54 protein-coding genes are annotated in these 55,449 nt (G+C 61.8%); 19 read left to right on the top strand and 35 right to left on the bottom strand.

The features are described from left to right. The first annotated feature begins 39 nt into the window (after positions 1-39). Positions 40-1,164, top strand: a complete 1,125-nt coding sequence (locus tag PQQ52_RS23885) for a methyltransferase (protein WP_408216733.1) — start codon at positions 40-42, stop codon at positions 1,162-1,164. 59 nt (positions 1,165-1,223) lie between these two features. On the opposite strand, the gene PQQ52_RS23880 is transcribed toward PQQ52_RS23885, so the two are convergent. Further along, positions 1,224-2,498, bottom strand: coding sequence for a TIGR03862 family flavoprotein (locus tag PQQ52_RS23880; RefSeq protein WP_408216731.1), 1,275 nt, complete (start codon positions 2,496-2,498; stop codon positions 1,224-1,226). A gap of 373 nt (positions 2,499-2,871) precedes the next feature. On the opposite strand from PQQ52_RS23880, the gene PQQ52_RS23875 reads away from it, so the two are divergent. Then, positions 2,872-3,081 carry a DUF1059 domain-containing protein gene (locus PQQ52_RS23875; protein ID WP_408216728.1) on the top strand — a complete coding sequence of 70 codons (210 nt, stop codon included), beginning with the start codon at positions 2,872-2,874 and terminating at the stop codon, positions 3,079-3,081. 79 nt (positions 3,082-3,160) lie between these two features. On the opposite strand, the gene PQQ52_RS23870 is transcribed toward PQQ52_RS23875, so the two are convergent. Then, positions 3,161-3,481, bottom strand: a complete 321-nt coding sequence (locus PQQ52_RS23870; RefSeq protein WP_074282059.1) for a type II toxin-antitoxin system HicA family toxin — start codon at positions 3,479-3,481, stop codon at positions 3,161-3,163. 384 nt (positions 3,482-3,865) lie between these two features. On the opposite strand from PQQ52_RS23870, the gene PQQ52_RS23865 reads away from it, so the two are divergent. Then, entirely contained in the window at positions 3,866-4,708 is an 843-nt protein-coding gene (locus PQQ52_RS23865; RefSeq protein ID WP_408216725.1) for a class I SAM-dependent methyltransferase, read from the top strand. A 41-nt stretch (positions 4,709-4,749) separates the two neighbouring features. On the opposite strand, the gene PQQ52_RS23860 is transcribed toward PQQ52_RS23865, so the two are convergent. Further along, positions 4,750-5,304 (bottom strand): DUF1415 domain-containing protein, encoded by a 555-nt coding sequence (locus tag PQQ52_RS23860; RefSeq protein WP_408216722.1) that lies wholly within the window; start codon positions 5,302-5,304, stop codon positions 4,750-4,752. A gap of 85 nt (positions 5,305-5,389) precedes the next feature. Further along, positions 5,390-6,031: a TetR/AcrR family transcriptional regulator gene (locus tag PQQ52_RS23855; protein ID WP_408216720.1), complete on the bottom strand. Its 642-nt coding sequence runs from the start codon at positions 6,029-6,031 to the stop codon at positions 5,390-5,392. 153 nt (positions 6,032-6,184) lie between these two features. On the opposite strand from PQQ52_RS23855, the gene PQQ52_RS23850 reads away from it, so the two are divergent. Both PQQ52_RS23850 and PQQ52_RS23845 read left to right on the top strand, forming a co-directional pair. Then, positions 6,185-7,468 (top strand): MFS transporter, encoded by a 1,284-nt coding sequence (locus PQQ52_RS23850; protein ID WP_408216717.1) that lies wholly within the window; start codon positions 6,185-6,187, stop codon positions 7,466-7,468. Positions 7,469-7,663: 195 nt separating this feature from the next. After that, positions 7,664-8,257 (top strand): nitroreductase family protein, encoded by a 594-nt coding sequence (locus PQQ52_RS23845; protein ID WP_408216714.1) that lies wholly within the window; start codon positions 7,664-7,666, stop codon positions 8,255-8,257. A gap of 211 nt (positions 8,258-8,468) precedes the next feature. Here the strand turns inward: PQQ52_RS23845 and PQQ52_RS23840 are convergent, their stop codons facing one another. Further along, positions 8,469-9,944 carry an MFS transporter gene (locus PQQ52_RS23840; protein WP_408216711.1) on the bottom strand — a complete coding sequence of 492 codons (1,476 nt, stop codon included), beginning with the start codon at positions 9,942-9,944 and terminating at the stop codon, positions 8,469-8,471. A 190-nt stretch (positions 9,945-10,134) separates the two neighbouring features. Between PQQ52_RS23840 and PQQ52_RS23835 the strand changes: the two genes are divergently transcribed. After that, a complete protein-coding gene (locus PQQ52_RS23835) occupies positions 10,135-11,385 on the top strand; it encodes an Hsp70 family protein (RefSeq protein WP_408216708.1) in 1,251 nt (416 codons plus the stop codon). Between the two features lie 111 nt (positions 11,386-11,496). Here the strand turns inward: PQQ52_RS23835 and PQQ52_RS23830 are convergent, their stop codons facing one another. Next, on the bottom strand, positions 11,497-11,700 hold the full coding sequence (locus PQQ52_RS23830) for a cold-shock protein (protein WP_060858913.1): 204 nt from the start codon (positions 11,698-11,700) through the stop codon (positions 11,497-11,499). A gap of 482 nt (positions 11,701-12,182) precedes the next feature. Here PQQ52_RS23830 and PQQ52_RS23825 point away from each other — a divergent pair, with 482 nt between their 5' ends. Continuing rightward, entirely contained in the window at positions 12,183-13,778 is a 1,596-nt protein-coding gene (locus PQQ52_RS23825) for an APC family permease (protein ID WP_408216706.1), read from the top strand. A gap of 144 nt (positions 13,779-13,922) precedes the next feature. On the opposite strand, the gene PQQ52_RS23820 is transcribed toward PQQ52_RS23825, so the two are convergent. From PQQ52_RS23820 to PQQ52_RS23790, 7 genes are all read right to left on the bottom strand, one after another. Beyond that, positions 13,923-14,708, bottom strand: coding sequence for a DODA-type extradiol aromatic ring-opening family dioxygenase (locus PQQ52_RS23820; protein WP_408216703.1), 786 nt, complete (start codon positions 14,706-14,708; stop codon positions 13,923-13,925). Positions 14,709-14,844: 136 nt separating this feature from the next. After that, positions 14,845-15,444 (bottom strand): UbiX family flavin prenyltransferase, encoded by a 600-nt coding sequence (locus PQQ52_RS23815; protein WP_408216700.1) that lies wholly within the window; start codon positions 15,442-15,444, stop codon positions 14,845-14,847. A 50-nt stretch (positions 15,445-15,494) separates the two neighbouring features. After that, the gene (gene grxD / locus PQQ52_RS23810) at positions 15,495-15,806 is read right to left on the bottom strand and encodes a Grx4 family monothiol glutaredoxin (protein WP_408216697.1); all 312 of its coding nucleotides are present in this window, start codon (positions 15,804-15,806) and stop codon (positions 15,495-15,497) included. 106 nt (positions 15,807-15,912) lie between these two features. Then, positions 15,913-16,764: a peptide chain release factor N(5)-glutamine methyltransferase gene (prmC, locus tag PQQ52_RS23805; RefSeq protein ID WP_408216694.1), complete on the bottom strand. Its 852-nt coding sequence runs from the start codon at positions 16,762-16,764 to the stop codon at positions 15,913-15,915. 6 nt (positions 16,765-16,770) lie between these two features. Continuing rightward, on the bottom strand, positions 16,771-17,853 hold the full coding sequence (gene prfA, locus PQQ52_RS23800; protein WP_408216691.1) for a peptide chain release factor 1: 1,083 nt from the start codon (positions 17,851-17,853) through the stop codon (positions 16,771-16,773). 122 nt (positions 17,854-17,975) lie between these two features. Then, the gene (gene hemA, locus PQQ52_RS23795; protein WP_408216689.1) at positions 17,976-19,262 is read right to left on the bottom strand and encodes a glutamyl-tRNA reductase; all 1,287 of its coding nucleotides are present in this window, start codon (positions 19,260-19,262) and stop codon (positions 17,976-17,978) included. A gap of 62 nt (positions 19,263-19,324) precedes the next feature. Continuing rightward, positions 19,325-20,035 carry a response regulator transcription factor gene (locus PQQ52_RS23790; RefSeq protein WP_408216686.1) on the bottom strand — a complete coding sequence of 237 codons (711 nt, stop codon included), beginning with the start codon at positions 20,033-20,035 and terminating at the stop codon, positions 19,325-19,327. Positions 20,036-20,260: 225 nt separating this feature from the next. Here PQQ52_RS23790 and PQQ52_RS23785 point away from each other — a divergent pair, with 225 nt between their 5' ends. Genes PQQ52_RS23785 through PQQ52_RS23775 form a run of 3 tightly spaced genes read left to right on the top strand, consistent with a single transcriptional unit; the run spans position 20,261 to position 23,006 of the window. Beyond that, positions 20,261-20,515 (top strand): hypothetical protein, encoded by a 255-nt coding sequence (locus tag PQQ52_RS23785; RefSeq protein WP_408216684.1) that lies wholly within the window; start codon positions 20,261-20,263, stop codon positions 20,513-20,515. A gap of 19 nt (positions 20,516-20,534) precedes the next feature. Beyond that, a complete protein-coding gene (locus tag PQQ52_RS23780; protein ID WP_408216681.1) occupies positions 20,535-22,349 on the top strand; it encodes an aminopeptidase P family protein in 1,815 nt (604 codons plus the stop codon). Positions 22,350-22,382: 33 nt separating this feature from the next. Continuing rightward, on the top strand, positions 22,383-23,006 hold the full coding sequence (locus PQQ52_RS23775; protein WP_408216678.1) for an HAD family hydrolase: 624 nt from the start codon (positions 22,383-22,385) through the stop codon (positions 23,004-23,006). Between the two features lie 69 nt (positions 23,007-23,075). On the opposite strand, the gene PQQ52_RS23770 is transcribed toward PQQ52_RS23775, so the two are convergent. The 7 genes from PQQ52_RS23770 to ugpB all read right to left on the bottom strand — a co-directional run bounded on the left by PQQ52_RS23770 (position 23,076) and on the right by ugpB (position 31,092). Beyond that, a complete protein-coding gene (locus PQQ52_RS23770) occupies positions 23,076-24,197 on the bottom strand; it encodes a DUF748 domain-containing protein (protein WP_408216676.1) in 1,122 nt (373 codons plus the stop codon). Positions 24,198-24,534: 337 nt separating this feature from the next. Beyond that, on the bottom strand, positions 24,535-26,199 hold the full coding sequence (ettA, locus tag PQQ52_RS23765; RefSeq protein WP_074282079.1) for an energy-dependent translational throttle protein EttA: 1,665 nt from the start codon (positions 26,197-26,199) through the stop codon (positions 24,535-24,537). Positions 26,200-26,433: 234 nt separating this feature from the next. Then, entirely contained in the window at positions 26,434-26,733 is a 300-nt protein-coding gene (locus PQQ52_RS23760; protein WP_408216673.1) for a DUF3761 domain-containing protein, read from the bottom strand. A gap of 55 nt (positions 26,734-26,788) precedes the next feature. Continuing rightward, a complete protein-coding gene (locus PQQ52_RS23755) occupies positions 26,789-27,877 on the bottom strand; it encodes a sn-glycerol-3-phosphate import ATP-binding protein UgpC (RefSeq protein ID WP_408216671.1) in 1,089 nt (362 codons plus the stop codon). A 91-nt stretch (positions 27,878-27,968) separates the two neighbouring features. Continuing rightward, on the bottom strand, positions 27,969-28,814 hold the full coding sequence (gene ugpE / locus PQQ52_RS23750; RefSeq protein WP_408216668.1) for a sn-glycerol-3-phosphate ABC transporter permease UgpE: 846 nt from the start codon (positions 28,812-28,814) through the stop codon (positions 27,969-27,971). Next, positions 28,811-29,695 carry a sn-glycerol-3-phosphate ABC transporter permease UgpA gene (ugpA, locus tag PQQ52_RS23745; RefSeq protein ID WP_408216665.1) on the bottom strand — a complete coding sequence of 295 codons (885 nt, stop codon included), beginning with the start codon at positions 29,693-29,695 and terminating at the stop codon, positions 28,811-28,813. The genes ugpE and ugpA overlap by 4 nt, the downstream gene beginning before the upstream one ends. Positions 29,696-29,766: 71 nt before the next feature. Continuing rightward, entirely contained in the window at positions 29,767-31,092 is a 1,326-nt protein-coding gene (gene ugpB, locus PQQ52_RS23740; protein WP_408216662.1) for a sn-glycerol-3-phosphate ABC transporter substrate-binding protein UgpB, read from the bottom strand. 314 nt (positions 31,093-31,406) lie between these two features. Between ugpB and PQQ52_RS23735 the strand changes: the two genes are divergently transcribed. Next, complete coding sequence (locus PQQ52_RS23735; protein ID WP_408216659.1) at positions 31,407-32,381, top strand: glycerophosphodiester phosphodiesterase family protein; 975 nt, start codon at positions 31,407-31,409, stop codon at positions 32,379-32,381. Positions 32,382-32,489: 108 nt separating this feature from the next. Here PQQ52_RS23735 and ychF read toward each other — a convergent pair whose 3' ends face one another. After that, the gene (ychF, locus tag PQQ52_RS23730; RefSeq protein ID WP_408216656.1) at positions 32,490-33,584 is read right to left on the bottom strand and encodes a redox-regulated ATPase YchF; all 1,095 of its coding nucleotides are present in this window, start codon (positions 33,582-33,584) and stop codon (positions 32,490-32,492) included. A 294-nt stretch (positions 33,585-33,878) separates the two neighbouring features. Here ychF and PQQ52_RS23725 point away from each other — a divergent pair, with 294 nt between their 5' ends. The 5 genes from PQQ52_RS23725 to PQQ52_RS23705 all read left to right on the top strand — a co-directional run bounded on the left by PQQ52_RS23725 (position 33,879) and on the right by PQQ52_RS23705 (position 38,964). After that, positions 33,879-34,241 (top strand): hypothetical protein, encoded by a 363-nt coding sequence (locus tag PQQ52_RS23725; RefSeq protein WP_408216654.1) that lies wholly within the window; start codon positions 33,879-33,881, stop codon positions 34,239-34,241. Positions 34,242-34,306: 65 nt separating this feature from the next. Further along, entirely contained in the window at positions 34,307-35,479 is a 1,173-nt protein-coding gene (locus tag PQQ52_RS23720) for a UbiH/UbiF family hydroxylase (RefSeq protein ID WP_408216651.1), read from the top strand. Between the two features lie 123 nt (positions 35,480-35,602). Then, the gene (locus tag PQQ52_RS23715) at positions 35,603-36,328 is read left to right on the top strand and encodes a DsbC family protein (RefSeq protein WP_408216649.1); all 726 of its coding nucleotides are present in this window, start codon (positions 35,603-35,605) and stop codon (positions 36,326-36,328) included. A gap of 94 nt (positions 36,329-36,422) precedes the next feature. Further along, positions 36,423-38,213, top strand: a complete 1,791-nt coding sequence (locus PQQ52_RS23710) for a M61 family metallopeptidase (protein WP_408216646.1) — start codon at positions 36,423-36,425, stop codon at positions 38,211-38,213. Positions 38,214-38,367: 154 nt separating this feature from the next. Next, positions 38,368-38,964, top strand: coding sequence for an FMN-dependent NADH-azoreductase (locus tag PQQ52_RS23705; protein WP_325045505.1), 597 nt, complete (start codon positions 38,368-38,370; stop codon positions 38,962-38,964). Positions 38,965-39,158: 194 nt separating this feature from the next. Here PQQ52_RS23705 and PQQ52_RS23700 read toward each other — a convergent pair whose 3' ends face one another. The 8 genes from PQQ52_RS23700 to rpe form a co-directional block, all read right to left on the bottom strand. Further along, on the bottom strand, positions 39,159-39,998 hold the full coding sequence (locus PQQ52_RS23700) for a uracil-DNA glycosylase (RefSeq protein ID WP_408216643.1): 840 nt from the start codon (positions 39,996-39,998) through the stop codon (positions 39,159-39,161). A gap of 238 nt (positions 39,999-40,236) precedes the next feature. Then, positions 40,237-40,863, bottom strand: coding sequence for a CYTH domain-containing protein (locus tag PQQ52_RS23695; RefSeq protein WP_408216640.1), 627 nt, complete (start codon positions 40,861-40,863; stop codon positions 40,237-40,239). Between the two features lie 39 nt (positions 40,864-40,902). Further along, positions 40,903-41,688 carry an indole-3-glycerol phosphate synthase TrpC gene (gene trpC / locus PQQ52_RS23690; RefSeq protein WP_408216637.1) on the bottom strand — a complete coding sequence of 262 codons (786 nt, stop codon included), beginning with the start codon at positions 41,686-41,688 and terminating at the stop codon, positions 40,903-40,905. 18 nt (positions 41,689-41,706) lie between these two features. Then, the gene (gene trpD / locus PQQ52_RS23685) at positions 41,707-42,738 is read right to left on the bottom strand and encodes an anthranilate phosphoribosyltransferase (RefSeq protein ID WP_408216634.1); all 1,032 of its coding nucleotides are present in this window, start codon (positions 42,736-42,738) and stop codon (positions 41,707-41,709) included. 17 nt (positions 42,739-42,755) lie between these two features. Next, positions 42,756-43,343 (bottom strand): aminodeoxychorismate/anthranilate synthase component II, encoded by a 588-nt coding sequence (locus PQQ52_RS23680; RefSeq protein WP_408216631.1) that lies wholly within the window; start codon positions 43,341-43,343, stop codon positions 42,756-42,758. 13 nt (positions 43,344-43,356) lie between these two features. Beyond that, entirely contained in the window at positions 43,357-44,850 is a 1,494-nt protein-coding gene (trpE, locus tag PQQ52_RS23675) for an anthranilate synthase component I (protein ID WP_408216628.1), read from the bottom strand. 370 nt (positions 44,851-45,220) lie between these two features. Then, positions 45,221-45,937 carry a phosphoglycolate phosphatase gene (locus PQQ52_RS23670; protein ID WP_408216626.1) on the bottom strand — a complete coding sequence of 239 codons (717 nt, stop codon included), beginning with the start codon at positions 45,935-45,937 and terminating at the stop codon, positions 45,221-45,223. Positions 45,938-45,974: 37 nt separating this feature from the next. Continuing rightward, positions 45,975-46,658: a ribulose-phosphate 3-epimerase gene (gene rpe, locus PQQ52_RS23665; protein WP_408216623.1), complete on the bottom strand. Its 684-nt coding sequence runs from the start codon at positions 46,656-46,658 to the stop codon at positions 45,975-45,977. Between the two features lie 276 nt (positions 46,659-46,934). Here rpe and apaG point away from each other — a divergent pair, with 276 nt between their 5' ends. Further along, entirely contained in the window at positions 46,935-47,309 is a 375-nt protein-coding gene (gene apaG / locus PQQ52_RS23660; RefSeq protein ID WP_325043016.1) for a Co2+/Mg2+ efflux facilitator ApaG/CorD, read from the top strand. A 45-nt stretch (positions 47,310-47,354) separates the two neighbouring features. Here apaG and PQQ52_RS23655 read toward each other — a convergent pair whose 3' ends face one another. Further along, the gene (locus PQQ52_RS23655; RefSeq protein WP_181448382.1) at positions 47,355-47,516 is read right to left on the bottom strand and encodes a hypothetical protein; all 162 of its coding nucleotides are present in this window, start codon (positions 47,514-47,516) and stop codon (positions 47,355-47,357) included. A 28-nt stretch (positions 47,517-47,544) separates the two neighbouring features. On the opposite strand from PQQ52_RS23655, the gene mltA reads away from it, so the two are divergent. Further along, positions 47,545-48,669, top strand: coding sequence for a murein transglycosylase A (gene mltA / locus PQQ52_RS23650; protein WP_408216913.1), 1,125 nt, complete (start codon positions 47,545-47,547; stop codon positions 48,667-48,669). A 73-nt stretch (positions 48,670-48,742) separates the two neighbouring features. Here mltA and paaK read toward each other — a convergent pair whose 3' ends face one another. From paaK to paaN, 5 genes are all read right to left on the bottom strand, one after another. Beyond that, a complete protein-coding gene (gene paaK, locus PQQ52_RS23645; protein WP_408216620.1) occupies positions 48,743-50,047 on the bottom strand; it encodes a phenylacetate--CoA ligase PaaK in 1,305 nt (434 codons plus the stop codon). A 139-nt stretch (positions 50,048-50,186) separates the two neighbouring features. Continuing rightward, complete coding sequence (gene paaI / locus PQQ52_RS23640; RefSeq protein WP_408216617.1) at positions 50,187-50,648, bottom strand: hydroxyphenylacetyl-CoA thioesterase PaaI; 462 nt, start codon at positions 50,646-50,648, stop codon at positions 50,187-50,189. Between the two features lies 1 nt (position 50,649). After that, a complete protein-coding gene (gene paaG, locus PQQ52_RS23635) occupies positions 50,650-51,441 on the bottom strand; it encodes a 2-(1,2-epoxy-1,2-dihydrophenyl)acetyl-CoA isomerase PaaG (protein WP_408216615.1) in 792 nt (263 codons plus the stop codon). A gap of 58 nt (positions 51,442-51,499) precedes the next feature. After that, complete coding sequence (gene pcaF / locus PQQ52_RS23630) at positions 51,500-52,702, bottom strand: 3-oxoadipyl-CoA thiolase (RefSeq protein ID WP_408216612.1); 1,203 nt, start codon at positions 52,700-52,702, stop codon at positions 51,500-51,502. A gap of 126 nt (positions 52,703-52,828) precedes the next feature. After that, positions 52,829-54,529, bottom strand: coding sequence for a phenylacetic acid degradation protein PaaN (gene paaN, locus PQQ52_RS23625; RefSeq protein ID WP_408216609.1), 1,701 nt, complete (start codon positions 54,527-54,529; stop codon positions 52,829-52,831). Positions 54,530-54,661: 132 nt separating this feature from the next. On the opposite strand from paaN, the gene PQQ52_RS23620 reads away from it, so the two are divergent. Further along, on the top strand, positions 54,662-55,438 hold the full coding sequence (locus tag PQQ52_RS23620; protein WP_093643561.1) for an enoyl-CoA hydratase: 777 nt from the start codon (positions 54,662-54,664) through the stop codon (positions 55,436-55,438). The last annotated feature ends 11 nt before the right edge of the window (positions 55,439-55,449 follow it).

Raw genomic sequence — 55,449 nt, 5'->3', positions numbered from 1 at the left:
TCACCGCGTCACTCCCGCACAACACATCCCACCTTCACCATGACCACCCCCGCAACCATCACCTGGCCCGAAGCCGACGGCCCACGCACCGCGCGTTGGCGCTCCGAAGCTGCGGTGCCGCCGCCCAAACGCGTCGTTGTCGCGGATGACCGCACAACTGCCGACTCGGCCTACCGTCTCGCCTGCGAAGGTACGGCGCTGCTGTGGAACGGCGATTTCCAGAACGCTCGCCAACTGTTGCAGGCGGTCACGCGCCGCCTGGAACGCAAACCGCGCAAGCAGGGCGAAACACCGATCGACGCGTTCAACCTGCATCGTCAGGCACAGTCGCAACGTGCCCGCACGCTTGGCATGATCCTGATCCCGCTCGACGCCGCTTACGGTATCCCGCTGCGCCGCGCGCCCGAAGTGCAGCAGGCGTGCATCGAAACTTATGGGCCGTCTGCCGACGAAGCGTCTGTCGTATCGCTGCGCGAATTGCTCGGACTGATCGGTGCGCACGAGTGGCGCAAGAAGGGCGTGGAAATTCCTCTGCTGGGCGAGCGCATTCATCCGCACTACGGCGTGTTCTCGCCAGTGCGCGGCGAATATGTGGATCTGGTCGCGCGCACGCCGTTGCCGTCTCTGAACAAGGCGTTCGATATCGGCACCGGCACTGGTGTGCTGGCCGCGCTGCTTGCCAAACGCGGCGTGAAGAAAATCGTCGCGACCGACCAGGACCCGCGAGCGCTTGCCTGTGCGCGCGAGAACCTCACGCGTCTCGGCTACGATCAGCAGGTCGAGGTCGTGCAAGCCGATCTGTTTCCGGAAGGCCGTGCGCCGCTGGTGGTCTGCAATCCGCCGTGGGTGCCGGCGCGACCGGCATCGCCGATCGAATACGCGGTCTACGATGCGGAAAGCCGTATGCTGCTCGGTTTCCTGAACGGCCTCGCGGAGCATGTGTCGCCGGGTGGGGAAGGCTGGCTGATCATGTCGGATTTCGCCGAGCATCTCGGATTGCGCACACGCGAGTGGTTGCTTGCAGCCATTGAAAAGGCTGGGCTGACCGTGGTTGGTCGCGAGGACATTCGTCCGCGGCACCCGAAGTCGACCGATGAGACCGATGCGCTGCACGCGGCGCGCGTGGCTGAGATGACGTCGCTCTGGCGGTTGAAGGCGCGCTAAATGATGTCGCGCAAGGAAGCGCGATGACGTGCAATAAGGCGCCGCTGAAACGCGGCGCGTCAGACCGGCACGCCGCGCGCCCTGAGATACGCTAATGCGCCGCGGCCCGCTACTAGCCCGCTGGCGAAGCAGGCGGTGAGCAGATAACCGCCGGTCGGCGCTTCCCAGTCGAGCATTTCGCCCGCGCAGAACACGCCGGGTAGGCGCTCGATCATCAAATGTCGATCGAGTGCCTCGAAAGGAATTCCGCCGGCGGTGCTGATCGCTTCCGCGATAGGCCGGGCGCGCGTGAGCCGCACCGGCAGTGCCTTGATCGCGTGCGCAAGACCGTTCGCGTCGGCGAAGGCGTCCTTCGACAGGATCTCGTGCAGCAGGGCCAGTTTTACCCCACTAATCCCGATTCTGCCGTGCAGGTGAGTCGACATGGAGCGAGAACCGCGTGGTCGCGTGACCTCGGCCACGACACGCTCCAACGTCAAGCCTGGCGCCAGATCCAGCGCGATCATGACGTCACCGTCGGCCAGAATCCGCTCCCGGATGACTGCCGACAACGCATAAATCAGACTGCCTTCGAGGCCGGTTTCGGTCAGAAGTATTTCACCTTGTCGATTGTGGACTTTATTGTCTACATCGGTGAGCGCGATCGCTATCGATTTCACTGGCTCGCCGGCGAAACGCTCACGCAGATAGGGGCTCCAGTCCGCCTCGAAGCCGCAGTTCGCGGGCCGCAGCGTCGCAACCGGCACCTCGCGTGCGCTTAGCAGCGGCACCCAGGCAGCGTCGGATCCGAGCCGTGGCCAGCTCGCCCCGCCGAGTGCGAACACCACGGCATCGCAGGTCACGGTTTGCTCGCCTTGGGGTGTTTCGAAGCGCAGCATGTGCGCAGCGGCGGTGTCGCCGCCGTCGTTGTCCCAACCGGTCCATTTGTGTCGCATGTGAAAACGCACACCGGCTTCTCGCAACCGATGCAACCACGCACGCAACATCGGCGCCGCTTTCATGTCGGTCGGAAAAACGCGCCCCGAACTGCCGACGAACGTTTCGACACCCAGGCCATGTAACCATGCCCGCACGGCGTCAGGACCGAACGTGTCGAGCAACGGCGCGATCTGTTCGCGGCGCGCGCCGTAGCGGCCGAGAAACGGCTCAAGCGGTTCTGAATGCGTGATGTTCATGCCGCCTTTGCCCGCCATCAGGAATTTGCGGCCAACGGACGGCATCGCGTCGTAGACGTCGACCTGTAAGCCATGCTGGGCGAGCGCCTCGGCGGCCATCAAGCCGGCGGGGCCGCCGCCGATCACGGCGATGCGGGCGGAATCGAAGGAGGATGGCATGCGGTCCTGCGGATGAGCAGAGGGGCGGCGCGATGCCTGATCTGACGATCGGGCGGCGTGAAGGGCGCTATTTTCACACCGTGAGCAGCGCAGGGCAAACGGGCCGTCGTATGCCGGATCCGCTGGCTGAAAAACGCTGGGTTCGGGCGGTTTCGTATCCGCCCAGTTTGCGTCCGCTGCTTTGCAATCTCCACACGCGAACTATACTTTTCAAACACCTTCCATCGACCGCAATCCGCGTCTTCCTCGCGTCAAACTAACCGTCGTTTTCATTCCGCCCGACGTTGCCAATGCTGCCACGTCGCGGCTCGCGACGTGGTCTGCGGGCCTGCTGTTCGTTTGGATGTTTCGACGTTTGATCAAGGAGATTGTCATGGCTCGCAAATACATCGACTGTCGCGAGTTCCCGAGCGAAATCAATTGCACCGTTGCCCTGTCCGCCGACAGCGAGAACGAATTGCTCGACGCGGCCGTGCAGCATGCCGTTACGGTGCACAAACATACGGATTCGCCGGAACTGCGCTCGCAACTCAAGACGCTGTTTCATGAAGGCACGCCGCCGGTCGAGGCGCCGCGTGCGTGATTCGTCGTCCTTTTCCTTGAGGATTGGGTCGGCAGATCAGTTCGAGCGGCGGCGAGCCGCTCGTGCTGGTCGCGGACGCCTAGCCGGGGTAAGCCTCATCCACCTTCAGGCCGGCCAGCTTGAAGATGACCCGCAGCGTTTGCGGTTTGATGTCGCGGCGCGAAGCGAGCGTCGTCATCACGAAGTCGAGCACTTTCGCGTACTTAAGCATCGTCAGGCATGTTTCCATGTCGACGCTGCCATCGCGCATGACTTCAGCTAGTCGCAGCATTTCGGTGGAGATGTCGCGCGCCATTTCCAGTTCGAGCTGCTGCTTTTCCGACCACGCGGGCGCGGCGGTGAGCTTCGCGAGCATTTCCTGAAATTTCTGTTCGACGTTTCCGTTGGGTACCGTGTCCATTGCTGCCTCTTCTATTATCCAGGCGCACGTCCGTTTGAGATCGCGGCGCGCTGCTGGTTACGTAACGTTCGGTCCGTGTTCCGGGACCGTCCTCCCCACATGCTTTCGGTTCGCGCGATTGAAGCCACGGCCGGCAGCCTGTTGTTATGCGCGACGCGGCCTACGCCATCGTGTGAGCCGGCCCGCAAGATGCTTTCAAGCCACATCGAGAACGTCCCGCATACCGCCTTTTGAGCAGGAAGTGTTCCAGGTTTGTGGTGTTTCTCGCATGGTTAGCGCGGCTCCTTAGGTGAGCGGCCCGCGCTTTGGGTAAACTGGCAGCAACTTTTCCTTTTTTCCGTCATCTGTCGCACGTTCGCGCTGCAATCGATGGCGGTCCCCACGATGTCCAGCAAAACGCACGAAATCCGTCCGAACCAATCCGTCGAGTTGTTGAAGGAGCTTCATATCCTGACGCGCGACGGCAAGATGAACCAGGACAGCCGCCGCAAGCTGAAGCAGGTCTACCACCTGTTCCAGTTCATCGAGCCGCTGCTGAAAGACCTCAAGGAGCAGCAGGGCGCGGTGACGCTCGTCGACCACGGCGCGGGCAAGTCATACCTAGGTTTTATCCTGTATGACCTTTTCTTCAAGGAGTTTCAGGACGCCGCGGGTGGTGCTTCGCACATTTACGGCATCGAGACGCGTGAGGATCTCGTGACGAAATCCGAGGAACTGGCCGACCGGCTGGGCTTCAAGGGGATGTCGTTCCTGAATTTGTCGGTGGCGGAGTCGATTACTTCAGAGCGTTTGCCGGCACAGATCGATATCGTGACGGCGCTGCATGCGTGCAATACCGCCACTGACGACGCGCTCCGGTTTGCTCTGGAAAAGCATGCGAAGTACATCGTGGTCGTGCCGTGTTGCCAGGCTGAGGTGGCGGGGGTGTTACGGCAGAACAAAGGTAAATCGCTGGGAAATGCGTTGACCGAGATCTGGCGGCATCCGCTACATACCCGGGAATTTGGAAGCCAGATAACCAACGTGCTGCGCTGCCTGCAGCTGGAAGCACATGGCTATCAGGTGAGTGTGACCGAGCTGGTCGGCTGGGAACATTCCATGAAGAATGAACTGATTATTGCCCAGTTTAAAGATCTGCCAAGACGGCGGCCGACCGAAAGGCTTAATGAAGTGATGGAAACACTGGGAATCGAGGAACTGAAAGACAGGTTTTTTGTTTCTGCCTGATCTGTACTGCGGCGGTGGCTTTTTCGAAGCCACCACGCGAACTACATTTTCATCAATTCATTCCAGCCTTTGAGACCGATCCGCCGAAGGGTCTCCTGATTTCGCTCATAAATATCTTCCGCATCGGGAAAGGCCTGAACCGCCCGTTCAATACTATTCTCGCGAAGCAGATGAAAAATAGGATAGGGCGCACGATTCGTATAATTCTCGATATCGTCGGGTTCACTGCCTTCAAACTGATAATGAGGGTGAAAGCTGGCAATCTGAATAATGCCTTCCAGCCGAAGTTGCTTGATCATCCTTTCGGCAAAAAACAGGCCATCGTTATAATCGAGAAAATCGCCGAGCGCCTGCGGAAAAATCAGAAGCGTGGTATCCACCATTTCAGGATTTGCCGCGACCAGCGCCTGAATCTCGGTTTCGAGATCGGTTAAAACCGCTTCCCTATCCACAGCGTCGCTAACGGCATAGCGAATCTGCCCCTTCACATGCACGGCCTTGGCAAAAGGGCACAAATTGAGCCCAATCACCGCCTCTGTCAGCCAATGACGAGTGGCGGCGATAACAGCATCATGAGATTCGACGGGCGACGACATGGCAGGCAGCGAAAGGGGAAAGTTGTCATTCTAACGGCGCGGAACGGCACCGATCCGCGCCTAGCCGTAACAGGACGGCAAAACCTCAACGAGCCGGCGACCCGCCGCACGCCGCGGCAATCAACTGCGCCGCCATCTTCGGTGCGACAAGAATGGGCCCACAGCCCGGGCCGTAGGTCTGGCTGGCCGCGTACACGCCTTCGATCATCAAACCCAGCCCATTGGCCAGCGCCACCGGATCATCAGCCCCTGCCGCGGTCGTCAGCGCCAGAAGCCGCGCCATCAGCCGTTCCTTGTTGCGAAACACGAATTGCCGTGCTGGATGCGTCGCGTCGGGAAACTCCACCGATACATTCACGAAAGGACAGCCGCGGTAGTCGTCGATCGATGCACGCACCGCCAGGTCGTCGAAATATTGCTGAAGCTGCTTCGCGGGCTCGCCTGGATGCTTCGCGAAGCTCTTCTCCACGTAGCCGAAAAACTGCTCGTCCTTTTGTTCCAGATACGCCATCACCAATTCGTCCTTCGACGAGAACTGACGGTACAAACTCATCTTGTTCACGCCCGCGCGCTCCACGACCGCGTCGACGCCGACCGCCCGCACACCCTCGCGATAAAACAGTTCGTCCGCGGCGCGCAACAGATGCTGCTGCGCCTGCGGGCCGGCAGTCTGCGTGCCGCGTACTCGCCTTGTTCCGGTTGGCTTGAGGGTTTCACTGTCGGACATGGACTACCACCTGAATTGAATTGACGCCTTGACATGTTACCGAGCGGTCACTAATATCGCAACACTCATTGTGACAGATCTGTCACAAGTCCTTTACCGAAGTTGTAACGATACGAGCGGCGCGGCCTGCGGCAGGCGTCGATTGGAGAACCGATGAACTGGGCAGCGAGACTGATTGGCGGGCGTTTTCACTACGGCTGGTTGACGGTGGCGGTGGTGTTTCTGGTGTTGCTTGCGGCAGCCGGCACGCGCGCCACGCCGAGTGTGATGATGGTGCCGCTGGAGCATCAATTCGGCTGGAGCCGCGCGACGATTTCGCTCGCGATCTCCGTGAACATTGCGCTCTATGGCCTGATGGGGCCGTTCGCGGCCGCGGCGATGCAACGCTTTGGCGTGCGTCCCACTTTGCTGATCGCGCTCGGCACGATGGCGGCTGGTGTGGCGCTATCATCGCTGATGACGCATCCGTGGCAGATGATTCTGATCTGGGGCGTGATGGTCGGCGGCTCGACGGGTGTGGCGGCGCTGTCGTTGTCCGCGACGGTCGTGACGCGCTGGTTCACCACGCACCGTGGCCTCGTGATGGGGATTCTCACGGCCAGTTCGGCGACCGGCCAACTGGTGTTCCTGCCGATGCTCGCGGCCATCGCCGAGCACTACGGCTGGCGCCAGGTGGTGTGGGTCGTCGCGGGCGCGGCGGCGATTGTTTTGCCGCTGGTCGCGTTTCTGTTGCCGGAGCGGCCAGCGGATATGAAGCTGCGCCCGTTCGGCGAACCGGCCGACGCGCCGATCTCCGCGTCAGTGACGAAGCAGAACCCGCTGGCCATCGCCTTCGGCACACTTGCGATGGCGAGCAAGACGCGTGACTTCTGGCTGCTGTTCTTCAGCTTCTTTATCTGCGGGGCGAGTACTAACGGTTACGTCGGCACGCATTTGATCGCGATGTGCGGCGACTACGGCATGACCGAAGTGCAGGGCGCCTCCTTGCTTGCCGCAATGGGCATCTTCGATCTGTTCGGCACGACGCTGTCGGGCTGGCTGTCGGACCGCTTCAATAGCCGCGTGCTGCTGTTCTGGTACTACGGCCTGCGTGGTTTGTCGTTGATGTATTTGCCGCACGCGTTCGGCATCGATTTCTTCGGCTTGCCGTTGTTCGCGGTGTTCTATGGTCTCGACTGGATCGCCACCGTGCCGCCCACCGTGCGTCTCGCGACCGATGTCTACGGCAAGGAAGCGGCGCCGGTCGTATTCGGCTGGGTGGTTGCTGGCCACCAACTCGGAGCGGCCTTCGCGGCACTCGGCGCGGGCATGCTGCGCGCGAGCCTCGGTACGTACACGGTGGCGTCGATGATCTCCGGCGGGCTGTGCCTGGTTGCCGCCGTGATCGTGCTGCGGATCAACCGGCCGGCCAAGGTGCCGGAGCCGCAGGCCGTCTAAAACCGCGCCATTGGGCACGGCGCACAAGGCGAAGCAGCCGAACAGGCGTGAACGGCCTCATGCGGGGCCGTTTGCCATTGCAGCCGGCGTGAAAACTAACTGCGCACTTGTTGGAGCGCGAGTGGCTCAGCCCGGTTATGCTATGAGACCCCGGGCAGCCGCCCGTCGATCATGAATTTCGACCGAGAGAAGCGCATGACCAACAAACCCGCCCCTACCGCAGTTGCCATTCACGAGCTGATTGCAGGTCGCTGGAGCCCGCGCGCGTATTCGAGCGAGCCGGTGAGCCGCGAGAATCTGCATTCGGTGCTCGAAGCGGCACGCTGGGCGCCGTCTTCGTATAACGCGCAGCCTTGGCGTTTCCTCGTATTCGACCGCAGCGTCGATGAAGTCTCATTCAAGCAGGCTTTCGCCACGCTGGTGCCGTTCAACCAGGGCTGGAATGCGCCGGCGCCGGTGCTGATCGCGGTGACCACGCACACGCTCACCAACAAGGGCGAAGTGAACCGTTGTGCGCCGTACGACGCGGGTGCCGCGGCGATGGCGCTGGTGCTGCAGGCGCATGCACTGGGACTCGCTGCGCATCAGATGAGTGGCTTCGATCCGGCCGCGTTCCGCACGGCGTTCAAGCTGCCGAACGACGTTGACGTGATCGCCATGATCTCGATTGGCCATTACGGTGACGTCGATAAGCTCGATCCGGTGCTGCGTGAGCGCGAGAAGTCGGTGCGTCAACGTCTGCCGCTTGCCGACATCGCTTATGGCGGCGGCTGGAAGAAGGCGTTTTGAGTCGTTCTGAGCATCGGCAGCCTTGGTGGTGACAAAAACGCGCGGCGCTGACCGCGCGTTTTTTATTCCTCGTTGCCCGCGGCGCTATAAGGCGCGTGGTTTGGCTCCGCCGTCCACGTCGCTACAAGGCGCCTGATTCGTTCCCCGCCGTCCACGTCGCTCAAGGTGTGTGATTCGTTCCCCGCCGTCCAGGTCACTCGAAGCGCGCGGTTCATTCCACGTCGTCCGCGACGCTCGAAAGTGGCGCGGCGACATTCTCGAGCGACTTGCGCTCCGCGTCCACGCCCCATATCGCAGCGATCGCCGCAGCCGCAAGCATCAGCCCCGAGCCGACCAGATAGCCCGAAAACACTTCGCTGCGCTGATGCGTATCGATCAACCGGCCGAAGAATGCCGGGCCGATGATGCCCCCTAGCGCCGTACCGAATGCGTAGAACACCGCGATCGCTAGCGCGCGGATCTCCAGTGGAAACGATTCGCTGACCGTCAGATACGCCGAACTCGCAGCTGCCGAGGCGAAGAAGAAGACCACCATCCACGCGATCGTCTGCGTGACGACGGTGAGCATGTGCTGCTCGAACAGATAGCCGCTCAGCGTCAGCAGGATGCCGGACAGCGCGTAAGTCGTAGCGATCATTTTGCGTCGCCCGATGACGTCGAAGAGCCGGCCGAGCACCAGCGGTCCAAGAAAGTTGCCGAGCGCGAACGGCAACAGATACCAGCCAATGTGGTCACCCGGCACATGATAGAAATCGGTCAACACTAGCGCGTAGGTGAAAAAGATCGCGTTGTAGAAAAACGCCTGAGCGGTCATCAACGACAGGCCGACCAGCGCGCGCCGTCGGTGCACATTGAACAGCGTGTGAAACACCTCGCGCAGCGGCGTATGTCCGCGTGCGCGCAGTCTTAGCCGCGTGAGGTCGTCGTCGGAGAGTGCATGGCCTTCGTTGCGAAAGCGCGTTTCGATGCCTTCGACGATCGAACGCGCATCGGGTTCGTCACCGTGTGTGAGCAGCCAGCGAGGACTTTCGGGTACCCAGATGCGCATCGGCAGAATCGCCAGCGCCAGCACCGCGCCGATGAAGAAACAGGCGCGCCAGCCCCAGTCGCCCGGCAGCAAATTCGGATCGAGCAGGATCAGCGAGCCTGCGGCGCCGAGTCCCGCGCCGACCCAGAAAGTGCCGTTGATGCCGAGATCGGTCCAGCCGCGTACCCGTGCCGGCGTGAATTCCTGGATTGTCGAATTAATCGCCGTATATTCACCGCCGATGCCTGCGCCGGTCAGAAAGCGAAACAGCAGAAAACTGGCGAGATTCCACGACAGCGCGGTCGCCGCGGTGGCGGCCAGATACAGCGCGAGTGTGATGAAGAACAGCTTGCGACGGCCGAGCCGGTCGGTCAGCCAGCCGAAACCAAGCGCGCCAAGCACGGCGCCGCCAATGTAGGCGCTACCGGCAAGGCCCACGTCGGCGTTGGTAAAGTGCAACGCCTGGCTAGACTTCAACGCACTTGCCACAGCGCCCGCCAGCGTCACCTCCAGACCGTCCAGCAACCACGTTACGCCCAGCGCGACAACGATCAGCGAGTGAAAGCGCCCCCATGGCAAACGGTCGAGTCGCGAGGGCAAGTCGGTTTCAATGATGGCGGCGTTTTTCTCGTGGACAACGGCGGTAGGCGGCGCGCTCATTGCTGTAAGTCTCCTGATTATCGAAAATTGGCGGCGTATCCTGTCGAATTCAGCAATTTTTGTTCCGTCGAGCGGGTTTTGGACAGTGTTGCGGGCGTCCCGGAAAGCGTCAGTTGATGCTGATTGGGCTTTCGTGATACAAAGCCGCTCCCCTTTCTGTCCGCGCCAGCCGTGAGCGGCGATTCCTGCCATGAACTATTGCGCGATTGATTTCGGTACTTCCAATTCGGCTGTGGCCGTCCCTGACGGCGCTGCGCTTAGGCTTGCGCCAGTCGAGGGCGCCTATACGACGCTGCCGACCGCCGTCTTTTTCAACACCGACGAGAACACCCGTGAGTTCGGGCGCTCGGCGCTGGCGGCGTACATCGACGGTTTTGACGGCCGTTTGATGCGCTCGATGAAAAGTATTCTCGGCTCGCCGCTCGCCGAAAATTCGACCGATCTCGGCGACGGCTCGGCGATCAAGTACACGGACATCATCGCGATTTTCGTCGACCACCTGAAGCGCTCGGCCGAGAAGAGCGCCGGCGGACCGATCAGCCGCGCCGTGTTGGGCCGCCCGGTATTCTTCGTCGACGACGACCCGCGCGCGGACCAGATGGCACAGCAGCAACTCGAAGCCGCGGCGCGTTCAGCCGGTTTGCGGGAGATTCACTTTCAGTATGAGCCGATCGCGGCCGCGTTCGACTACGAATCGCATCTGACAGAAGAAGGACTCGTGCTGGTGGCCGATATCGGCGGCGGTACGTCAGACTTTTCGCTGGTGCGGGTGGGGCCGGAGCGGGTGACGCGCGTCGAGCGGAAAGACGACGTGCTGGCTCACCACGGTGTGCACGTTGCAGGCACCGATTTCGACCGCCGCGTTGAACTGGTGACGATCCTGCGCGAACTCGGCTACCAGACGCTCGACCCCGAAGGCCGCGAGATTCCGAGCCGTATCTATTTCGACCTGGCGACCTGGCACCTGATCAACACCGTCTACGCACCGAAGCGCGTCAGCGAACTCGCGCTCATGCGGCATCTGTTCATCCAGGCCAGACATCACGATCGCCTGATGCGCGTCGTGGAGCGCCGCTTGGGGCATGCGCTGGCGGCCCATGCGGAAGAGGCGAAGATCGGCGTGGCGGCGGGTGGTGAGACCGTGATCGACCTCGACGAGGTGGAAGACGACCTGCGGCTCGCTTTCGACGAAGCGCAACTCATCAAAGCGGGTCAGGACGAGACGCAGCGCATCGTGCAGGCGGCGCGCGATACGGTGCAGGCAGCCGGCGTTGTCCCGCGCGACGTCAACGCGATTTATTTCACGGGTGGCTCGACTGGATTGGCGTTTCTATCGAGTGCATTGGCGGCGGCATTTCCGGATGCCAAAGCAGTATTTGGCGACCGTCTTGCCAGTGTCGCGACAGGTCTCGGTATTCACGCGCGACGTCTGTTTGGATAACCCCGCTATCCAATCGCATACTGTGGAGATAATCGCCGTATGCAATGGCGATGGATATAAAAAACCCCGCCGAGGCGGGGTTTTTTTGCGTCCAGAAGGAAGCGTGCTTGCTTACGCCGGCTTGATGTTAGCAGCTTGCTTGCCCTTCGGGCCCGTCTTCACTTCAAACGTAACCTTTTGGTTTTCTTGCAGCGTCTTGAAGCCTTCCGTGCGGATTTCCGAGAAATGCGCGAACAGATCTTCGCCACCGCCGTCCGGCGTGATGAAGCCAAAGCCCTTTGCGTCATTGAACCACTTGACGGTACCGGTTTCCATATTACTTGTTCCTAAAGATGGTAAATAAGGCCGAAGCCCAATGGGTGCGCATGAAAATCAAGGAAGGGGGTAATGGGACCAACCGGAGTACCGTTGATGGGCGAACTACGAAAGACCAATTCACTCGCCGCTTGAAATCCTGCCCGAACGTTATACGGCCATTTTGGGCCAAGGTCAACACTCCGGGCCGAACTTTACGATTTTTTGATGGATTGGCGCAAAAGTTGCTTACAAAGCTTGCTATTCGCCCGAGAATTTTGCTAGGGAGAACCCTTGGTTTTGCTGCAACGTACGGGTGCAACCGTTAAACTACGCGCCGCGCGTCGGTTGCACCTGATCAGATTGAGCCGTCGCGTATGCATGCGCGTCACCCGTCTCCAGCGCCACAAGCGTTGTCGCGCGGTGCCGACATGGTCTGCTGCAACTCGCATGGGACCGGAGTAAGTGCCAAAGCACTCACTCCGGCCGACACAGGAGAAGATGTGAAAAGTTCTATACAACGGAACATCGGACCGGTCGCGTTACTGCTGACCGGCTTGGGTTCGATCATAGGATCGGGCTGGCTGTTCGGCGCGTGGAAAGCTGCAAAAATTGCCGGGCCGGCTGCCATTTGTGCATGGATCATTGGGGCGGTCGTGATTCTCGCGATTGCATTGACGTACGCAGAACTCGGCGCGATGTTCCCCGAGTCCGGCGGCATGGTGCGTTACGCGCGCTATTCGCACGGTGCACTGGTCGGTTTCATCAGTGCATGGGCCAACTGGATTGCCATTGTCTCGGTGATTCCAATCGAGGCTGAAGCATCCATTCAATATATGAGTACGTGGCCGTATCCATGGGCGCATGCGCTATTCGTGGACGGGTCATTAACGACCAACGGGCTATTGCTGTCCGCGGCGCTCGTGATCATTTACTTCCTGCTGAACTACTGGGGCGTGAAACTGTTCGCGCGCGCCAATTCGGCGATCACGATCTTCAAGTTCCTGATTCCGGGTGCGACGATCCTCGGCTTGATGCTGACGGGCTTCCACAAGGAAAACTTCGGTGAAGCGAGCACCTTTGCGCCGTACGGCTGGTCGGCTGTGCTGACGGCAGTGTCGACGAGCGGTATCGTGTTCGCCTTTAACGGTTTCCAGAGCCCGATCAACCTTGCGGGTGAAGCGCGCAATCCGGCCAAGAGCGTACCGTTCGCGGTGATCGGCTCGATCCTGCTGGCACTGGTGATCTACGTGCTGCTGCAGGTCGCGTATATCGGCGCGGTGAGCCCGGGCGACGTGATGAAGGGCTGGAGCCACTTCAACTTCGCTTCGCCGTTCGCGGAACTGGCGATTGCGCTGAACCTGAACTGGCTGGCTATCCTGTTGTACGTCGACGCGTTCGTCAGCCCGAGCGGCACCGGCACGACCTACATGGCCACCACCACCCGCATGATCTACGCCATGGAGCGCAACAACACGATGCCGAAGATGTTCGGCAACGTGCACCCGTTCTACGGCGTGCCGCGTCAGGCGATGTGGTTCAACCTGCTGGTGTCGTTCATTTTCCTGTTCTTCTTCCGCGGCTGGAGCTCGTTGGCGGCGGTGATCTCGGTCGCGACCGTGATCTCGTACCTGACCGGCCCGATCAGCCTGATGGCATTGCGCCGTGCGGCGACGGATCTGGAGCGCCCGTTGCACATTCCGGGCATGAAGATCATTGCACCGTTCGCGTTCGTGTGCGCGTCGCTGATCCTGTACTGGGCAAAGTGGCCGCTGACCGGCGAAATCATTCTGCTCATGGTCGTTGCGCTGCCGGTGTACTTCTACTTCCAGGCCAAGTCGGGTTTCGGCGGCTGGGGGCGTGATCTGAAGGCCGCATGGTGGCTCGTGGCCTACCTGCCGGTGATGGCGATCCTGTCGCTGATCGGCAGCAAGGAATTCGGCGGCCGTGGCGTCCTGCCGTATGGCTGGGACATGGTGGTCGTGATCGTGTTCTCGCTGGTGTTCTACTACTGGGGCGTGCATAGCGGCTATCGTTCGGAATACCTCGAAGAGCGTCAGACGCACGACGAAGTGCTCGAAGGCATGGGCGTACATTAAGTTGCTGCGTTGAGTCTTCCGCCGGATCATCCTGATCCGGCATGGTACGAAAAAAGCCCGCCTGGTTGCTCAGGCGGGCTTTTTTGTTTGCGACGGTGCTCAGATCCTGTTTCGGCGCGCCGATGGCGCTGGGTTAGCGTTGAATCAGGCCGTGCCGAACACGTAATTTGTCATGGCGAGCGAGCGCTGGTAGGTTCCGAGCGACTGGATCGCCAGCGAATAATCGTCGTCTGCCGCGCCCAGCGCCGCGAATACGGGCAGCAGGTGCTCGTCGGTCGGATGCATCAGCACGGCGTGCGGTGCCTGACGGCGGTAGTCGAGCAACGCGTCGATGTCGTGCGCGGCGAGCTTTGCTTCGAACCAGTCGGTGAATTCGGCCACGCGCGGGTCGGCGTCTTCCGGGCGCGCGGAAAAGTCGGCCGCGCGCAGGTTGTGCGTGATCTGGCCCGAGCCGATCACCATCACGCCGTCGTCTTTCAGTGAGCGCAGCGCACGACCCACACGGAAGTGATGAGCGGCATCCTGGTGCGGCTGGATCGACAACTGCGCGACCGGCACGTCGGCTGCCGGGAACATCAGCAGCATCGGTACCCACGCGCCGTGGTCGAGCCCATGCGGCTGGGCGTTGGCGCGGATGCCGTGTTCACCGAGCAGCACGGCGGCACGGCGCGCGACATCGGGCGCACCCGGAGCCGGGTATTGAATCTCATACAACTGGCGCGGGAAGCCGTAAAAATCGTGGATGGTTTCTGGCGCGGTGGAGGTGCTCACCTCAGGCTGGGCTGTGCCCCAGTGGGCCGACAGCATTAGCACGGCTTCAGGACGCGGCAATTGCGCCGACAATACGCCGAACTCGGCGGACGGCAGGGAAGGGTCGATTGGCAGCGTGGGTGCGCCGTGGGAAAGGAAAAGCGACGGTAAGCGATTCATGGCAGCAACGCCGCCGCAGGGATGCGGCGCGGAAGTGGGGTTGCTATTAATATAAGTCCGTACCGACGTTTGATAAACGGGTGAAAACGGAATTGATTGTGTCGCGGGTGTTATTAATCGAGATCCCGCGGGTGCGCTATTCCTGCGCGTCGCGCAATCCTTGCCACGCCGGCGACAAAGCCGGCCCAAGCGCGAAGAGATCCAGCACGCGCGCCACCGTGTGATCGACCATTTCGTCGATCGAGGCGGGGTGGTTGTAGAAGGCAGGCAAAGGCGGGAAGATCACACCGCCCATTTCGGTCACGGCCGTCATATTGCGCAGATGCGCGAGATTGAACGGCGTTTCGCGCACGAGGAGCACGAGTCGGCGGCGCTCTTTGAGCGTGACGTCGGCGGCGCGGGTGATCAGATTGTCGGAAAAGCCATGTGCGACGCTGGCGAGCGTCTTCATCGAGCAGGGTGCGATCACCATGCCATCGGTCGCAAAAGAGCCGGACGCAATGCTCGCGCCGACATCGCGCACCGAATGAACGACATCCGCGAGCGGATGGATGTCTTCTTTGCTCAACTGGAGTTCGTGCTGGATATTGAGCCAGCCTGCGCTCGAAATCAGCAGATGGCTCTCGACGCCGCCCAGTCTGCGCAACGTCTCGAGCAACCGGATGCCGTAAATGGCGCCGGTTGCGCCGGTGATCGCGACGATCAGCCGGCGTGGCGCCACAGCGCGTGTTTCCATGGCTCGCGGCGCCTTGTCAGAGGACGGCAAACGTTCGGACAACGGGCCGCTTAGGCCGCGGCGAACAGCTGCTGCAGTTCGCCGGATTCGTACATTTCCATCATGATGTCCGAGCCGCCGACGAATTCGCCCTTCACGTAGAGCTGCGGAATGGTCGGCCAGTTCGAGAACTGCTTGATGCCCTGGCGGACTTCGTCGTCTTCGAGCACGTTGACGGTTTTGATTTCGCTGACGCCGCACGCCTTCAGAATCTGGATGGCGCGGCCGGAAAAGCCGCACATCGGGAACTGAGCGGTACCCTTCATGAAGAGCACGACGTTGTTTTCGTCGACGATTTGCTTGATGCGTTGTTGCGTATCCATGACTGACCTTGCGGTTCCGTTATGTGTAGGGAATAGGCTGAAATGATAGCGGATTTCGGTACGACCGGCCGAGGGCCGCTTTGTCACCCTTGGCGATTGAGGCCATTCATCGAGGTCCACTGTGCAACAGGCCGCCGCTGATTCGCTCGATGCCGGCCAGATCCTGCTCCGAGCGGACTTGCTCAAAACCTTGCGCCGTCAGCAGGCCGCGTACGGCTTCCGCCTGATCGTACCCGTGTTCGATCCACAATACGCCGTTGGTCGCCAAACGGGCGGGCGCCCCAGCGATGATCGCGCGGATCGCGCTGAGTCCGTCGGCCTCGTCGGTGAGCGCGCCGCGTGGTTCGAAGCGCAGATCGCCTTCCGACAAGTGCGGATCGCCGCTCGCGATATACGGCGGATTGCTGACGATCACGTTGAAGCGCAATGCTGCGTCGAGCGAGCCGTACCAGTCGCTTTGCTGCAATGCCACTGCACCGCCGGGGCGTTTGCTATCCAGCAGACGTGTGGCGTTGCGTGTGGCTACCGCCAGCGCTTCGGCAGAACGGTCCAGTGCCCAGACCTGCGCGTCGGGCCGCGTCGACGCAATCGCCACGGCAATCGCGCCGGTGCCGGTGCCGAGATCGAGCACGGCCGGCCTTGCGATGTTTTCCATTGCCGCCAACGCCGTTTCGACCAGCAATTCGGTTTCTGGACGTGGAATCAGCACGTCCGGTGTCACTTCGAAATCAAGCCCAAAAAATTCGCGCGCGCCGACCAGTTGCGCCACCGGTTCACCGGCGACACGCCGCGCTTCCAGCAACCGGTATCGGTCAACTAGCGTGCCGTCGAGCGTTTCGTCGCTGCGTGTAATCAATTGCGTATGTCGCCAGCCGAGCACGTGCGTGAGCAGAATCCGCGCTTCGAGCGGCGGCAGTGGCGAGGCGCGTAACAGCGCAGAGGGCGTGACCGGATCCATCCGCGCTTAGTCCGCGTCGCCCAGCGATGCCAGCAACTCGGCCTGATGCTCGCTGACGAGAGCCGCAATCAGTTCGTCGAGATCGCCGTCCATGATTGCGTCGAGGCGATACAGCGTCAGATTGATCCGGTGATCCGTCAGACGCCCTTGCGGGAAGTTGTAGGTGCGAATCCGCTCTGAGCGATCGCCCGAGCCAATCAGGCTCTTGCGCGTGGCGGCTTCCTTCTGCTGCTGCTCGTGCGACTGCTTGTCCTTGATGCGCGCGGCCAACACCTTCAGCGCCCGATCTTTGTTCTTGTGCTGCGACCGGTCGTCCTGACATTCGACGACGATCCCCGTCGGCAAGTGTGTGACGCGCACGGCCGAGTCGGTTTTGTTGATGTGCTGCCCGCCCGCACCGGACGCGCGGAACGTGTCGATGCGCAGGTCGGCAGGATTGATCTCGACCTCGCCGATTTCGTCCGCTTCCGGCATCACCGCGACCGTGCATGCCGACGTGTGAATGCGGCCCTGCGTTTCAGTGGCCGGCACGCGTTGCACGCGATGGCCGCCCGACTCGAACTTGAGCTTGGAGTAGGCCGCTTCGCCGGCGATCCGCACGATCACTTCCTTGTAACCGCCCAGATCCGATTCGCTCGCCGACATCATTTCCACCTGCCAGCGATTGCGCTCGGCATAGCGCAAGTACATGCGCAGCAAATCGCCCGCGAACAGCGCCGATTCGTCGCCACCTGTTCCGGCACGGATTTCGAGAAAGATGTTGCGATCGTCGTTCGGGTCTTTCGGCAGCAGCATTTTCTGCAATTCGGCGCCGAGTTTTTCCATCCGCTCGCGCGCCGCGCGGATTTCCTCTTCCGCGAAGTCGCGCATCGACGCGTCCGCCAGCAGTTCCTGCGCGGTCGCCGCGTCGGTCATTGCGTGGCGCCACAGCGCGTAGTGCTCGACGACCGGCCCGAGCTCGGCGTGCTCACGCGTGAGCTTGCGGTATTGGTCGAGATTCGAGGTGATGTCCTCGCGGCTCAATAGGTCGTTCAGTTCGGCCAGCCGGGTAGTGAGCTGGTCGAGCTTGCGTTGCATGCTCGTTTTCATCGGACGGGTATCGGAGCGGGCTCCGGCAAAGACGACGACTAGGGAAGTGGGCAGATGCCCTGGTCAGAAGCACGTCGCGGGCCACTCGGGGCAGCGCGGACGATGCGGCAGTGGTTGCGCCGCTAACGCTCCGTAGAACCGGAGTGTTTGTAGAAGCCGCCCATCAACTCGATGAGCGTGTCACGGTTCTCGCTGCTCGCGCGATTGAGCGCGTGCGTGGGGCCGTGGATCAGTTTGTTGGTGAGCGATTGCGACAGAGCTTCGAGCACCGCTGCCGGGTCGTCGCCGCGCGCGAGCATTTTCTGCGCGCGTTCGACTTCGGCGCGACGCAGCACGTCGGCCTGCGTATGCATGTGACGGATCACCGGCACGATGCTGCGCGCGTCGAGCCATTGCATGAAATTCTGGACACGCGTTTCGATGATCGCTTCGGCCTGGGCGACCGCGGCTTGCCGCGACGCGTTGCCTTCGCGCACGATCGAGCCGAGGTCGTCGACGGTGTAGAGAAACACGTCTTCGAGCTGGCCGACTTCGGGTTCGATATCGCGCGGCACGGCCAGATCGACCATGAAAATCGGGCGGTGACGGCGCGCCTTCACCGCCCGCTCGACGGCGCCCAGACCGATGATCGGCAGCGTGGAAGCGGTGCACGACACGATGATGTCGAACTCATGCATGCGCGCGGGCAGTTCCGACAGCGGAATGGCCCGGCCGTTGAAACGTTCGGCGAGGCGGCTGCCGCGCTCGGCCGTGCGATTCGCGACCACGAGTTCACGTGGCTGCTGCGCTGCGAAGTGCGTAGCGCACAACTCGATCATTTCGCCCGCGCCGATGAACAGCACGCGCTGATTCGAGACCTTGTCGAAAATCCGCTGGGCGAGCCGCACGGCGGCTGCCGCCATGGAAACCGACTGCGCGCCGATTTCGGTCGTGCTGCGCACTTCCTTCGCAACGGCGAAGGTGCGCTGGAACAACTGGTTCAGATAAGTGCCAAGCGCGCCGGCTTCAGACGCCGTGCGCACCGCATCCTTCATTTGTCCGACGATTTGCGTCTCGCCGAGCACCATCGAATCGAGGCCCGATGCGACGCGGAACGCGTGGCGCACGGCTTCTGACTGCGGCAGCGCGTAGACATGCGGCGCGAGTTCGTCGATGGGCAGATTATGGTACTTCGAAAACCACTGGATCGCGGCTTCACGCGCGGCCTGGTCGTCGGTCGCGCAGTAGAGTTCTGTGCGATTGCAGGTGGACAGGATTGCCGCTTCCGGCGCCGTGCGGGCGGTGCGGCCAAGCCAGATGCTCTTGAAGGTGTCCAACGCAGGCTTGATCTGTTCGAGCGGAAACGCCACGCGTTCGCGCAAGGCGACAGGCGCAGTGTGGTGATTGATTCCGATCGTTAGAAGCTGCATATGGGGAGCTATGGTTTAGCCCAATATTATAGCGTTTTCACCATTCTTACATTGTGCGCGCGTCATTTGGCCTCCACAACGGCCTCCGGCGGGATCGCGTCGAGCTGATAGCCATAGCCGTAGAGCGGTGTCAGGCAATAACCATGCTCCGGGCGCAATTGCAGTTTGGTCCGCACGCGCGATGCATGGGTGTCGACGGTGCGCGACTTTACGTCGCGGCGGCGTGTCCAGACGGTTTCGAGAATGTGGGCGCGGGACACCGGCCGTGACAGATTGGTAAATAGCAGCAACGCAAAGCGGAATTCCTTCGGCGTCAGCGCGACCGTGTGGCCACGGAAAGTAACGGCAAAGCGCGCCGCGTCGAACGCATACTCGCCGATCGTGTCGCGCCGCCGGTTGGGCGGTCGCCGCAGGCTCGCGCGTCGCAGCAGTGCGTCCACTCTGGCCAGCATTTCCGGGCCGCGGACCGGTTTGGTCAGGCAGTCGTCGGCGCCGGCGTGCAGCGCGGCAACGATCTGGCTCTCGCGTGGCTCCGACAGCAGCACGATCACCGGCAAGCTCGGCAGGATGGCGCGGGCGCGTGGGATCAAGTCTTCGGCGGAATGGTCGCCGGCCCAGCCGTCAGTGATGAGAAGATCGAAGAACTCGTCGGCGGCGCGATCCAGGAACGGGGCGCTCGCGGTGAAATGCTGGCACATATGACCGCCGGCAAAGATCAGCCGGCCGACTAATGTGGCGTGCCGAAGGTCCGGCTCGATAAGGGCGATTCGCATGGCGCGCTTTCAGCTTGGCAATAATCGAGGACTGGGACTCTCCGTAAGGCTTACAGCTTGCCTAACATCACCCCGACCCCTAAACTCAACCGCTATGCGGAAAGCGCCGTGCTGAACCTCTATAGTTAATGAGACAAAAATGCTAGCTGCCCAAGCCTCCGGCGCCCATGAGACGAATCTGAATCTGCGCGAGACGAATCTGAAACCGCGCCAGACCTGCCGCTGATGGGGTGGCCTGGAATCCTGGTGCTGGGGGCGGTGATCGGCCTGGCGGGATGGTGGCTGCATCCGCTGCGCCGTTCGAGCCGTGCCCGATGGTGGGTCGCGCTACTGGCCGGCTTGCTGGGCGCGGGTGTTGCGCGCATGGCGGGCAACGTGGTTGGTCTCTTTCATGATGGCGGTTTGCTCGAATGGCCGGTCTGTACCGCCATCGCGCTGGTCGCTGTTGCCGTGACGGTCGGCTTGCTTTCCCGTCGATGAATACTTGCAGGTGACCTTGATGAATGCCCGACTCCCCGAAACTTCCTCCATCCCTGAACGACTCGCGACATTGCGCAATGCGATGGCGCGCGAAGGTGTAACCGCTTATCTGGTACCGTCCGCGGATCCGCATCTTTCCGAATATCTACCCGGGCGCTGGCAAGGCCGGCAGTGGCTTTCGGGGTTCACCGGATCGGCCGGCACGCTGGTCGTGACCGCCGATTTCGCCGGCGTGTGGACCGACAGCCGCTATTGGGAACAAGCCAACGCGCAGTTGGCCGGCACCGGCGTTCAGTTGATGAAGATGACCGGCGGCCAGCAGACCGTGCCGCATTTCGAATGGCTTGCGCAGAACGTCGCGACCGGTGGCACGGTTGGCGTGGACGGCGCGGTGCTCGGTGTGTCGGCGGCGCGTGCTTTGAGCCAGGCGCTCACCGCGTATGGCGTGAAACTGCGCACCGACGTCGATCTGTTCGACGCGATCTGGCCGCAGCGTCCGTCGCTGCCCGCCGCCGCCGTGTTTGAGCACGCCGCGCCGCACGCGAGCGTCGCCCGTTCGGACAAGCTCGCGCAGATTCGCCGCGCGATGGCGGAAAAGGGCGCGCAGTGGCACTTCATTTCCACGCTTGACGATCTTGCATGGCTTTTGAATCTGCGCGGCGCCGACGTCAGCTACAACCCGGTGTTCGTGGCGCACGCGCTGGTCGGTCAGGAGAGCGCGTCGCTCTTCGTCGCCGACGGCAAGGTGCCGCAAGCGTTGGCCGATGCGCTCGCGCGTGACGGCATCCGTGTCGAGCCGTATGCAAAGGCGGCCGACGCGCTGGCCGCGCTGCCGGCCGGCAGCACGCTGCTGATCGACCCGCGCCGCATTACGTATGGCTCGCTGCAGTTGGTGCCGTCCACGGTGAATGTCGTCGAGGCGGTCAATCCGTCCACGTTCTTCAAGTCGCGTAAGACGGAGGCAGAAGCGGAGCACGTGCGCGAGACGATGGAACAGGACGGCGCAGCACTCGCCGAGTTCTTCGCGTGGTTCGAAGGCGCGTCGGGGCGTGAAACGATCACTGAACTCACGATCGACGAGCGCCTGACGGCAGCCCGCGCGCGCCGTCCGGGCTTCGTATCCCTGAGCTTCGCGACGATCGCCGGCTTCAACGCGAACGGCGCGATGCCGCACTACCGCGCGACCGATGATGCGCATCTGGTGATCGAGGGCAATGGCCTGTTGCTGATCGATTCGGGTGCGCAGTATCTGAGCGGCACGACCGACATCACCCGCGTCGTGCCGGTCGGCACCATCAGCGAGGCACAGCGGCGCGATTTCACGATCGTGCTGAAAGGCACCATGGCGCTGTCGCGCGCGAAGTTCCCGCGCGGCATCCGTTCGCCGATGCTTGACGCGATCGCCCGCGCGCCGATCTGGGAAGCCGGTGCCGATTACGGTCACGGCACGGGGCACGGTGTGGGCTATTTCCTGAACGTGCACGAAGGCCCGCAGGTGATTTCGCACTACGCGCCGGCCGAACCATGGACGGCGATGGAAGAAGGCATGATCACCTCGGTCGAGCCGGGCATTTACCGGCCGGGCAAGTGGGGCGTGCGGATCGAGAACCTGGTGCTGAACGTGCCTGCGGAGAAAACCGAGTTCGGCGATTTCCTCAAGTTCGAAACGCTGACGCTGTGCCCGATCGACACGCGTTGCCTCGACCTGTCGCTGTTGCGTCACGACGAGCGCGCATGGCTCAACGCGTATCACGAAATGGTGCGCACGCGCCTGTCGCCGCATGTGTCGGGTGAGGCCAAAGCGTGGCTGGAGCTGCGCACACAGCCTATCTGATCGCGTCGCCACGATCTTACTGACGGAGAGAGCATGGCCATCAAGGCAGTCGTGTTCGATTTCGGCGGCGTGCTGATCGACTGGAGCCCCGAGTATTTGTATCGTCAGCTGATTCCTGACGAAGCGGAGCGCCGCTGGTTTCTGACGCACGTCTGTTCGATGGACTGGGTGATCCGTCAGGATGGTGGCCAGCCGATCGTCGAAGCAACAGACGAATTGATCGCGAAATTTCCCGATCACGCGCCGTTGATCCGCGTGTTCTACGAGCGCTGGCACGAGATGGTGGCCGGCGTGCTGCAAGAGGGCGTGGCGATCATGGAAAAGCTCGAAGCCGCCAATGTGCCGCTTTTCGGGCTGACCAACTGGTCGGCGGAGACGTTTCCCTATGCCTGGGAGCACTACCCCGTGCTGCGGCGGTTCCGCGACATCGTCGTATCGGGCAGGGTGAAGCTGGTAAAGCCTGACCCGGCGATCTTCGCGGAAATGCGCCAGCGGATCGAGGCGCAACTGCCGGGCATCCGGCCGGCCGAACTCGTCTTTATCGACGACAACCTAAAAAACGCCGAGGCCGCAACGGCGCTCGGCTGGCACGGCGTGCATCATACGGACGCTGCGCAAACCGAAGCGACATTGCGCGAGCTGGGGTTGCCGGTTTAAGCGCTGGAGACCGGTTAAAGCGACGACGCGGCGCGACTTCGCTTTAACGGCGCCGCCGCCCTCGCTCGTCTACTGACCGAGCAGATTCTTCAACGCGTTACCCAATCCTTTCACTGTCTCCCCAGCGCCCTTCGCCACGCCTTCGACGCTCACGCCCATCGATTTCGCGAACCCGGCGCCGAGGCGCGTCATCAGACTTTCCTGCACGGAAAACTTCGGATCGCGCAAATTCCCATCGAGCACGAAATGCAGCGTGATGTCGCCGTTATGCGTCTTGAGCGCCGCGATGGCGGCCTTGGTCGGGATCGACATGAAGGTGTCGAGCGGGTTGTCGCTGTCGGCGAGTTGCAAATGGTGGATCGTCACCGTGCCAGGCGCGTGCAGCTGATAGTTGCGCACCGTCGAATCGACCGTCAGATCGACTGTGCCGCCGGTCACTTGCGCCTTTGCGCCCGTTTTCTTCAGCAGGTACGGATCGAGCATCACGACATCGACGTCGCGCAGTTTGCTGGTGGTCTGCGAATCCTTGCTGGCGATCTTGATCCACCCGTCGAACGAAACGGTGCCCGTGTGTGTCGGGCCCTTGATTGAGCCAGTGACGCTGACGTTGGTTGGTTCGGTGAGTGCGGGCAGATGCAGGTGGTCGACGGTCGCGTTGGCGTTGCTGACTGTCACTTTGAATGCCGGCGAACCGACCGTCATGTCGTAGAAATGGAAGTTGCCTTGCTCGAAGCTGATGTGATCGATCAGTTTTTCGCGGGGAGCGGTTGCCGCTACGCCGCTGGCGTCGTCGTCGGACTTGTTCACGGATTGCCGCAGATTCGGCAGCAGGCGGATCCCGCCATCCTTGGAGCGCAGTACTGCGAGGTCGAAGCCGCGCACCACTACGCTACGAATATGCATGCGCCGCTCGAGCAGATCGCGAATATCGGGCGTGAGCGTGATTTCGTCGGCACGTAGCGGATCACCGGCGGGCCAGCCGGGCGGCGCTTTGAGCAGAACGTTGGTGAGATGGACGGAGGTGAGGCCGACCCGGATGCTTTCGGCACTGCCTAATGGGCCGAGCGCCGCAATCACCCGCTCTTTGACTTCGCGCTGCGCGAACTGCAGCGCACCGACCGCGACGACGATCAGCACCAGCAGCACGCCGCCTATCGCAACGGCCCAGCGCTTGCCCTTCGACATCGCCATGCTTGCCTCCTCGTCGCCGCGCTGTGCGCGGCGTGGATGTGATTGGCCTGAGCGTGCGCCGGTTGAACGCACATTGGTTTTTTGATGTGGCGGAGTTGCCGCTTCCCGCCGGGACGACGTGTATCACGCCGTGGCACGCAATGCGTGTGCCCTACCGTCCATCCGGCAAACGCAGGACGTTTCCGGCGTATGCCATGAAAAGCAAAATGACCGGCTAATCGACCGGCAAAGCGGCCGACCAGGCGGTCAGTAAAGCGGTCAGCAATTCTGTCAGCAAGAAAACGACCCGCAAAACAGCCCGCTCATCGACCGACGAGCGGGCTGCAAAGCTCGCGATTTATCGCGCAATCGGCTTGTAACGCAGACGCTTCGGACGTGCAGCTTCTTCACCGAGGCGTGCGCGCTTGTCCGCTTCGTATTCCTGGTAGTTGCCGTCGAAGAACGTGATTTGCGAATCGCCTTCGAATGCGAGGATGTGCGTCGCGATCCGGTCGAGGAACCAGCGATCGTGCGAGATCACCATCACGGAGCCGGCAAACTCGAGCAACGCGTCTTCCAGAGCGCGCAGCGTTTCGACGTCGAGGTCGTTCGACGGTTCGTCCAGCAGCAGTACGTTGCCGCCCGCGATCAGCGTCTTCGCCAGATGCAGCCGGCCGCGTTCACCGCCCGACAGATTGCCGACGGTCTTCTGCTGGTCGCCCCCCTTGAAGTTGAAGCGGCCGATATACGCACGCGACGGCGTTTCGTACTTGCCGACCGTCAGCACGTCCGCACCGCCGGAGATTTCTTCGAACACCGTCTTCGAGCCGTCGAGCGCGTCGCGGCTTTGATCCACGTACGCGAGCTTGACCGTCGGACCTTGCACGATTTCGCCCGAATCCGGTTGTTCGCGGCCGGTCAGCATGCGGAACAGCGTCGACTTACCGGCGCCGTTCGGTCCAATGATGCCGACGATCGCGCCCGCCGGAATCTTGAAGCTGACGTCGTCGAGCAGCAGACGGTCGCCATACGACTTGCTAACGTTCTTGAACTCGATCACTTCATTACCGAGGCGATCACCGACCGGGATGAAGATTTCCGAGGTTTCATTGCGCTTCTGGTAGTCCTGGCTGTTCAGTTCCTCGAAGCGGGCAATACGCGCCTTCGATTTCGCCTGACGACCCTTCGGGTTCTGGCGCACCCACTCCAGTTCTTTCTTGATCGCCTTCTGACGCGCCGATTCCGACGACTCTTCCTGCTTCAGGCGCTCTTCCTTCTGGTCGAGCCAGCTGCTGTAGTTGCCTTTCCAGGGAATGCCGTGGCCGCGGTCGAGTTCGAGAATCCACTCGGCGGCGTTATCGAGGAAGTAGCGATCGTGGGTCACGGCGACGACCGTGCCCGGGAAGCGGGTGAGGAACTGTTCGAGCCAGTCGACCGATTCCGCGTCCAAATGGTTGGTCGGTTCGTCGAGGAGCAGCATGTCCGGCTTTTCGAGCAGCAGCTTGCAGAGTGCCACGCGACGCTTTTCGCCACCCGACAGGTGCTCGATCTTCGCGTCCCATGCCGGCAGGCGCAGCGCGTCGGCGGCGATCTCGATCTGCTGTTCGGCGCTGCCGTCGGTGGTGGCGAGAATGGCTTCGTACTTTGCCTGCTCCGCCGCGAGCGCGTCGAAGTCGGCGTCCGGCTCCGCGTAGGCGGCGTAGATTTCGTCGAGTTTCTTCTGCGCGCCGAAGACGTCGCCGAGACCTTCTTCGACCGCTTCACGCACCGTCTTGGTCGGATCGAGTTGCGGCTCTTGCGGCAGATAGCCGATGTTCAGGTTCGGCATCGGCGTGGCTTCGCCTTCGATATCTTTGTCCACACCGGCCATGATGCGGATCAGCGTCGACTTGCCCGAGCCGTTCAGGCCGAGCAGGCCGATCTTCGCGCCGGGGAAGAACGACAGCGAGATGTCTTTCAGGATTTGACGCTTGGGCGGCACGATTTTGCCGACCCGGTTCATGGTGAAGACGTATTGGGCCATTTGCTTGCAATAGACGTTGACGACGCCGGCCGCGTGGGGGCGGGCGGTCGTGGGTGGATGGGTAATCGGTGTGTTGGCCGGGCAGTGCGCCCGGCGCCGGCCGGCGCGGCGTTGAGCGCGGCGTCGAACTTCGCGACGCCCCGCGCGCGGGCGGGTGGTCCAGGTGGCATTGTACTTCGGGGCGGGGGTGGGGCGGCAACGCGAATGGAAACGGGGCGGCTCGCCGCCCGCTCATTACAACCAGTCCGATACGCCGCCGTGCCGTGAGCAGGTGCCGCTGCGATGCCGGCTGAAACTGTAGGTGCCGTCCCGGCAGTGTGCGGTCGCGCCGTCTGGCGCCTTGCCCGATAGGGAGCGCGCTGGCGCGTGCACCGTGTTGCCGTCGCGATTGGTGTAGGTGTTGTGATTGCTGAGGTTCGCTTCGTCGGGCGACGTTCCGGGCGCGACGTAGGCGAACGCAGAGGTCGCGGTGAAGAGAAGCGCAGCGGTGAGCGCCGCTGTGCGGCGCAAGCAGTGGAGGGCGATGCCTTGCATGGTCTTAAAGTCTTTATTGTTTTTGGGTACGTCGGGTTCGGCCGAGGCGGGGGCGTCAGTTCACGCGCCGTCCCGTCGACAGATCGAAGAAATGCAGATGGTGCGCGGGCAGCGCGACTTGCAGCGCTTCGCCTGCTGCGGGGCGATGCGTGTGCGGCAGCCGCACGGTCACGTCGTGCTTGCCCCAACGGCCGTGCGCGAGGTTGTCCGCGCCGAGCAGTTCGCAGGAATCGACGGTCAGCGTCGCATGAGATGCGTCAGCTTGACCCGGTGTCATGTGCTCCGGACGAATGCCGAGCGTCCATTCGCGGCCCTTCGCAACTTCCCGGCCGATCGACGCCGCGCCTGTGAGCGGCAGCTTGGGTCCGTTGCCCGCTACCTCGAATGTAGAACCATCATCCGACACCCGGCCTTCCAGCAGATTCATCCCCGGCGAGCCGATGAAGCTCGCGACGAACACCGTCGCCGGCCGCTCGTAGACCTCGGTCGGCGCGCCGATCTGCTCGGCGTGACCCTTGTTCATCACGATCACGCGTTGCGCCAGCGTCATCGCTTCGATCTGATCGTGCGTGACGTACAGGCTGGTGGTGGCAAGCCGCGCATGCAGGCGCTGGATTTCGAGGCGCATCTGTACCCGTAAGCGGGCATCCAGATTCGACAGCGGCTCATCGAACAGAAACACAGCCGGCTCGCGCACGATCGCACGGCCCATCGCGACGCGTTGCCGCTGACCACCGGACAACTCGCGCGGCTTGCGTGCGAGCAGCGGTTCAAGCTCGAGAATCTGTGCCGCGGCCTGCACGCGCTTCGTAATCTGTGCACGATCGACGCCCGCGATCTTCAGCGCATAGCCCATGTTCTCGGCGACGCTCATATGCGGATACAGCGCGTAGTTCTGGAACACCATCGCGATGTTGCGATCCTTCGGCTCCAGTCGATTGACCACCTTGCCGGCAATCGAGATGGTGCCTTCGGAAATGCCTTCGAGCCCGGCCACCATCCGTAGCAAGGTCGATTTGCCGCAACCCGACGGGCCGACCATCACGACGAACTCGCCGTCCGCGACGTCTACGTCGATGCCGTGCAACACGAACTGTTTGCCGTCGTAGGTCTTTTTAACGCTTTGCAGAGTCAGTGCAGCCATGCTGTTTTAGCCTTTTCGTTGCTTGCCGCGTTTGCTACGCCTCGCGCGGTGCGTTCTATTCCAATCCACGAGCACGCCCAAAAGGAGCAGCTCATTTCTCTGAGTCCACCAGTCCGCGCACGAACCAGCGCTGCATCGTCAGCACGACGGCGAGCGGCGGCAGCATGGCGAGCAGCGTCGCGGTCATCACGAGATGCCATTCGGTCGCGGTGTCGCCAGACGCGATCATGCTTTTGATGCCGACCACAGCCGTGGTCAACGATTGCTGGCTTGTAATCAGGATCGGCCATAGATACTGATTCCAGCCGTAAATGAACGTGATGACAAAGAGTGCCGCCATGTTCGTTTTCGACAGCGGCAGTACCACGTCCCAGAAGAACCGCATCGCGCCGGCGCCGTCGATGCGCGCCGCTTCCATCAATTCGTCCGGCAGGGTCATGAAAAACTGGCGGAACAGGAACGTGGCGGTGGCCGAGGCAATCAGCGGCAAGGTTAAACCGCTATACGTATTGCTCAGATGCATCGACGACACGACCTGCACGGTCGGGAAAATACGCACTTCGACCGGCAGCATCAGCGTGATGAAGATCAGCCAGAACGACAGATTGCGAAACGGAAAACGGAAAAACACGATCGCGTACGCGGAGATCATCGAGACGGCGATCTTGCCGATCGAAATCACCAGTGCCATCACGAGACTGTTGAACAGCATGCGGCCGAACGGCGCCGCCGCATTGCCGCTGCCATGCGACCAGACAGTCGCGATGTTCTCGAACAGATGGGTGCTCGGCACCAGCGACAACGGCACGCTGAACACCTCATGCTCGCTCATCGTCGCCGCGCAAAACGCGACGTACACTGGAAACACCACCAGCACGACGCCGAGAATCAGCACCGCATGGCAGAAGAGGTCGAAACCGCGTCGGTTCTCGATCATGAGTATTGAACCCTGCGTTCGATGAAGCGGAATTGCACCACCGTCAACGCGATGACGATCACCATCAGGATGACGGACTGCGCCCCCGAGCTGCCGATGTCCAGCCCCTGGAATCCTTCGGCGAAGATCTTGTAGATCAGCGTACGGGTGGATTGCGCCGGGCCGCCACCGGTGGCCGCGTCAATCACCGGGAAGGTGTCGAAGAACGCGTAGGTAATGTTGATCACCAGCAGGAAGAAGCTGGTCGGCGACAGCAGCGGCAGTGCGATGCCGAAGAAACGCCGCACCGGGCCGGCGCCGTCGATCGCTGCCGCTTCGATCAGCGAACGCGGAATCGCCTGCAAGCCGGCATAGAAGAACAGAAAGTTATAGCTGACCTGTTTCCATACGGAAGCCAGCACGACCAGAAACATCGCCTGTCCGGAATTCAATGCGTGATTCCACACGATGCCGTACTTCGCGAGCGTATAGGTGACGAGGCCGATGCTCGGGTTAAACAGGAACGACCACAACACGGCGGCGATCGCGGGTGCAACCGCATACGGCCAGATCAGCAGTGTCTGATAGGCTCTCGCGCCGCGCGTCACGCGATCCGCGCAGACTGCCAACAAGAGTGATATCACCAGCCCCGACACCGTGACGAGCGCGCAGAAAATCAACGTCGTGTTGAACGACGACAGATAAAGCGGATCGGCGAATAACTGCTTGAAATTGGCGAGGCCGACAAATTCGCTCGACGTGCCGAATGCGTCCTGGCTCTGCGTGGACTGCCACAACGCTTCGCCTGCCGGCCACAGGAAGAACAGCAGCGTGATCAGGAGTTGCGGCGCGACGAGCAGGTAGGGCAGCACGCTGGTGCCGAAGCTGGAGCGCTTTTCCATCGAAAATCCCCAAGGTTCTGCTGCACCATCGGGTTTCGGCGCGAGCGCACCGAAACCCGGCTGGCGAGTACTTAATTGCCGGCTTTCTCGAAGCGGCGCAGCAACTCGTCGCCTCGCGACACGGATGAATCGAGCGCCTGTTGTGGCGTCTTTTTGCCTGCCCAGACCTGCTCGAGTTCTTCGTCGATGACGGTGCGGATCTGCGGCATGTTGCCAAGACGCAAGCCCTTCGTGAACGGCAGCGGCGGCTTGTTGAGCATCTGTTTGATCGCCGTGTCGCTGCCCGGGTTCTTCTCGTAGAAGCCTTGCTGCTGCGTCAGTTGATACGCGGCGGTCGTGACCGGCAGATAGCCCGTGTCCTGATGCCACTTCGCGGCAACCGGCGCCGACGACAGATACGCCAGGAATTTCGCCACGCCCTTGTAGACAGCCGGGTCTTTGCCCGAAAGCACCCACAGACTGGCGCCACCGATGATCGCGTTCTGCGGCGCACCCTTCACGCTCGCGTCGTACGGCATCATGCCGGTGCCAAAATTGAATTTGGCGTACTTCTTGATCGTGGCAAGCGAGCCCGACGAGTTCGTGATGATCCCGCAGTCGCCGCTATAGAACTTCGACACCGGTTCGTCTTTGCGGCCGACGTACGTGAAGGTGCCTTCCTTCTGCATGTTCTGCAGGAACTGGATGTGCGCGACCTGCAGCGGCTTGTTGAATTCGAGCTGCGCGTCGAGGCCGTCGAAACCGTTGTTCTTCGATGCGAACGGCGCACCGTGCCAGGCGCTATAGTTTTCGAGCTGGATCCAGCTTTGCCAGCCCGACGAATAGCCGCATGCCATGCCCGACGCCTTCAGCTTCTGCGCGTCCACCTGCAATTCGGCCCAGGTTTTCGGCGGCTGATTCGGATCGAGCCCTGCTTTCTTGAAGGCGTCCTTGTTGTAGTACAGCACCGGCGTCGAGCTATTGAACGGCATCGAAATCAGTTCGCCGGTTCTGGCGTCGCTGTAATAGCTCGCGATGGTCGGCACGAAGGCCTTTTCGTCGAGCGGCACGCCGGCTTGTTTGAACACTTCCGAAACCGGGATTACCGCCTTTTTCGCCTGCATCATCGTGGCGGTGCCGACTTCGTAGACCTGCAGAATGGCGGGCGCGTTGCCGCTACGATAAGCGGCAATGCCGGCGGCGAGAGTCTGGTCGTAGGTGCCTTTGAACACCGGCACGATCTTGTAGTCGCTTTGAGACGCGTTGAACGCGTTGGCGATGTCGTTCAGACGCTCGCCAAGCGCAGCTTCCATGCCGTGCCAGAACTGGATTTCAGTGGCGGCGTGGGCTGCCTGGCTAATGCCGAAGCTCAATACGGCGGCAACGGAAAGCGAACGGAACAGTGGCTTGCAACGCATCGATTTGTCTCCTGATCGGAACGGGCGCGGATGGGAATCGCGCGATTCTAGTTGTGTTCGATGACAGTCCGGCGTCGGCCGCTGGGCGGGAGCCCGCAGTTGACAGGTGCCGAATGCCGCAATTTAACATCGGCTGTCATGAAACGGAAACAATAGGCGTCTGAAAGCCCGATTTTGCGCGAGGTCATGCCCAGACGCAGGCCGCAGGTTGCCGCTGCCTGGATGCGGGCATGATGGATGGGGAAGCGGGACGTGCTTTGCTTTGCGCGATCGTCCGCGGTTTGGATCACCGTGTTTATTAATCAGGATTCCAGATGCTGAGTTCGTCGCGATTGGCGGTTTGCGGGTCGATAGCAAGTCTTGCGCTCGCAGGGTGTGCGTTCACGCCCGTCACGACGGAGGATGGGCCGGCGCCGATGACATCGTTGCCCAGGATCGTCGCGCATCGTGGCGGGACAGGCGACGCGCCCGAAAACACGCTCGAAGCGATTCGCCAGTCGATCGCGCATCATGCCGACACAATGTGGCTCACGGTTCAGATGAGTCAGGACGGCGTACCGGTGTTGTACCGTCCGGTCGACTTGTCGGCGTTGACCGACACCAAGGGGCTGGTGTCCACATTCACGGCGGCACAGCTCGCGCGCGTGAACGCCGGCTGGAATTTCCGCCGAGGCGACGCGTATCCCTACCGCGATCATCCGGTCGGTATTCCGACGCTTCGCGAAGCGTTGCAAGTCATCCCAGCAGCCATGCCGATCATCCTTGATATGAAAGCGCTGCCCGCCGCGCCGCAAGCCCAAGCCGTGGCGCGGGTGCTGGACGAAGAAAACGCGTGGTCGCGCGTGTCGATCTATTCGACCGACGCGGACTATCAGCAGAGCTTCGCCGGGTATCCACAGGCGAAGCTGTTCGAGTCACGCGATGCGACACGTGGGCGGCTCGTGCGGGTATTGCTGAATCAGGGCTGTGTGGACGCGCCTGCCGAACACACAATGACAGCATTTGAACTGCATCGCGCGATGGCGGTGGTGGAGACGTTCACTTTGGGCGAAGGCCGTTCCGACGTGAAGGCAACGCTGTGGACGCCCTCAACCGTGGCCTGCTTCCGGCAAAGGCCTGATGTTCGGATCGTGGCGATTGCGGTGAACAATGCGGACGATTATCGGACGGCAGCGTGTCTGGGGATCGATGCCGTGCTAGTGGATTCGCCATCGCAAATGGCGGCTGTCAGGGATGGCATCTCGATGCCGCTCCAGTGCGCCGCAGCTAATGCAGCGGCCACGCGTTAAAACAAAAAACCCGCTTTGAGCGGGTTTTTTAGGGAGATGCTGCGGCGCGGTGCTTGATGTTCGTCTGGCATATTTTGCCAATTACGCGCTGCGCGCCGAGGCCAAGCCTCAGACGTTGAACAGGAAGTTCATCACGTCGCCGTCGTGCACGACGTATTCCTTGCCTTCCGCACGCATCTTGCCGGCTTCCTTCGCGCCTTGCTCACCCTTGTAGGTGATGAAGTCATTGAACGCGATGGTCTGCGCGCGAATGAAGCCGCGCTCGAAGTCGGTGTGGATCGCGCCGGCTGCCTGCGGTGCGGTATCGCCAACGTGGATCGTCCACGCGCGCACTTCCTTCACGCCTGCCGTGAAATAGGTTTGCAGGCCTAGTAGCTTGAAACCCGCACGAATCACGCGGTTCAGGCCCGGCTCTTCCATGCCCATGTCGGCGAGGAACACTTCCATATCCGCTTCTTCGAGGTCGGCGATTTCCGCTTCGATTGCCGCGCACACGGCGACGACCGGCGCGCCTTCGGCTGACGCGAACTTCGTGACTGCGTCGAGGTGCGGGTTGTTGTGGAAACCGTCGTCCTTCACGTTGGCGACGTACATGGTCGGCTTGGCGGTGATCAGGCAGAACGGCTTGAGCGTGGCCTTTTCTTCATCCGACAGATCGAGCGCGCGGACCGGCTTGGCCTGGTCGAGCTGAGCGCGCACTTTTTCCAGCACCGCTGCGTTTTTGATGGCTTCCTTGTCGTTACCCGACTTGGCGGCTTTCGAATAGCGCGACAGCGCCTTTTCGACAGTCGCAAGGTCGGCCAGCGCCAACTCAGTGTTGATCACCTCGATATCCGACAGCGGATCGACCTTGTTCGCGACGTGGATCACGTTTTCGTCTTCGAAGCAGCGCACGACGTGGGTGATCGCGTCGGTTTCGCGAATGTTCGCGAGGAACTGGTTGCCCAGCCCTTCGCCCTTGCTCGCGCCAGCCACGAGGCCGGCGATATCGACGAATTCCACCACGGCCGGCAGGATGCGCTCGGGCTTGACGATTTCGGCGAGCGCCTTCAGACGCGCGTCCGGCACCTCGACGATGCCGACGTTCGGCTCGATCGTGCAGAACGGATAATTTTCGGCAGCGATGCCCGCCTTGGTCAGCGCATTGAACAGGGTGGACTTGCCGACGTTAGGCAGGCCGACGATGCCGCATTTGAGGCTCATGGAAATCCTTCAGTGAATCAGTAAGTTGCGTGATGCGCTCGACGCTGTGTGCGGGATTCGAAAAGCCTTCGCGCTTGGCGTGGCGGAGGAAGCGCAGCGGAGCGGGACAAGACACCAGATCGGGGCGTTGCCTCGACGATTCTGGGCGAGTTTTGTCACGGAAAGCGCAATTGTAACCCGTTCGGATAGGGTTCCTGGGAAGGGGGCGGGAAACCGGGCTTACCCGGAAATATTCTGTCAGAACATTGTAGTATGCGGGTCCGGGGCCGCTAGAGCCCTTTTCGGGGAAGCACGATGACAATAAAAACATGGGCCAGATGGGCAGTGTGGGCGGCGCTGATTGGTGCCGGCGTGGTTGCCTGGCTATCGCCGAACTACGAGGACGCCCAGGCAACGACCGATCGCCAGACCGTGAACTGCATGGTGAAGCGGCTCACTCAGGACGATAAGCGCAGCATTGCGCAATTCGCCGATACCAATGATTTCGACTCGCTGTGGCGCGTGTACGACCGGGTTTTCCCAGACTGCACGGTACGAGGGGACCAGCGGGACCGTAAGAGCGAGCTGGTGATGAGCGCGTGGAACGTCCTTTCAACAGACCGTGAATTCATGCGTTTTCGCGAAGCCGATGCCGCGCACGCCGCGCTGGGGCACTAGGATTCAGGCCGAAATGCGACACGCCTCGATCCGTCCCCCGCAACCCCCGCAGCTATAATGCGCGGATGAACGCACACCATCAGACCTTTGATGCCGCCGTGATCGGCGGCGGGCTCGTCGGCAAGACCGCGGCGCTGGCACTGACGCAAGGCGGCCTGCGCGTGGCGCTGCTCGCGCAACCCTGCGCGGCGCTGCCGCCGGGTGCTGCCTTCGACTCGCGGGTCTACGCGCTGTCGTCGAGTTCGCAGGCTCTGCTGGAACGGTTGCGAGTCTGGCAGGCGCTTGATCTGTCAAAGCTTGGGCCCGTCTACGACATGCGCGTCTACGGGGACGCGCACGCCGAACTTCATTTTTCCGCGTTCCAGGCCGCCGTGCCGCAGCTGGCGTGGATTGTCGAGTCGTCGGTCATTGAGCGCGCGCTGGATGCCGCGCTGCGTTTTCAGCCGAATCTCACCTGGATCGACACACGCGCGCAGGCGCTCGACTTTACCGCCGACGGCGCCAGCGTCGGTCTAGCCAATGGCAATGTGCTCGAGGCCGATCTGGTGGTCGGTGCGGACGGTGCGCATTCGTGGGTGCGTGCGCAGATCGGCTCGAAGATGAACCGGCGCGACTATAAGCAAACCGGCGTGGTCGCGAATTTCAAGGCCGAAAAGCCGCACGGCGAAACCGCTTATCAATGGTTCAAGGACGGCGAAATCATCGCGCTGTTGCCCATGCCGGAGGGCCACGTGTCGCTGGTCTGGTCGGCATGCACCGAGCACGCTGAACAACTGCTCGCGCTCGATCCGGCGCAACTCGCGGCCGAAGTCGAACGTATTACAGGCGGTCAGTTCGGCGCTCTGGAATGCGTGACGCCCGCTCAAGGCTTCCCACTCGCGCTGCAAACCGTCGATAAGCTCGTAGCGCCGCACGTCGCGCTGGTCGGCGATGCCGCGCATCTGATCCACCCCTTGGCGGGCCAGGGTATGAACCTCGGTTTGCGCGATGTCGCGGCGCTCGCCGAAACGGTCGCCGGCAAGGAAGCGTTCCGCGATCTCGGCGACATGGTGCTGCTGCGCCGCTATGAACGCGCTCGCCGCGAAGACATCCGCGCGCTGATGATCGCCACCGACGGCCTGCAGAAGCTCTTCTCGGCCCCCGGTCCGTTTGCCAAGGTATTGCGCAACACCGGTATGGCGTTTGTCGGCGCGCAGCCGTTCATCAAACGTTGGCTAGTGTCCGCCGCGCTGGGGTAAAGCCTCCAGCCCGCATGCCCGATCGGCGAGACGGGTATCATGAACAGATGGACGCTATTCCGGTCAGACCAGAAACGTCCCCAAAAACGCGCATCGCGCGCGATTGAACTCCAGGAATTCAGCATGAAAAAATCCTTCCGCATCGCGGCCGTCGCGCTCGCGATCGCTGCCGTGACGATCGGCTGCTCCGCACAGGCCGACCAAACCACCGACAAGCTCAAGGCCACGCTGCAAACGCGTCTGGCCGACGTGACGATCAAGAGCGTGACGAAGTCGCCGATTGCTGGCCTCTACGAAGTGAATCTCGGCACGCAGATCATCTATAGCGACGCAAACGGCGACTACCTCATGCTCGGCGACATGGTCGACGCGAAGACCCGCAAGAATCTGACTGAAGCGCGTCTGTCGGAGACCAATCGCATCGACTTCGCGAGCCTGCCGTTCGCGAACGCGGTGAAGGTCGTGAAGGGCAACGGCGCGCGCAAGATCGCGGTGTTCTCCGATCCGAACTGCCCGTACTGCAAGCAGCTCGAAACGACGCTCAAGTCGATCGATAACGTCACGGTCTACACCTTCCTGTACCCGGTGCTGTCGCCTGATTCGACCGCCAAGTCGAAATCGATCTGGTGCTCGACCGACCGCGCGAAGGCGTGGGAATCGTGGATGCAGAACCATCAGGCGCCCACCGCCGCCGGTACCTGCGACACCGCCGCGATCGACAAGAACCTGGCGCTCGGCCGCGCGATGAGCGTCGACGGCACGCCGACCGTGTTCCTCGCCGATGGCCGCCGCCTGCCTGGCGCCGTGCCGGCAGACCGGCTGGACAAGGAAATGTCCGCCGTGCACTGAGCACGCAACGTCAGTCGAGGAAAGGAGGCGCGAAGTGCGCCTCCTTTCACATCAAGCCCCGAACATCCCGCCAGAAAACTTCTAATCGCCGCCGATGAAGCCGATCCGCTACACCATCGTTCCGAAGCAACCCGCCGCCCATCTGTTCGAAGTCACCGTCACCGTCGCCGATCCCGATCCGGCCGGCCAGCGTTTCATGCTGCCGGTGTGGATTCCGGGCAGCTATATGGTGCGCGAATTCGCTCGCAACATCGTTACGCTGCGTGCTGTCAACGACGCTGGGCGGAAGGTGCGCATCGAAAAGACCGACAAGCACACATGGCAGGCCGCGCCGGTCAAAGGCGCGTTGACGCTGCGCTACGAAGTGTATGCATGGGATCCGTCGGTGCGCGCCGCGCATCTTGACGATACGACGGGCTTTTTCAATGGCACCAGCGTGTTCCTGTCGCCGGTCGGTCACGAGGAAGCGCAGTGCGTGGTCGATATTCAGAAGCCGGAAGGCGCGGCATACCGCGACTGGCGCGTCGCGACTGCGTTGCCGGAAGCGCGTGGCACGAAGCGCTACAGCTTCGGCGAGTATCGCGCGCAGAACTACGACGAGCTGATCGATCATCCGGTCACGTTGGGAGAGTTCGCGCTAGCGACGTTCAAGGCGCACGGCGTACCGCACGATATTGTGATCGCGGGGCGCGTGATCGGGCTCGATATGGCGCGTCTGTCCGCCGATCTGAAGCGGATCTGCGAAGCGCAAATCGCGTTGTTCGAGCCGAAGTCGAAGAAAGCGCCCATGGATCGCTACGTGTTCATGACGCAAGCCGTCACCGATGGTTACGGCGGACTGGAGCATCGCGCTTCGACGGCGCTGATCTGCAATCGCGGCGATCTGCCGGTGGAAGGCCGGGACGCGTCCACCGAGGGCTACCGGACCTACCTCGGTCTGTGCAGCCACGAATACTTCCACACGTGGAATGTGAAGCGCATCAAGCCGGCCGTATTTGCGCCGTACGACCTGAGCGTCGAAAACACCACGTCGCTGCTGTGGCTGTTCGAAGGCTTCACGTCGTACTACGACGATCTGATCCTTGTGCGCAGCGGCCTGATCTCGCAAGACGATTATCTCGGCATGCTCGGCAAGGTAGTCGGTGGCGTGCAGCGCGGCAGTGGCCGTCTGAAGCAGACGGTGGCGGAAAGCTCGTTCGACGCCTGGACCAAATACTATCGGCAGGACGAAAACGCGCCGAACGCGATCGTCAGCTATTACACCAAGGGTTCGCTCGTCGCGCTCGCATTCGATCTGACGATTCGCGCGCAGACCAATAACCGCAAATCACTCGACGATGTGATGCGTCTATTGTGGCAGCGGTTCGGGCGCGACTTCTATCGCGGCAAGCCCGTCGGCGTCGAAGAAAGCGAGGTCGAGGCGATTTTTGCCGAAGCGACCGGCGTGCAACTGGGCGAACTGTTCGCCGAAGCTGTGCACGGCACAGGCGATCTGCCCCTCGACACGTTGCTCGCGCCGTTCGGCGTCACGCTCGCGCCGGATCTGGACAAGAACGGCAAGCCGTCGCTCGGCGCGCGCATGCGCGGCGGCGCGGATTGCACGTTGGCGGCGGTTCACGAAGGCAGCGCGGCGCAAAAAGCGGGGCTCTCGGCGGGCGACGTGCTGATCGCGCTCGATGGTCTGCGTGTGACGGGCTCGAATCTTGATTCCCTGCTGTCGCGCTGTCTGCCGGGCGCAAAGGTCGAAGTCCACGCCTTCCGCCGCGACGAGCTGCGTACCGCGCAAGTCAAGCTGGACGGGCCTGAGGTGTCTCGCTACAAGCTGACCGTGAGCGATAAACGGCCGGCGGCGCGCAAGGCGCGGGAGCGCTGGCTGACAAGCTGATCGTAATCCGGAACGGTGTTAATCGCGGTTTCAAAGCAGGGCATTGTTCTACCAGTGCAACAATCCTTCGCTGCCGCACGGCTTTTTCCCGGGTTGGTAAAAAATCACAATGGCTCCACTCGCGCAAAACTGCGCGCCCCTACTGGAGTCAACCATGACCACGATCCTGCAAATCAACTCGGCAGCCCGCTCGCAAGGCGCGAACTCGACCCTGCTCCTCAACGAGCTGACCGCAAAGCTGCAACAATCGAATCCGGGCGCGCAAGTCGTCGTCCGTAACCTGCAAGCTGAACCGCTGCCGCATCTGGACGACGCCGTCCTCGGCGCGTTCTTCACGCCGGCCGACCAGCGCACGCCGGAACAAGCCGCGATCTCTGCTCGCAGCGAAGCGCTGATCGCCGAACTGCAAGCCGCCGACATCGTCGTGATCGGTGCACCGATGTACAACTTCGGCATCTCGTCGCAACTGAAGACGTATTTCGACTTCATCGCACGCGCCGGCATCACGTTCCAGTACACGGCGAATGGTCCGGAAGGCCTCGTGAAGGGTAAGAAGGTGTTCGTGGTTTCGGCTCGTGGCGGCAAGTATCTGGGCACCCCGAACGACACCCAAACGCCGTATCTGAAGAGCTTCCTCGGCTTCCTCGGTATGACCGATGTGGACTTTATCTACGCCGAAGGTCTGAACATGGGCCCGGACGCTGCTACCGCCGCGCTGGCTGGCGCGCGTGAAGCGATCGCTGCCGCGTAAGGTGTGAGGTTTGTCCCGCGCCGGGCGATTGCGGCGCGGTGGAATAAAAAACGCCACGGGGTGTCATTCCGTGGCGTTTTTGTTTTTGCGGCGGCCATGATTTCTGGTTTCCGACACGGAGTCGTTGGCCCTTTGGTTCCTGGTTTCCGGTCTCCGGTCTCTGGCTGGTGTCGGTGCGTTTGGCGCGATTGGCCTTAGGCCAGCATCTGCGCTTCGTCGGGCAGACGCCAGTCGATCGGTGTGCGGCCGTGCTTCACGAGATATTCGTTGGCTGACGCAAAATGCCCGCAGCCGAGAAAGCCCCGATGCGCCGACAGCGGCGACGGATGCGGCGCTTCCAGCACGTAATGCGACTTGCCGCCAAGCAGCGCGCGTTTGGCTTGCGCATGTGCGCCCCACAGCATGAACACGAGGCCGTCATGGCGCATGGCCAGTTCGTGGATCAGCGTGTCGGTGCATTTTTCCCAGCCGCGTTTCGCATGACTCGCGGCCGAATCGCGCTCGACGGTCAGCACCGTGTTCAACAGCAGCACGCCCTGTTTGGCCCATGTGTCGAGGCAGCCATGGCGCGGCGGTTCGTGGCCGAGGCTCGCGGCAATTTCCTTGAAGATGTTGCGTAGCGACGGCGGCGTGCGCACGTTGGGCGCCACGGAAAACGCCAGCCCGTGTGCTTGCGGCGTGCCGCGATCTTCCCCGTGATACGGATCCTGCCCGAGGATCACGACTTTGACTTCGTCGGGACTGGTGAGACGCAGCGCCCGGAAGACGTCGGCGGGATAGACGGTCTTGCCGGCGGCGCGTTCACCGTCGACGAAACGGCACAGCGGTGCGTAGGCGTCGCTTTCGATGAACGGGTTAAGGTGTGTGCGCCACGCCGGGGGCAGGGCGGCGAATTGGGCTTCGAGCGTCGGCGGCGGTTGGTCGGCGGCGGGCGGCGTCTGCGGCTGCGCGCTTGTGTCGGCCGGCATGGCTGGGGCGTCGCCGAATAACGCGGCTTGCGACGAATTGGAGCGGGTGCGGGAAGCGGAGGTCATGGCGGGGAAGTGTCGCAGCAAATGCGAGCTGGCTCAAGGTGTGGGTGCTGCTCGGACTCTGCGTACTTTTGCTGGCGCGCGTGGGCGGCAGGCTAGCGGCGCTGTGCTGAGATTGTATTTCGGCACATGGCACCACCAACGGGACGAATGCGGCCAGGCGAACAAGACGAGGCAATCTCAGCGGAACGAACGCAGCGAGGCGAACACGCGTTCCACCTTGATCACACACGCCGTGAGCCTAACCCGCCCGCAACTGATAGCCGCGCTGCGCTTTGCTGATGTTGTCCGGTGCAAGACCGGCTACCTGTTTGCCGAGTTCGCTCGCGAGCGTGTTGAGCACCGCTTCGTCGCCGGACTTCAGCTCAAGCTCCACTTCGGAAATCGGCGCGCGGCGGATCTCGCCGTTCACCTCGGCGATAACGTCGCCCTGATCGATCGCGGCTTCGACTTCCGAGCCGTCCAGTTCGACATTCCACAGCATGCGTGTGAAATTCGTGCGGAACAGTTCGTTCAGTTCCGGCGCGGCCTGACGCAGGGCTTCAGCGGCGGCCGGTTCGTCACACTCACGCAGCAGTGCTTCGATCTCCAGCTTTTCGCCCGCCACCGGCATTTCCCACTCGTGGCGGCTATGTAACCCGTCCTTCGCATTCCCCGCCGTCTTGAACGTTTGCAGCCAGCCGTCCGGCGTGTGCCGCAGTCGCAGCGCGCTTTTCGACGTGGCCAGCGCCAGCTTGGGCGTGTCGAAGTAGATATTCGCCAGCTTGATCGGGCGACCCTCGTCGCCGGTGCGCGCGACGAACCACTGCGTCGCCGCTTTCACCTGGCTCGCCGGGAGTGCCAGTTTGATTTCGCGTTCCATGGCCATCGTTTGCTCCGCTGCGTGCGCTGAATGTTGAAACTGTGCTTAGAAAAACATCCGCGCAAGTTCCACACCCGGTTCTTTCGCGCGCATGAACGCTTCGCCGACGAGGAACGTATGCACGTCCATCGCCCGCAGACGTTCGACATCGACGCGCGACAGAATGCCCGACTCGGTGACCACGATGCGGTCGTCCGGAATCGATTCGAGCATGCCGATGGTCGTCTCGATCGACGTTTCGAACGTACGCAGATTGCGGTTGTTGATGCCGATCAGCGACGTCTTCAGCGTGAGCGCTTCCATCAGTTCGTTGCTGTCATGCACTTCGACCAGCACTGCAAGCCCCAGCGAATGCGCGAGCGCTTCCAGGTCCTGCATCTGCGAGGTTTCCAAAGCGGCGGCGATCAGCAGGATCGCGTCGGCGCCCATCGCGCGGGCTTCGACGATCTGGTACGGATCGACGATGAAGTCTTTGCGTAGCACCGGCAGATTGCAGGCGGCACGCGCTTCTTCGAGATACGCCACGCTGCCCTGGAAGAATTGCACGTCGGTGAGCACGGACAAGCAGGCCGCACCGTGTTCTTCATACGAGCGTGCAATGTCGGCTGGGACAAAGTTTTCGCGCAGCACGCCTTTCGACGGACTCGCTTTCTTCACTTCGGAAATGACGGCGGCCAGACCGGCCGCGTGTTTCGCGCGCAGTGCGCCGACGAAATCGCGGATGTCGCGCGACGATGCTTCGAGGCGCAGCTCTTCGAGCGGCGCGCTTTGGGCGGCCGCGCGGACTTCTTCGCGTTTGACCGCGATGATGCGGTCGAGAATGTCGCTCATGAGTATCTCGCTACGTAGTTACGGCTTGAATTGCTGGGTGAAGCGGATCAGCTCGTCGACCTTGGCACGTGCCTTGCCGCTCGCGATCGCTTCACGCGCCAACTGGATGCCGTCCGCAATCGACGCCGCCACGTTCGCCGAATAGAGGGCCGTGCCCGCATTTAGCGTGACGATTTCACGCGCGACGCCCGGTTTGTTGTCGAGCGCTTCGAGCAGCATCAGTTTGGATTCGGCGGCGTCGGCCACTTTCAGCGTGCGGTTAGACACCATCTGCATGCCGAAGTCTTCCGGATGGATTTCGTATTCGTGGATCTGGCCGTCGCGCAACTCGCCGACCTGCGTGGCTGCGCCGAGCGAGACTTCGTCCATGCCATCCATACCGTACACCACCAGGACGTGCTTGGCGCCGAGACGCTGCATCACGCGCACCTGAATGCCGACGAGGTCGCCATGGAACACGCCCATCAGCTGATTGGGCGCGCCAGCCGGATTGGTCAGCGGCCCGAGAATGTTGAAGAGGGTTCGTACGCCGAGTTCACGGCGCACCGGCGCGATGTTCTTCATCGCCGGATGATGGTTCGGCGCGAACATGAAGCCCATGCCGGTTTCCGCAATTGAAGCCGCCACCTGTTCCGGTTGCAGATCGATATTCACGCCGAGCGCTTCGAGCACGTCCGCGCTGCCCGACTTGCTCGACACGCCGCGGCCACCATGCTTCGCGACCTTGGCGCCCGCCGCAGCCGAAACGAACATGGTTGCCGTGGAAATGTTGAAGGTCTGCGAGCCGTCGCCGCCGGTGCCGACGATATCGACGAAGTTTGAGTTGTCCGGTACGTCGACGTGCCGGGCAAATTCACGCATCACCGTGGCGGCAGCGGTGATTTCGCCGATGGTCTCTTTTTTGACACGCAGGCCGGTGATGATCGCGGCCGACATCACGGGCGACAGTTCGCCGCGCATGATGAGGCGCATCAGATGCAGCATTTCGTCGTGGAAAATTTCGCGATGCTCGATCGTGCGTTGCAGCGCTTCCTGGGGCGTAATCGACATGATTTCGTCTCTCTTTATCAAGCGGTGCGGTGAGCTGACTTCGACTGCTTCACGAAGTTTTCGAGTAGCGCGTGGCCGTGTTCGGACAGGATCGATTCCGGATGGAACTGCACGCCTTCAACGGCCAGTTCCTTATGACGCACGCCCATGATCTCGCCGTCTTCGGTCCATGCGGACACTTCGAGGCAGTCGGGCAGCGATTCGCGTTCGATCGCGAGCGAGTGGTAGCGCGTCACGACGAAATGCTTCGGCAGGTCGGCGAATACGCCTTTGCAATCGGTTTCGATCGTGCTTACCTTGCCGTGCATGATGGTTTGGGCGCGCACGACGCGGCCACCGAACGCTTCCCCGATCGCCTGATGGCCGAGGCACACGCCCAGAATCGGCGTCTTGCCGGCGAACTCGCGCAGCACGTCGAGCGTAATGCCGGCGTGTTGCGGATTGCTCGGGCCGGGCGACAGACAAATGCGCTCCGGGTTGAGCTTCGCAATGTCGTCCAGCGTGATTTCGTCGTTCCGATAGGTGAGCACGTCTTCGCCGAGTTCGCCGAAGTACTGCACCAGGTTGTAGGTGAACGAGTCGTAGTTGTCGATCATAAGCAGCATGGTGTGTCTCCGGTCAGAAGTCGCTATCGAGGCCGTCTTGAACCTGCTCGGCAGCACGCAATACGGCGCGCGCCTTGTTCTCGGTCTCTTGCCATTCGGATTCCGGCACCGAATCCGCGACTACACCCGCTGCCGCTTGCACATACAGATTACCGTTTGCAATCACGCCGGTGCGGATCGTGATGGCCAGATCCATTTCGCCCGTGAACGACAGATAGCCGACCGCACCGCCGTACAGGCCGCGCTTCACCGGTTCCAGTTCGTCGATCAGTTCCATCGCGCGGACCTTCGGCGCGCCGGAGAGCGTGCCGGCCGGGAAGGTGGCGCGCAGCACGTCGAAATTGGTGGTGCCGGGTTTGAGTTTGCCTTCGACCGAACTCACGATGTGCTGCACGTGCGAATACTTTTCGATCACCATCTGGTCGGTGACGACCACCGAACCGATCTGCGAAATACGGCCCACGTCGTTACGCGCGAGGTCGATCAGCATCACATGTTCGGCGATTTCCTTCGGATCGTTCAGGAGTTCAGTGGCGAGCTCGGCGTCACGTTCCGGCGTGTTGCCGCGCGGACGGGTGCCGGCGAGCGGCCGGATTGTGACGATGCGATCCTCGCCGCGCTTTTCCTGACGCACCAGAATTTCCGGCGATGCGCCGACAACGTGGAAGTCGCCGAAGTTGTAGAAATACATATACGGCGACGGATTCAGCGAGCGCAGCGCGCGGTATAACGACAGCGGATTGTCGCGGTAAGGCTTGATCAGACGCTGGCCCACCTGCACCTGCATCAGCTCGCCGGCGGCGATGTATTCCTTCGCCTTGCGCACGGCCGCCAGGTAATCGTCTTTCGCGAACTCGCGGTAGGTCTCGGTGCGGACGCTGGCCGACGTGACCGGCGGCTGCACGGTCGTGCGCAAACGCTGACGCAATTCACGCAGACGCTGCTTGGCTTTCGTGTAGGCCTCGGGTTGCGTCGGATCCGCGTACACCACCAGGTAGAGCTTGCCCGCGAGGTTGTCGATCACCGCGACTTCTTCGGTGAGCAGCAACTGAATGTCCGGGAGGTTCAGATCGTCTTCCGGCGCGGTGTGCGCGAGCTTTTTCTCGATGTAGCGCACCGCGTCGTAGCCGAAGTAGCCAGCCAGCCCACCCGCGAAACGCGGCAGACCGGGGCGTTGCGCCACTTTGAAGCGGCCCTGGAATTGCTGGATGAACTCGAGCGGATCACCCTCATGCGTTTCAACGACTTTGCCGTCCTGCACCACTTCCGACACGCCGTTGCGGGTGCGCAGCAGTGTGCGCGCCGGTAGGCCGATGAACGAGTAACGGCCGAAGCGTTCGCCGCCGACCACCGATTCCAGCAGGAACGAGTTGGCGCCGTTGCGTTCGCTCTGCGCGAGCTTCAGATACAGCGAGAGCGGCGTTTCGAGGTCGGCGAGCGCTTCGGCGATCAGCGGAATGCGGTTGAAACCCTCGTTGGCGAGGGATTGGAATTCGAGTTCGGTCATGTTCCGATCCTGTACGTACGTCAGACGGCACTATGCGTCGGACAAAGCGGGGCGCGGCGCGCCCGGTCAGGCGTTCGTTCGACGTTTCGACACGATGATACCGACCGGCGCGAGTTTCCCATCGACGCATGCAAGGGGTTTCAGCGCACACATGTACTTTGCGGGTACACGAGGGCCGAATCAACCGATGCAGCGAAACAAGATGATGGAAAAAACGCGTGAGCGCAGCGAAGTAAAAAACGGTTGCCGAAGACGAGCTTCAGCGTACCTCAGGCGAGGTTAGCGCGACCAGCGACGCCAGGGCCAGGCTCCCCGGTCGATGCTAATCAGACTCCGTTTTTTATTCAGAAACATGAGGATGGGGGACTTTTCAGGTCGTGGAATGGTGCGCTGCGATAGCCTTGGCGGCATCGAGCAGCGAGGCAACTATACCATCGGATTTTATTTCTTGTATAGATCGGCCGTGGTTGTAGCCGTACGGCAGCGTCAGCGTTGCCATGCCCGCGGCGCGGCCTGCCAGCGCGTCGTTTTCCGAATCGCCGATGGCGACCGTGGCTTGCGGCAGGACGCCTAGCTGGTCGGCGGCGGTGAGCATGGGAAGCGGATCTGGCTTCTTTTTCGGCAAGCTGTCGCCGCCGAGCACGACGCTGAAATATTGGCTGAGCCCGTATTGCTCCAGCAAGTCGACCGCGAAACGGTGCGGTTTGTTGGTGACACAGGCGAGTTTGAGGCCGGCTTCGCGCATGGCGCTGAGACCGGCTTCGACCTCGGGGTACAGCCGTGTGTGCACGCCGTTGATCTTTGCGTACTCGTCCTGATAGATGGCGAGCGCTTCGTCGAAGCGGTCCTGTGCATGGTCCGTTTCGAAGCGCTGAGCCAGCACGCTGCGGATCAGATTCTCCGAGCCCTTGCCGATGTAACCGACCACTTCCTCGCGTGAGGTTTCCACCGCGTCGAGTTGCGCGAGCATGCCGTTCAGGCCGGCAGTGAAATCGTCGGCGGTATCGATCATCGTGCCGTCCAGGTCGATGATTGCGGCTTGCAGACGTGGGCCGGTGAAGGTCGGAGCAGGGTATGAATTCGTCATTTTCAGTGCGGGATCCCGGTGATCGAGCGGTACTCGATCAGTGCTCGATATTGGCGAGTGCGGCGCGCATCTTGTCGATCACTGCCTTGTGATCCGGCGCGCCGAAGATCGCCGAGCCTGCCACGAACGTGTCCGCGCCAGCCGCCGCGATTTCGGCGATGTTGTCGACCTTCACGCCACCGTCCACTTCGAGATGAATCTCGCGACCGGTTTTTTCCTTATATGCATCGATCCGCTTGCGCGCTTGGCGCAGCTTGACGAGCGCTTCGGGAATGAACGATTGACCGCCGAAGCCTGGATTCACCGACATGATCAGCACCAGATCGACCTTGTCCATCACGTAGTCGAGATGATTCAGCGATGTGGCCGGGTTAAACACGAGGCCGGCCTTGCAGCCGTGGTCGCGAATCAGCGACAGCGTGCGGTCGATATGGTCCGACCCTTCCGGATGGAAGCTGATCAGGTTCGCGCCGGCCTTGGCGAAGTCCGGCACGATGCGGTCGACCGGGCGCACCATCAGGTGCACGTCGATCGGCACGTCCACGTGCGGACGGATCGCTTCGCAGACCAGCGGACCGATCGTCAGGTTCGGCACGTAATGGTTGTCCATCACGTCGAAGTGAATCCAGTCGGCGCCGGCGGCGACAACGTTGCGGACTTCTTCGCCGAGGCGCGAGAAATCGGCGGACAGAATGCTCGGGGCGATGCGGAATTGCGTCATGGCGGGGGCGGATGCAAGCGGGAAAACGCCATTTTACCGTTTTGTGCGCTCCTGAACCGTCTCATGGGCGGTTTGAGGCCGGCGCTGGGCCGTGCTGTAAAGGTGACAAAACGCCTTAGCGGCCCTTGGGCAGAGGGATTTGTCCGGTTGCGGGCGTGCCGCGCATCAAGCAGAATGCCAAACCATAAGCGCTGCTTCGCCAATGCGCCCGCAAACCATTGGCGTTCGGGGCTTCCCGCGATTTTTTACACCCCGTTTCACCAGACCGGAATCAGGATGAGCCAGTACGAATTCAGCGTCTCGGCGCAGGTGCAGTACCTGCCCGAAGAGTCGGACCCGGAGCGCCGCCAGTATGCGTTTGCATACACGCTGACTATCCGTAACAGCGGCCAGGTGCCCGCGCAGTTGATTGCGCGTCACTGGGTGATCACCGACAGCGACAACAACGTGCAGGAAGTAAAAGGACTCGGCGTGGTCGGGCATCAGCCGCTGCTCAAACCGGGCGAGCATTTCGAATATACGAGTTGGGCCGTGATTGCCACGCCTGTCGGCACCATGCGCGGCGATTATTTCTGCGTGGCGGAGGACGGCGAGCGCTTTGACGCACCCGTGCCAGAGTTCATTCTGCGTATGCCGCGTACTTTGCATTGAACCGCGGACGCGGCTGGCGGTCTTTAAAAAGCTTTATGGCGCAGCTTACTGAGATTTTTGCTGCTTTTGCTGCTCATTGGTGGCGGCGCGCGCGGCTTTTTTCTTGCCGGACGATGTCCATACAACGATAAAGACGAGCAGGAAGAGCGCGAGAAGCGATTCCAGCGCGAAGATGAGCATCGGGTATTCGTCGAACAGATCAGACATGGCGGTTTCCATCAAGAACGAACATTGTATGCGTTTTGTCCGCACGGCCGGAGCATGGCTCGGGGCGCTTTCGGTTGCGGTGATGCTGGCTTCCTGCGGTGGCGGCAGTGCGGTCCGGCCTTCGGTTTCGCCGCCCACGGGTGCCGCGATCATACCCGGGCAGATCGCCGCGACGCGACTCACAGCGGTAGCGTGGCAGCAGGTGCCTGGCTGGCAGGACGATTCGCTGATCGGCGCAACGGCGGCGTTGCGGCAAAACTGCGTGAGGCTTGCGCGTCAACCGAATTGGGCTCGCGCATGCGCGGCGGCCTCGCAGATCGACGATCTGGACGTCACCAGTACGCGGGCGTTTTTTGAGGCTTATTTCACGCCGTTCCAGTTAGCTAATAACGACGGCACGCTCGATGGTCTCGTCACCGGCTACTACGAGCCGTTGCTGCGCGGTTCGCGCACGCGGCATGGCGTGTATCAGACGGCGCTGTACCGTTGGCCATCCGGTTATCGCGCGGGCGCTCAGTTGCCGACGCGTGCGCAACTTGAGCGTGCGGGCGTGCTCAACGGCAATGAACTCGTGTGGGTCGACGATCCTATCGAAGCCTTCTTCCTGCAGGTGCAGGGGTCCGGGCGCGTCGTGATGGAAGACGGCAGTGTGATGCGGGTTGGCTTTGGCGGCACGAACAACCAGCCATACAAGTCGATTGGGCGATGGTTGCTCGATCGAGGTGAACTGACGCCGGCACAGGCGACCATGCAAGGCATCAAAGCGTGGGCGCGTGCGAACCCCACGCGGGTCGACGCGCTGCTCGATATCAATCCGCGCTTCGTGTTCTTCCGCGAGACGCCTACAGGCGAGAGTGCGCCGAGCGGCGGGGCGGATGGTCCGATCGGTGCGCTGGGTGTGCCGTTGACGCCGGAGCGATCGATCGCGGTGGATCCGACTTCGATTCCGCTGGGTACGCCGGTGTTCCTGCAGACCACGCGTCCGTTGACGAACTCGCCGATGAATCGCCTCGTCTTCGCGCAGGACACGGGCTCCGCGATCAAGGGCGGTGTGCGAGCGGACTATTTCTGGGGGCTCGGCGACGATGCCGGCGATCTGGCCGGCAAGATGAAGCAGGGCGGCCGGATGTGGTTGTTGCTGCCGAATTCCTGAGGGTATAGATAACGGCGCTGATGCCGATCAGCGCCGTTATCAAGCATCAACCCTCGGCGTTTTGGCGCTTCGCTTAAAGCCCCGACTTCCGCTTGTCCACCACCCGCCGCGCCTTGCCTACCGAACGCTCGATGCCGTTCACACCCAGCACGTTCACGATCGCGCTCACGCCGATCAGCGCCTTGATGTCATAGGTCAACGCCTGCTTAGCCGTATTCAGTGCGGCAGTATCGGGTGCCGATTCCGGGCAGGGCTCGACGTTCAACGTCAGTACGTCGAGCGGGCCTTCCTTGGTTAGCACGATCTGATAGTGAGGTGCGAGGGTGTGCTGCTTGAGCAGCAATTCTTCGATCTGCGTCGGGAACACGTTGACGCCGCGCACAATCATCATGTCGTCCGAGCGGCCCGTGATCTTTTCCATCCGGCGCATGGTGCGTGCGCTGCCCGGCAAGAGGCGCGTCAGATCACGCGTCCGGTAACGGACGATCGGCAGCGCCTCCTTGGTCAGCGATGTGAAGACCAGTTCGCCGAGTTCGCCGTCCGGCAGCACTTCGCCGGTTTCAGGATCGATGATCTCGGGATAGAAATGGTCTTCCCAGATGGTCGGACCGTCTTTGGTTTCCACGCATTCCGAAGCGACGCCAGGACCCATCACTTCAGACAAACCGTAGATATCGACAGCGTCGATGCCCATGCGCTTTTCGATCGCCTGGCGCATGTCGTTGGTCCACGGTTCCGCGCCGAAGATGCCGAGGCGCAGCGAGCAATTCGCCGGGTCGACGCCTTGCCGTTCGAGTTCGTCGGCGATCGACAACATATAGCTTGGCGTCACCATAATGATGTCTGGCCGGAAGTCCTGAATGAGTTGTACCTGCTTTTCAGTCTGGCCGCCGCCGAACGGAATCACTGTCAACCCCGCGCGCTCGGCGCCGTAGTGCGCACCCAGGCCACCTGTGAACAGACCGTAGCCGTAGCTCACGTGAACCTTGTCGCCGCGCTTCGCACCCGCAGCACGGATAGAACGTGCGACGAGATTCGCCCACGTATCGATATCGCGCGCTGTGTAGCCGACGACCGTCGGCTTGCCCGTTGTCCCGGACGACGCGTGGATTCGCGAGATCTGTTCCTGCGGCACGGCGAACATGCCGAACGGGTAGCTGTCGCGCAGATCCTTCTTCGTGGTGAAGGGGAAGCGCGCCAGGTCCGAGAGGGTCTTCACTTCGCTCGGGTGGACGCCGGCCTCATCGAATTTGCGCCGATAGACCGGCGAATTTTCATAGGCGTGGTTCAGCGACCATTTGAGCCGTTCGAGTTGGAGCGCGGCAAGTTCGTCGCGGCTGGCTGTCTCGATGGGATCGAGCGGGAGGGCGGTGGTCATCGAATGTCTCCTTGCTGCCTCAATGCTTGGGTCTGGTATGTGGTGCGCTTGCGCGCAAAAACCGTGGACTTGCTGCTATCTATGTGGGTGCTGCCCATGTGTCGCGAACGCGCCGCGACTCTGCTGTTCAATCTGTTGTTCAATCGCCCGTAGGAATCAGGTTGCCCTTGATCTGCGCAGATTTGCCGCGAAACATCGCCACGGTCTCTTCTGCGCGATTCGTGACGCGAATATCGTAAATGCCAGTGCGGCCGCTCAGCGTTTGCTCGACCGCTTCGGCCGTCAGCACGTCGCCGCCTTGCACGGGGCGCAGGAACTCAATCGAGCAGCCTGCTGCGACGGTGTTGATGTTGTACGTGTTGCACGCGAAAGCGAACGTCGAATCAGCGAGCGTGAAAATCAGACCGCCGTGGCAAATCTGATGGCCGTTCAGGAAGTCGTCGCGTACAGCCATGCGCAGGCGCGCATAGCCTGGGCGCACTTCTACGATTTCGAGTCCGAGCGCCCGGCTGCACGCATCGTTTTCGTACATGGCGGCTGCAGTTGCGCGAGCGAGTTCGTCGGGTGTCATTTGAGCGGGGTGATTCGGTTGTGCGGTCATATCAGCGACCCTCGAAGCGCGGCGCGCGTTTTTCCACGAATGCTTGCACGCCTTCCGCGTAATCGTGTGAAGCGCCGAGTTCGCGTTGCAAATCGCGTTCGAGATCGAGTTGCTGATCTAGGGTTTGCGTCACGCCCGCGCGCATCGACTGCTTGATCGCCGCGATGGCGCGCGTGGGTTGCTGCGCCAGTTGTGCCGCGAGTTTGCTTGCCGTGGTGGCCAGCTCGGTGTCATCAACCGTTTGCCAGATCAGCCCCCAGCTTTCGGCTTTTTCCGCGCTCAATTTGTCGCCGGTGATGGCGAGACCCAAGGCGCGCGCCATGCCGACGCGTTGCGGCAGGAACCAGGTGCCGCCCGAATCCGGCACGAGACCGATCTTCACGAATGCCTGGATGAAGCTGGCCGAACGAGCGGCAAGCACGAGATCGCAAGCCAGCGCGAGATTGGCGCCGGCGCCGGCGGCCGTGCCGTTGACCGCGGCAATCACGGGCAATGGCAGCCCTTGCAGGCGGCGAATCAGCGGATTGAAATGCGCGTCGATCAGTTCGCCCAGATCGGTCATCGCGCCCGGCGTGAAGTCGAGGTCCGCGAGATCCTGTCCCGCGCAGAAGCCGCGGCCCGCGCCGGTCAGCACGAGCGCACGGGCGCCGGCGGCTTCGACCTGGTCGAGTGCGGTGCTTAATTCCTGGTGCATTGCGCGCGTAAAGCTATTGAGCTTGTCCGGGCGGTTCAGCGTAATGGTCGCTACACGACTCGATGAATCGATGTCGAGACGAATCGCTTCATATGACATTGGGTGTCTCCTCAAAGTCTCTTTAACCGGCTGGGCGGTGAGCGAAGCGGCGTTAGTGTCAGAGCCGCTCGATCACCAAAGCAATACCTTGACCCACACCGATGCACATCGTGCAAAGGGCAAAGCGGCCATTGATCCGCTCCAACTGGTACAGCGCGGTGGTGATCAAGCGCGCGCCCGATGCGCCGAGCGGGTGGCCGAGCGCAATCGCTCCGCCATTCGGATTGACGCGCGGATCGTCGTCGCGCAGCCCGAGTGTGCGCAAGACTGCCAGTCCCTGCGACGCGAAGGCTTCGTTCAACTCGATCACGTCGAATTGCTCGAGTGTCATGTTCAATTGCTTCAACAGCTTTTGCGTGGCCGGCGCCGGGCCGATACCCATGATGCGCGGCTCCACGCCCGCCGTTGCCATGCCCACCACACGTGCGCGGCGACGCAATCCGTATTGATCTGCAGCATCCTGATTCGCGAGCAGCAGTGCGCACGCGCCGTCGTTCACACCCGAAGCATTGCCCGCGGTCACGCTGCCGTCGGGGCGGACCACGCCCTTTAGCTTGCCCAGGCTTTCGAGCGACGTTTCGCGCGGATGCTCGTCGAGCGTCACGCGTACGGGGTCACCTTTCTTCTGTGCAATTTCAACGCCGACGATTTCCTGAGCCAAAGTGCCATCGCGCTGCGCGCGGGCCGCCTTTTGCTGGCTCGATAGCGCAAACGCGTCCTGATCCGCACGGCTTATGCCGAACTGGACGGCGACGTTTTCCGCGGTCTCCGGCATCGAATCGACGCCGTATTGGCATTTCATCAGCGGATTGATGAAGCGCCAGCCAATGGTCGTGTCGTAAATATCGGCCTGCCGCGAAAACGCACTGGTGGCCTTACCCATTACGAACGGCGCGCGCGTCATGCTTTCGACGCCGCCGGCGATCATCAGGCGCGCTTCACCAGCCTTGATGGCGCGAGCCGCCGTGCCGACCGCATCCATGCCCGAGCCGCACAGGCGGTTGATGGTTGCGCCGGGTGCTTCCGTGGACAAGCCTGCCAGCAACGCCGCCATGCGAGCTACGTTGCGGTTGTCGTCACCGGCCTGATTGGCGCAACCATAGATCACGTCGTCGAGGGCCTGCCAGTCCACATCGGAGTTACGCTCGATCAGCGCCTTGATCGGTACCGCGCCGAGGTCGTCGGCGCGGACATCCTTGAGGGCGCCGCCGTAGCGACCGATTGGGGTGCGAACTGCGTCGCAAATGAAGGCGTCGTTCATGTGGGTTCCTGCTGGGACGGATCGACGGGACGTGCCGATCCGATGTCTCATGTTAGTTGGGGCGCGCGACTCGGTCTATTCGGCCAAACGGCATAGGACGAAAGCCGCGCTTTTGTCTTATGCCATTCAGCCAGCTACCACCGGTGCCGCTTTCGGTTCAACATGAACGCGACTTTGAACGACACGGAAACGGTTCGCGACAAAGGCTGCATCGGCCAGTGCGGCATTTGCTGCCGGATTTGCGCCTGTGCCGTGGAAGTCGGAGAAGGCGGCAGACTGATTGACGAAAACGCCGCCCGTCAAATTGATCGAGAGTGCTACGCCACCGCGGATCGATGCTTCGTGCGCCGCTTCGAGCACGGCTTCATCTGTGCTGTAGACCGACAGCGTCAGCGCGCCGTGTTCGGCGGCGATTGCGCCGGCAAGGTCGAGCGACTGCGCTGTCGAGTCCGTCGCGATTACGAATGAGATCGGGCCGAACCATTCTTTAGTGAACTGCGCATGGTCAGCGGCAGCGTCCAGTTGGAGCACGAGCGGTGTGCGCACGCGGGCGCCGGCAAACGCCGGATGTTCGAGCGATTGGCTTTCCACGAGAACGCGACCAAGCTTCCTCGCTTCCTCGATGCGCTGGGTTACACCTTCGTTCTGGATTGCGCCGAGGAGTTCGACGGCCCGAGCCGGGTCGGCAACCAGTTTTTGCACGGCGCCGGCGATAGCTTGAGCGACTTCGTCGAAACCGAGCGTGCCGTCAGTGGTGCGGATTCCGGTGCGCGGTACGTAGATGTTTTGGGGCGCGGTGCACATCTGACCCGAGTACAGCGCGAGTGAGAAGGCGATATTGCGAGCGGCGGCTTTGATGTCGTCCACGGAGTCAATCACGATCTGATTGACTCCAGCTTTTTCGGTGTAGACCTGAGCTTGGTGTGCATTGCGCTCGAGCCAGGTGCCGTTTTGCGTGCTGCCCGTAAAGTCGATCAATTTGATTTCAGGGCGCAGAGCCAGGTCTTGAACCAGCGGGCCGTCGTTCGGTTCGGTGGCCAGCAACGTAACAACGTTCGGATCGAAACCGGCTTCGCGCAACACGTCGCGTGCGATGCGTACGGTTAACGCCAGTGGCAGAATCGCGCCGGGATGCGGCTTGACGATGACCGTGTTGCCTGTTGCCAGATCAGCGAAGAGGCCCGGATAGCCGTTCCACGTTGGGAAGGTGCAGCAGCCGAGCACGAGACCGGTGCCGCGCGGCGCGACGGTGTAGCGCTTGTGCATCGCGAGTGGCGGATTTTTGCCCTGCGGCTTTTCCCAGTGGGCATCGGCGGGAATACGGCGCAGTTGATCCCACGCGTACACGACCGCTTCGAGCGCACGGTCTTGCGCATGCGGGCCGCCGGCCTGGAAGGCCATCATGAATGCCTGGCCGGTCGTGTGCATCACGCTGTAGCCGATTTCGAAGCTGGCGCGATTCACGCGCGTGAGGATTTCCAGGCATACGCCGATCCACGCCTGCGGGCCGGCTACGCGCCAGTCGCGCTGTGCGGCGGCCGCCGAGGAGATCAGCACGGCAGGATCGGCTTTCGGGTAGCGCACGCCAAGCGGGAACCCGAACGGCGAGACTTCAGCGCCGACGGTTTCCTCGGTCGACGGCTGGTCCAATTCGAAGGTCTTGTTCAGGTGCGCTTTGAATGCGGCTTCGCCGTCTGCGCTAGCTGTTTCCCCGTACACTTTCGGACTGGGCATCTCGGTGAACGGACTCCAGTAGCCGCGCGTTTCGATCGCGGTGAGTGCCTTTTGCAGCGTGTCTTCATGCTTGGTGAATAGCGGATGTGTCATGGCAGAGGGGCTTGGCTGTACGTTGGGAAAAGCCTGTCGAATAATTAACCGACCGGTTGGTTGGTGAATGGTAGCATTATTAAGACGGCTGCGCGAAGCGTTTTCGCGCGCCATTAACCATTAGGAGGCGGCATGGCTTACGAGAACATTCTGGTTGAGACGCGAGGGCGGGTCGGTTTAGTCACGTTGAATCGCCCGAAGGCGCTGAACGCGCTGAACGATGCCTTGATGGACGAACTGGGTGCTGCACTGCGCGAGTTCGATGCCGACGACGCGATTGGTGCGATCGTGGTGACGGGCAGCGAGAAGGCGTTTGCCGCCGGTGCCGACATCGGCATGATGGCGACCTACACCTATATGGATGTCTATAAAGGCGACTACATCACCCGCAACTGGGAAACGGTGCGCTCCATTCGCAAGCCGATCATTGCCGCGGTGGCGGGCTTCGCGCTTGGCGGCGGTTGCGAGCTGGCAATGATGTGCGACATTATTCTTGCCGCCGACACTGCGAAGTTCGGCCAGCCGGAAATCAAGCTCGGCATCATGCCGGGTGCTGGCGGTACGCAGCGACTACCGCGCGCCGTCTCAAAGGCGAAGGCAATGGACCTCTGCCTGACCGCGCGGTTCATGGATGCCGCTGAGGCTGAGCGCGCCGGATTGGTCTCGCGGGTGATTCCCGCTGCTTCCCTTCTTGACGAGGCGGTGGCTGCGGCCGCGACCATCGCTGAATTCCCGCTGCCGGCGGTGATGATGATCAAGGAATCGGTTAACCGTGCGTACGAAACGACGCTCGCAGAAGGTGTGCATTTCGAACGCCGCCTCTTCCATTCGCTCTTCGCCACAGAGGATCAGAAGGAGGGGATGGCCGCCTTCGTCGAGAAGCGCAAACCGGTTTTCAAGCATCGTTAATACGCTTGTCA

The organism is Paraburkholderia sediminicola, assembly GCF_046030555.1.
In the GTDB taxonomy this organism is placed as follows: domain Bacteria; phylum Pseudomonadota; class Gammaproteobacteria; order Burkholderiales; family Burkholderiaceae; genus Paraburkholderia; species Paraburkholderia sediminicola_E.
This window is presented reverse-complemented; position numbering and strand designations above follow the sequence as displayed.

Bases quoted from the DNA above. Each gene is read 5' to 3' on its own strand.
- prfA (WP_408216691.1), bottom strand. From the start codon at position 17,853: ATGAAAACGAGCATGCAACGCAAGCTCGACCAGCTCACTACCCGGCTG.
- PQQ52_RS23870 (WP_074282059.1), bottom strand. From the start codon at position 3,481: ATGGACACGGTACCCAACGGAAACGTCGAACAGAAATTTCAGGAAATG.
- ugpB (WP_408216662.1), bottom strand. From the start codon at position 31,092: ATGCGTTGCAAGCCACTGTTCCGTTCGCTTTCCGTTGCCGCCGTATTG.
- PQQ52_RS23680 (WP_408216631.1), bottom strand. From the start codon at position 43,343: ATGCTGCTTATGATCGACAACTACGACTCGTTCACCTACAACCTGGTG.
- PQQ52_RS23755 (WP_408216671.1), bottom strand. From the start codon at position 27,877: ATGGCTGCACTGACTCTGCAAAGCGTTAAAAAGACCTACGACGGCAAA.
- paaK (WP_408216620.1), bottom strand. From the start codon at position 50,047: ATGACCACCGCCCTCCCGCTCGATCCCATCGAGACAGCCAGCCGCGAC.
- apaG (WP_325043016.1), top strand. From the start codon at position 46,935: ATGAGCCAGTACGAATTCAGCGTCTCGGCGCAGGTGCAGTACCTGCCC.
- rpe (WP_408216623.1), bottom strand. From the start codon at position 46,658: ATGACGCAATTCCGCATCGCCCCGAGCATTCTGTCCGCCGATTTCTCG.
- PQQ52_RS23720 (WP_408216651.1), top strand. From the start codon at position 34,307: ATGAACGCACACCATCAGACCTTTGATGCCGCCGTGATCGGCGGCGGG.
- PQQ52_RS23855 (WP_408216720.1), bottom strand. From the start codon at position 6,031: ATGTCCGACAGTGAAACCCTCAAGCCAACCGGAACAAGGCGAGTACGC.
- PQQ52_RS23705 (WP_325045505.1), top strand. From the start codon at position 38,368: ATGACCACGATCCTGCAAATCAACTCGGCAGCCCGCTCGCAAGGCGCG.
- paaG (WP_408216615.1), bottom strand. From the start codon at position 51,441: ATGTCATATGAAGCGATTCGTCTCGACATCGATTCATCGAGTCGTGTA.
- PQQ52_RS23775 (WP_408216678.1), top strand. From the start codon at position 22,383: ATGGCCATCAAGGCAGTCGTGTTCGATTTCGGCGGCGTGCTGATCGAC.
- mltA (WP_408216913.1), top strand. From the start codon at position 47,545: ATGCGTTTTGTCCGCACGGCCGGAGCATGGCTCGGGGCGCTTTCGGTT.
- PQQ52_RS23790 (WP_408216686.1), bottom strand. From the start codon at position 20,035: ATGCGAATCGCCCTTATCGAGCCGGACCTTCGGCACGCCACATTAGTC.
- ugpA (WP_408216665.1), bottom strand. From the start codon at position 29,695: ATGGAAAAGCGCTCCAGCTTCGGCACCAGCGTGCTGCCCTACCTGCTC.
- paaN (WP_408216609.1), bottom strand. From the start codon at position 54,529: ATGACACATCCGCTATTCACCAAGCATGAAGACACGCTGCAAAAGGCA.
- PQQ52_RS23620 (WP_093643561.1), top strand. From the start codon at position 54,662: ATGGCTTACGAGAACATTCTGGTTGAGACGCGAGGGCGGGTCGGTTTA.
- PQQ52_RS23695 (WP_408216640.1), bottom strand. From the start codon at position 40,863: ATGGCCATGGAACGCGAAATCAAACTGGCACTCCCGGCGAGCCAGGTG.
- trpC (WP_408216637.1), bottom strand. From the start codon at position 41,688: ATGAGCGACATTCTCGACCGCATCATCGCGGTCAAACGCGAAGAAGTC.
- PQQ52_RS23885 (WP_408216733.1), top strand. From the start codon at position 40: ATGACCACCCCCGCAACCATCACCTGGCCCGAAGCCGACGGCCCACGC.
- PQQ52_RS23815 (WP_408216700.1), bottom strand. From the start codon at position 15,444: ATGGAAACACGCGCTGTGGCGCCACGCCGGCTGATCGTCGCGATCACC.
- PQQ52_RS23820 (WP_408216703.1), bottom strand. From the start codon at position 14,708: ATGAATCGCTTACCGTCGCTTTTCCTTTCCCACGGCGCACCCACGCTG.
- pcaF (WP_408216612.1), bottom strand. From the start codon at position 52,702: ATGAACGACGCCTTCATTTGCGACGCAGTTCGCACCCCAATCGGTCGC.
- PQQ52_RS23845 (WP_408216714.1), top strand. From the start codon at position 7,664: ATGACCAACAAACCCGCCCCTACCGCAGTTGCCATTCACGAGCTGATT.
- hemA (WP_408216689.1), bottom strand. From the start codon at position 19,262: ATGCAGCTTCTAACGATCGGAATCAATCACCACACTGCGCCTGTCGCC.
- PQQ52_RS23710 (WP_408216646.1), top strand. From the start codon at position 36,423: ATGAAGCCGATCCGCTACACCATCGTTCCGAAGCAACCCGCCGCCCAT.
- PQQ52_RS23655 (WP_181448382.1), bottom strand. From the start codon at position 47,516: ATGTCTGATCTGTTCGACGAATACCCGATGCTCATCTTCGCGCTGGAA.
- PQQ52_RS23850 (WP_408216717.1), top strand. From the start codon at position 6,185: ATGAACTGGGCAGCGAGACTGATTGGCGGGCGTTTTCACTACGGCTGG.
- PQQ52_RS23715 (WP_408216649.1), top strand. From the start codon at position 35,603: ATGAAAAAATCCTTCCGCATCGCGGCCGTCGCGCTCGCGATCGCTGCC.
- ettA (WP_074282079.1), bottom strand. From the start codon at position 26,199: ATGGCCCAATACGTCTTCACCATGAACCGGGTCGGCAAAATCGTGCCG.
- PQQ52_RS23770 (WP_408216676.1), bottom strand. From the start codon at position 24,197: ATGGCGATGTCGAAGGGCAAGCGCTGGGCCGTTGCGATAGGCGGCGTG.
- PQQ52_RS23860 (WP_408216722.1), bottom strand. From the start codon at position 5,304: ATGTCGTCGCCCGTCGAATCTCATGATGCTGTTATCGCCGCCACTCGT.
- PQQ52_RS23780 (WP_408216681.1), top strand. From the start codon at position 20,535: ATGAATGCCCGACTCCCCGAAACTTCCTCCATCCCTGAACGACTCGCG.
- trpD (WP_408216634.1), bottom strand. From the start codon at position 42,738: ATGTCGATTACGCCCCAGGAAGCGCTGCAACGCACGATCGAGCATCGC.
- PQQ52_RS23835 (WP_408216708.1), top strand. From the start codon at position 10,135: ATGAACTATTGCGCGATTGATTTCGGTACTTCCAATTCGGCTGTGGCC.
- PQQ52_RS23840 (WP_408216711.1), bottom strand. From the start codon at position 9,944: ATGAGCGCGCCGCCTACCGCCGTTGTCCACGAGAAAAACGCCGCCATC.
- PQQ52_RS23735 (WP_408216659.1), top strand. From the start codon at position 31,407: ATGCTGAGTTCGTCGCGATTGGCGGTTTGCGGGTCGATAGCAAGTCTT.
- grxD (WP_408216697.1), bottom strand. From the start codon at position 15,806: ATGGATACGCAACAACGCATCAAGCAAATCGTCGACGAAAACAACGTC.
- paaI (WP_408216617.1), bottom strand. From the start codon at position 50,648: ATGACCGCACAACCGAATCACCCCGCTCAAATGACACCCGACGAACTC.
- ugpE (WP_408216668.1), bottom strand. From the start codon at position 28,814: ATGATCGAGAACCGACGCGGTTTCGACCTCTTCTGCCATGCGGTGCTG.
- prmC (WP_408216694.1), bottom strand. From the start codon at position 16,764: ATGGATCCGGTCACGCCCTCTGCGCTGTTACGCGCCTCGCCACTGCCG.
- PQQ52_RS23700 (WP_408216643.1), bottom strand. From the start codon at position 39,998: ATGACCTCCGCTTCCCGCACCCGCTCCAATTCGTCGCAAGCCGCGTTA.
- PQQ52_RS23725 (WP_408216654.1), top strand. From the start codon at position 33,879: ATGACAATAAAAACATGGGCCAGATGGGCAGTGTGGGCGGCGCTGATT.
- PQQ52_RS23830 (WP_060858913.1), bottom strand. From the start codon at position 11,700: ATGGAAACCGGTACCGTCAAGTGGTTCAATGACGCAAAGGGCTTTGGC.
- PQQ52_RS23880 (WP_408216731.1), bottom strand. From the start codon at position 2,498: ATGCCATCCTCCTTCGATTCCGCCCGCATCGCCGTGATCGGCGGCGGC.
- PQQ52_RS23670 (WP_408216626.1), bottom strand. From the start codon at position 45,937: ATGACGAATTCATACCCTGCTCCGACCTTCACCGGCCCACGTCTGCAA.
- ychF (WP_408216656.1), bottom strand. From the start codon at position 33,584: ATGAGCCTCAAATGCGGCATCGTCGGCCTGCCTAACGTCGGCAAGTCC.
- PQQ52_RS23785 (WP_408216684.1), top strand. From the start codon at position 20,261: ATGGGGTGGCCTGGAATCCTGGTGCTGGGGGCGGTGATCGGCCTGGCG.
- PQQ52_RS23875 (WP_408216728.1), top strand. From the start codon at position 2,872: ATGGCTCGCAAATACATCGACTGTCGCGAGTTCCCGAGCGAAATCAAT.
- PQQ52_RS23865 (WP_408216725.1), top strand. From the start codon at position 3,866: ATGTCCAGCAAAACGCACGAAATCCGTCCGAACCAATCCGTCGAGTTG.
- PQQ52_RS23760 (WP_408216673.1), bottom strand. From the start codon at position 26,733: ATGCAAGGCATCGCCCTCCACTGCTTGCGCCGCACAGCGGCGCTCACC.
- trpE (WP_408216628.1), bottom strand. From the start codon at position 44,850: ATGACCGAACTCGAATTCCAATCCCTCGCCAACGAGGGTTTCAACCGC.